At 71.1% G+C, this 57671-nt stretch carries 42 protein-coding genes and 2 pseudogenes (1 of these 44 only partly in view); 32 read left to right on the plus strand and 12 right to left on the minus strand.

All coding sequences use genetic code 11. The annotated features are described in order from the left end of the window. From C6Y14_RS10750 to holA, 6 genes are all read left to right on the plus strand, one after another. Window positions 1-1209: ComEA family DNA-binding protein (locus C6Y14_RS10750; RefSeq protein WP_107016304.1), on the plus strand; the 1209-nt coding region annotated here is incomplete at its 5' end. Further along, window positions 1206-3854, plus strand: coding sequence for a ComEC/Rec2 family competence protein (locus C6Y14_RS10755; protein ID WP_107016305.1), 2649 nt, complete (start codon window positions 1206-1208; stop codon window positions 3852-3854). The genes C6Y14_RS10750 and C6Y14_RS10755, both read left to right, overlap by 4 nt. 4 nt (window positions 3855-3858) lie before the next feature. Beyond that, window positions 3859-4686, plus strand: coding sequence for an arylamine N-acetyltransferase family protein (locus tag C6Y14_RS10760; protein ID WP_107016306.1), 828 nt, complete (start codon window positions 3859-3861; stop codon window positions 4684-4686). Window positions 4687-4859: 173 nt separating this feature from the next. Then, entirely contained in the window at window positions 4860-5738 is an 879-nt protein-coding gene (locus C6Y14_RS10765) for a YceI family protein (RefSeq protein WP_199854697.1), read from the plus strand. Window positions 5739-5841: 103 nt separating this feature from the next. After that, complete coding sequence (locus tag C6Y14_RS10770) at window positions 5842-6087, plus strand: hypothetical protein (RefSeq protein ID WP_107016307.1); 246 nt, start codon at window positions 5842-5844, stop codon at window positions 6085-6087. 73 nt (window positions 6088-6160) lie between these two features. Beyond that, window positions 6161-7147 (plus strand): DNA polymerase III subunit delta, encoded by a 987-nt coding sequence (gene holA / locus C6Y14_RS10775; protein WP_107016308.1) that lies wholly within the window; start codon window positions 6161-6163, stop codon window positions 7145-7147. Between the two features lie 571 nt (window positions 7148-7718). Here the strand turns inward: holA and rpsT are convergent. Beyond that, window positions 7719-7985 carry a 30S ribosomal protein S20 gene (gene rpsT, locus C6Y14_RS10780; protein WP_107016309.1) on the minus strand — a complete coding sequence of 89 codons (267 nt, stop codon included), beginning with the start codon at window positions 7983-7985 and terminating at the stop codon, window positions 7719-7721. 256 nt (window positions 7986-8241) lie between these two features. Between rpsT and lepA the strand changes: the two genes are divergently transcribed. Next, complete coding sequence (gene lepA, locus C6Y14_RS10785) at window positions 8242-10110, plus strand: translation elongation factor 4 (protein ID WP_107016310.1); 1869 nt, start codon at window positions 8242-8244, stop codon at window positions 10108-10110. Window positions 10111-10362: 252 nt separating this feature from the next. Next, window positions 10363-12249, plus strand: a complete 1887-nt coding sequence (locus C6Y14_RS10790; protein ID WP_107016311.1) for an AMP-dependent synthetase/ligase — start codon at window positions 10363-10365, stop codon at window positions 12247-12249. Between the two features lie 33 nt (window positions 12250-12282). Here the strand turns inward: C6Y14_RS10790 and C6Y14_RS10795 are convergent, their stop codons facing one another. Beyond that, window positions 12283-12867, minus strand: a complete 585-nt coding sequence (locus C6Y14_RS10795; RefSeq protein WP_107016312.1) for a response regulator — start codon at window positions 12865-12867, stop codon at window positions 12283-12285. Window positions 12868-12885: 18 nt separating this feature from the next. Then, window positions 12886-16965: a HAMP domain-containing protein gene (locus C6Y14_RS10800; RefSeq protein WP_225890996.1), complete on the minus strand. Its 4080-nt coding sequence runs from the start codon at window positions 16963-16965 to the stop codon at window positions 12886-12888. A 1114-nt stretch (window positions 16966-18079) separates the two neighbouring features. Between C6Y14_RS10800 and C6Y14_RS44910 the strand changes: the two genes are divergently transcribed. Together C6Y14_RS44910 and hemW are read left to right on the plus strand one after the other, a co-directional pair. Continuing rightward, window positions 18080-19828, plus strand: a complete 1749-nt coding sequence (locus tag C6Y14_RS44910; RefSeq protein WP_404828766.1) for a SpoIIE family protein phosphatase — start codon at window positions 18080-18082, stop codon at window positions 19826-19828. A 96-nt stretch (window positions 19829-19924) separates the two neighbouring features. Continuing rightward, entirely contained in the window at window positions 19925-21157 is a 1233-nt protein-coding gene (gene hemW / locus C6Y14_RS10815; RefSeq protein ID WP_199854698.1) for a radical SAM family heme chaperone HemW, read from the plus strand. Window positions 21158-21367: 210 nt separating this feature from the next. On the opposite strand, the gene C6Y14_RS10820 is transcribed toward hemW, so the two are convergent. Both C6Y14_RS10820 and C6Y14_RS10825 read right to left on the minus strand, forming a co-directional pair. Then, window positions 21368-22171 (minus strand): DUF3097 domain-containing protein, encoded by an 804-nt coding sequence (locus C6Y14_RS10820; RefSeq protein WP_107016315.1) that lies wholly within the window; start codon window positions 22169-22171, stop codon window positions 21368-21370. An 83-nt stretch (window positions 22172-22254) separates the two neighbouring features. Beyond that, window positions 22255-23043, minus strand: coding sequence for an MBL fold metallo-hydrolase (locus tag C6Y14_RS10825; RefSeq protein ID WP_107016316.1), 789 nt, complete (start codon window positions 23041-23043; stop codon window positions 22255-22257). 270 nt (window positions 23044-23313) lie between these two features. Between C6Y14_RS10825 and hrcA the strand changes: the two genes are divergently transcribed. From hrcA to C6Y14_RS10870, 9 genes are all read left to right on the plus strand, one after another. Further along, window positions 23314-24330, plus strand: coding sequence for a heat-inducible transcriptional repressor HrcA (gene hrcA, locus C6Y14_RS10830; protein ID WP_107016317.1), 1017 nt, complete (start codon window positions 23314-23316; stop codon window positions 24328-24330). Then, window positions 24331-25470 carry a molecular chaperone DnaJ gene (gene dnaJ, locus C6Y14_RS10835; protein WP_107016318.1) on the plus strand — a complete coding sequence of 380 codons (1140 nt, stop codon included), beginning with the start codon at window positions 24331-24333 and terminating at the stop codon, window positions 25468-25470. It begins immediately after the preceding gene. A gap of 109 nt (window positions 25471-25579) precedes the next feature. Beyond that, on the plus strand, window positions 25580-26665 hold the full coding sequence (locus tag C6Y14_RS10840; protein ID WP_107016319.1) for a nitronate monooxygenase: 1086 nt from the start codon (window positions 25580-25582) through the stop codon (window positions 26663-26665). Further along, window positions 26662-27408, plus strand: a complete 747-nt coding sequence (locus C6Y14_RS10845) for a 16S rRNA (uracil(1498)-N(3))-methyltransferase (protein WP_107016320.1) — start codon at window positions 26662-26664, stop codon at window positions 27406-27408. The genes C6Y14_RS10840 and C6Y14_RS10845 overlap by 4 nt, the downstream gene beginning before the upstream one ends. A 486-nt stretch (window positions 27409-27894) precedes the next feature. Then, the gene (locus C6Y14_RS10850; protein WP_107016321.1) at window positions 27895-28425 is read left to right on the plus strand and encodes a hypothetical protein; all 531 of its coding nucleotides are present in this window, start codon (window positions 27895-27897) and stop codon (window positions 28423-28425) included. A 79-nt stretch (window positions 28426-28504) separates the two neighbouring features. After that, window positions 28505-31774 (plus strand): S41 family peptidase, encoded by a 3270-nt coding sequence (locus C6Y14_RS10855; protein WP_107016322.1) that lies wholly within the window; start codon window positions 28505-28507, stop codon window positions 31772-31774. 220 nt (window positions 31775-31994) lie between these two features. Continuing rightward, window positions 31995-32348 carry a histidine triad nucleotide-binding protein gene (locus tag C6Y14_RS10860; protein ID WP_107016323.1) on the plus strand — a complete coding sequence of 118 codons (354 nt, stop codon included), beginning with the start codon at window positions 31995-31997 and terminating at the stop codon, window positions 32346-32348. A 35-nt stretch (window positions 32349-32383) separates the two neighbouring features. After that, the gene (locus tag C6Y14_RS10865; protein WP_107016324.1) at window positions 32384-33289 is read left to right on the plus strand and encodes a ribonuclease Z; all 906 of its coding nucleotides are present in this window, start codon (window positions 32384-32386) and stop codon (window positions 33287-33289) included. 20 nt (window positions 33290-33309) lie between these two features. After that, the gene (locus C6Y14_RS10870) at window positions 33310-34350 is read left to right on the plus strand and encodes an adenosine deaminase (RefSeq protein ID WP_107016325.1); all 1041 of its coding nucleotides are present in this window, start codon (window positions 33310-33312) and stop codon (window positions 34348-34350) included. A gap of 17 nt (window positions 34351-34367) precedes the next feature. On the opposite strand, the gene C6Y14_RS10875 is transcribed toward C6Y14_RS10870, so the two are convergent. Then, window positions 34368-35702, minus strand: a complete 1335-nt coding sequence (locus C6Y14_RS10875; protein WP_107016326.1) for an MFS transporter — start codon at window positions 35700-35702, stop codon at window positions 34368-34370. Window positions 35703-36058: 356 nt separating this feature from the next. Here C6Y14_RS10875 and C6Y14_RS10880 point away from each other — a divergent pair, with 356 nt between their 5' ends. The 9 genes and pseudogenes from C6Y14_RS10880 to C6Y14_RS10920 form a co-directional block, all read left to right on the plus strand. Then, window positions 36059-37168 (plus strand): carbohydrate kinase family protein, encoded by a 1110-nt coding sequence (locus C6Y14_RS10880; protein WP_107016327.1) that lies wholly within the window; start codon window positions 36059-36061, stop codon window positions 37166-37168. A 219-nt stretch (window positions 37169-37387) separates the two neighbouring features. Beyond that, on the plus strand, window positions 37388-39526 hold the full coding sequence (locus C6Y14_RS10885) for a PhoH family protein (protein ID WP_107016328.1): 2139 nt from the start codon (window positions 37388-37390) through the stop codon (window positions 39524-39526). Window positions 39527-39538: 12 nt separating this feature from the next. Continuing rightward, window positions 39539-40036 (plus strand): rRNA maturation RNase YbeY, encoded by a 498-nt coding sequence (gene ybeY, locus C6Y14_RS10890; RefSeq protein ID WP_107016329.1) that lies wholly within the window; start codon window positions 39539-39541, stop codon window positions 40034-40036. After that, a complete protein-coding gene (locus C6Y14_RS10895) occupies window positions 40033-41364 on the plus strand; it encodes a hemolysin family protein (protein WP_107016330.1) in 1332 nt (443 codons plus the stop codon). The genes ybeY and C6Y14_RS10895 overlap by 4 nt, the downstream gene beginning before the upstream one ends. Further along, window positions 41361-41720, plus strand: coding sequence for an MmcQ/YjbR family DNA-binding protein (locus C6Y14_RS10900; RefSeq protein ID WP_107016331.1), 360 nt, complete (start codon window positions 41361-41363; stop codon window positions 41718-41720). Before C6Y14_RS10895 ends, C6Y14_RS10900 begins: the two co-directional genes overlap by 4 nt. Before the next feature lie 53 nt (window positions 41721-41773). Continuing rightward, window positions 41774-42136: a cytidine deaminase gene (locus tag C6Y14_RS10905; RefSeq protein ID WP_107016332.1), complete on the plus strand. Its 363-nt coding sequence runs from the start codon at window positions 41774-41776 to the stop codon at window positions 42134-42136. A 500-nt stretch (window positions 42137-42636) separates the two neighbouring features. Further along, window positions 42637-43110 carry a hypothetical protein gene (locus tag C6Y14_RS10910; protein ID WP_107016333.1) on the plus strand — a complete coding sequence of 158 codons (474 nt, stop codon included), beginning with the start codon at window positions 42637-42639 and terminating at the stop codon, window positions 43108-43110. 308 nt (window positions 43111-43418) lie between these two features. Next, window positions 43419-44744: a WxL domain-containing protein gene (locus C6Y14_RS10915; protein WP_107016334.1), complete on the plus strand. Its 1326-nt coding sequence runs from the start codon at window positions 43419-43421 to the stop codon at window positions 44742-44744. Between the two features lie 95 nt (window positions 44745-44839). Further along, window positions 44840-45940, plus strand: a pseudogene (locus tag C6Y14_RS10920) (WxL protein peptidoglycan domain-containing protein); the annotation flags it as partial. On the opposite strand, the gene C6Y14_RS10925 reads toward C6Y14_RS10920, so the two are convergent. Together C6Y14_RS10925 and C6Y14_RS10930 are read right to left on the minus strand one after the other, a co-directional pair. Then, window positions 45837-46175, minus strand: coding sequence for a P-II family nitrogen regulator (locus C6Y14_RS10925; protein ID WP_107016335.1), 339 nt, complete (start codon window positions 46173-46175; stop codon window positions 45837-45839). The pseudogene C6Y14_RS10920 and the gene C6Y14_RS10925 sit on opposite strands and share 104 nt — an antisense overlap. Next, window positions 46172-47515, minus strand: a pseudogene (locus tag C6Y14_RS10930) (ammonium transporter). The gene C6Y14_RS10925 and the pseudogene C6Y14_RS10930 overlap by 4 nt, the downstream one beginning before the upstream one ends. 220 nt (window positions 47516-47735) lie before the next feature. Here C6Y14_RS10930 and era point away from each other — a divergent pair. Beyond that, window positions 47736-48695 carry a GTPase Era gene (era, locus tag C6Y14_RS10935; RefSeq protein ID WP_107016336.1) on the plus strand — a complete coding sequence of 320 codons (960 nt, stop codon included), beginning with the start codon at window positions 47736-47738 and terminating at the stop codon, window positions 48693-48695. A gap of 204 nt (window positions 48696-48899) precedes the next feature. Here era and C6Y14_RS10940 read toward each other — a convergent pair whose 3' ends face one another. From C6Y14_RS10940 to C6Y14_RS10955, 4 genes are all read right to left on the minus strand, one after another. Further along, window positions 48900-50168 (minus strand): MFS transporter, encoded by a 1269-nt coding sequence (locus tag C6Y14_RS10940; RefSeq protein WP_107016337.1) that lies wholly within the window; start codon window positions 50166-50168, stop codon window positions 48900-48902. Beyond that, entirely contained in the window at window positions 50165-51532 is a 1368-nt protein-coding gene (locus C6Y14_RS10945) for a GH1 family beta-glucosidase (RefSeq protein ID WP_107016338.1), read from the minus strand. The genes C6Y14_RS10940 and C6Y14_RS10945 overlap by 4 nt, the downstream gene beginning before the upstream one ends. A gap of 99 nt (window positions 51533-51631) precedes the next feature. Continuing rightward, window positions 51632-51898, minus strand: a complete 267-nt coding sequence (locus C6Y14_RS10950; protein WP_107016339.1) for a protealysin inhibitor emfourin — start codon at window positions 51896-51898, stop codon at window positions 51632-51634. A 44-nt stretch (window positions 51899-51942) separates the two neighbouring features. Beyond that, window positions 51943-53013 carry a M4 family metallopeptidase gene (locus C6Y14_RS10955; RefSeq protein ID WP_107016461.1) on the minus strand — a complete coding sequence of 357 codons (1071 nt, stop codon included), beginning with the start codon at window positions 53011-53013 and terminating at the stop codon, window positions 51943-51945. Window positions 53014-53776: 763 nt separating this feature from the next. Here C6Y14_RS10955 and leuA point away from each other — a divergent pair. The 3 genes from leuA to C6Y14_RS10975 form a co-directional block, all read left to right on the plus strand. Beyond that, window positions 53777-55498: a 2-isopropylmalate synthase gene (gene leuA, locus C6Y14_RS10965; protein WP_107016340.1), complete on the plus strand. Its 1722-nt coding sequence runs from the start codon at window positions 53777-53779 to the stop codon at window positions 55496-55498. A gap of 173 nt (window positions 55499-55671) precedes the next feature. Next, complete coding sequence (locus C6Y14_RS10970; RefSeq protein WP_404828756.1) at window positions 55672-56382, plus strand: tellurite resistance TerB family protein; 711 nt, start codon at window positions 55672-55674, stop codon at window positions 56380-56382. Between the two features lie 394 nt (window positions 56383-56776). Beyond that, window positions 56777-57671, plus strand: the beginning of a protein-coding gene (locus tag C6Y14_RS10975; protein ID WP_107016342.1) for an MMPL family transporter. Its footprint extends 1238 nt past the window's final position; the window shows 895 of its 2133 coding nt (coding positions 1-895); it begins with the start codon at window positions 56777-56779; its stop codon lies off the right edge, out of view.

Below are 57671 nucleotides of genomic sequence, written 5' to 3' on the forward strand. Positions count from 1 at the left end.
GAGTCGCGGCACGGCCCGCCGGGTGAGTGGAGCGGCGGTGCCCCTGAGGGGCGCGGGGAACTGCGCGACGAGCCCCCGCCGGCGGGCAGTCGGCATGACACTTCGTCGGGTGTGGGGTTGTGGCACCGGCGGTCGCTGGAGTGGAGCGGCGGCGCCCGTCAGGGGCGCGGGGAACTGCGCGACGAGCCCCCGCCGGCGGGCAGTCGGCATGACACCTCGTGGGGTGTGGCGTTGCGGCGCGGGCTGCCGGGTGAGTGGAGCGGCGGTGCCCCTGAGGGGCGCGGGGAACTGCGCGACGAGCCCCCACCGGCCGGCAGTCGACACGACACCTCGTCGGGTGCGGGGCGGAGCCCCGGGGCGGGAATGGGAGCGGGGGCGGAGGCGCTCGGGGACGCCGATGGGGGCGTGGACGAGGTCCGGCCCGAGGCGCCGTCCGAGGCGCCGTCCGAGGCGCGGCCCGCTCCCGCGTGGCGGACGCGGGCCGGACTCGCGGTCCGGGAGCGGATGCCGCTGTGGCTGCAGACCAGGTGCGGCCTGGAACGCAGAAGCGTGGCCGCACTCACCGCGGTGCTGGTCGTCGCCGCGGTCCTCGCCGCACAGCACTTCTGGTCGGGACGGACCCAGCCGGTGCGGGCCCCGGAGATCGTACGGGCCGCGGTCCCGTACGGGGAGGAGACGAACGCGGCCGGGCAGAAGACGGCGGCCGGACCCTCCACCGCCGCCCAGGCGCCCCCGGGCGCGGGCGCGGCCCCGACCGCACTCGTGGTGGACGTCAGCGGCAAGGTGCGCGAGCCGGGTATCCATCGGCTGCCGGCCGGTTCCCGGGTCGCCGACGCGCTGAAAGCCGCGGGCGGGGTGCGTCCGGGCACGGACACCGAGGGCCTCAACCGCGCACGGTTCCTGGTGGACGGTGAGCAGGTGCTGGTCGGGGCGCCGGCGGCGGTGGGGCCGGGTGCTCCGGGAGCCGCGGGAACTTCAGGGGCTGCGGGTCCCGGTGGGGCAGCCCCCGCCCCGGTCACTCCGGTCGCCCTCAACACGGCCACCCTGGAACAGCTGGACACGCTGCCCGGCGTCGGCCCCGTGCTGGCGCAGCACATCATCGACTACCGCGGACGGCACGGCGGCTTCCGTTCGGTCGACGAACTCCGCGAGGTGAACGGAATCGGCGACCGCCGTTTCGCCGATCTGCGGAATCTCGTACGGCCATGAGGGGCCCGACCCCGACGAGCCGACCGCCCGTGCACGCCGGCTCCGGCAGTCCGCTCGGTGCCGCGCACCCTCGTCAGGAGGGCCCGACGGATCTGCGGCTGGTCCCACCGGCGCTGGCGGCGTGGGCGACGGCGGCGGTGACGCTGGACGCGCCACCGGGGTGGGTCGCGGGTGCGGTCGCGCTCTGCGTTGCCCTGGCCGGGCTGCTCCTGCTCGCGGGACGCGACCGGGCAGGGGGCGCGGCGCCGCTCCGGTTGCTCCGGTCGCCCTGGTCGAAGACCTCCGTCGCGGCCGTGCTGCTCTGTGTCGCGGCCGCGGCCGCCTCAAGCGGGCTGCACGGTGCGGATCTGCGCAGGGGGCCGATCCCGGAGTCGGCGCGGCAGTACGACCGGGTGACCGCCGAGGTGGAGGTCATCTCGGACCCACGGCTCACCCGCCCCCGGATCAAGGGGAACCACGCCGCCCCGACCGCGATCCTGCTCGACGCGGAAGTCAGGCACGTCGAGAGGCCGGACGGGACGATGGCACGCACCCGTACGCCGGTACTGCTGATCGTGGACGCGAGGCAGAGCCGGCGGGCGTCCCCGCCCTCGGGCCCCGAGGCGGGGGCGGGGCCGAGACCGGGGCTGGGGTCCGGGCCGGAGCCAGGTCCGGGAGCGGCTCATGAGCAGGCCGGATCGCCCTGGCTCTCGCTCCTGCCCTCCACCCGGCTCAGGGTGACCGCACAGGTCGCGCCCGCGCTGGGCGGCGGAGACCGGATCGCGGCGGTGCTCCGGGTGCGCGGCAGCGGGCCACCGGTGGTGGTCGGGCAGCCGTCCGCCACGCAGCGCTTCGCCGGGGAGCTGCGGGGCAGGTTGCGGGCGGCGACCGACGGACTGGAGCCGGACGCACGGGCACTGTTGCCGGGACTGGTGGTCGGGGACACCTCCCGGATCACACCGGAGCTGGACGAGGCGTTCAGGGCGACCGATCTCACCCACATCCTCGCGGTCAGCGGCGCCAACTTCACGATCGTGCTCGCCCTGCTCATCGGGCCGCCGGGCCGGGCCCAGCGGATCGAGCGCCGAGGGCTGGCGCCCCGGCTCGGTCTGCCGTTGCGGGCGACCGCTCTGTGCGGAGGTGCGCTCACGCTCGGCTTCGTGATCGTGTGCCGACCGGACCCGAGTGTGCTGCGGGCCGCGGCCTGTGGATCGATCGCGCTGCTGGCCATCGCCACCGGGCGCCGCAGATCACTGATTCCGGCGCTGGCCACGGCGGTGCTCGCGCTGGTGCTGTACGACCCGTGGCTGGCCCGGAGTTACGGCTTCCTGCTCTCCGTGCTCGCCACCGGTGCGCTGCTCACGCTGGCCCCGCGGTGGAGTGCGGCGCTCCGCGGGCGGGGGGTGCCGCCGAGGTTGGCCGAGGCACTGGCGGCCGCGGGCGCCGCGCAGGCGGTGTGCGCGCCGGTCGTCGCCGTCCTGTCGGCGCGGGTCAGTCTGGTGGCGGTGCCGTGCAACCTGCTCGTGGAGTTCGCGGTCGCGCCGGCCACGGTGCTGGGCTTCGCGACGCTGACCACGGCTCCCTGGGCGATGCCGGTCGCGAAGGCGTTGGCGTGGTGCGCAAGTTGGCCCACCGGCTGGATCGCGGACATCGCCCGAGCGGGTGCGGCCCTGCCGGGCGCAGGCATCGACTGGCCGGGAAGCTGGACGGGGGCACTGCTGCTCGCCGGCGCGATGGCCGCCCTCGTGTTCGTCGGGCGCAGGCTGCTGCGGCATCCCTGGCTGAGTGGCGCCTGCGCGGTGCTGCTGCTGCTCGTGACGGTGCAGCCGCCACCTCTCACCCGGGTGATCACGGGGTGGCCGCCGCCGGACTGGCGGTTCGCGATGTGCGATGTGGGTCAGGGCGACGCGACGGTGCTCGCGGCGGGCGACGGCAGTGCGGTGGTGGTGGACGCGGGACCCGATCCGATACTCGTCGACCGGTGTCTGAGGGCACTCGGCGTCACCCGGGTCCCCCTCGTCGTACTGACCCATTTTCACGCGGACCATGTGGCGGGGCTGCCGGGTGTGCTGCGCGGGCGTTCGGTGGGCGCGATCGAGACGACGGGCCTGGAGGAGCCACTGGACCAGGCCGAATTCGTGCACCGGCAGGCCGCGGCCCGGCGCATCCCGGTGACGCGGGCGGTGGCGGGAGAGCGGCGGCGTACGGGTGGGCTCGACTGGCAGGTGCTGTGGCCGCCGCCGAGCCCCACGCCGGGGGCCGCTCCGGTGCCAGGGCCGATGCCGGAGCCGGAGCCGGAGGGGCCGAACGACGCGAGTGTCACCCTGCTCGTGAGGTCGGCCGGGGTGACCATGCTGATGCTCGGGGACCTCGAACCACCCGCTCAGCAAGCCCTGTTGAGATCACCGGCCGGGACCGCTCTGAAAGCCGTGGACGTTCTCAAAGTCGCCCATCATGGTTCGGCCTATCAGGATCCGGAGCTCATACGACGGGCGGCGCCACGCCTCGCGCTCATCTCGTGCGGGGCTGACAACCCCTACGGACATCCGGCTCCGAGCACGACGGCCGCACTGGAAGCAGGGGGCGCGCAGGTGCTGCGCACCGATGTGGACGGGGCGGTAACCGTGGGAGGAGGAGACGATCACCTGCTGATCACGCGAGACTGAGGGTATGAAACCCGCACAGGTCGATGCCTACCTCCGCCGGATCGGTGTCACCCACCCCGCCTGGCCCACCGCCGACGTACTCCGTGAACTGCAGTTGCGACACCTGCTGGCCGTGCCGTTCGAGAACCTGTCGATCCACCTCGGTGAGGAGATCGTGCTGGAGGAGAAACCGCTCCTGGACAAGCTGGTGGGCGCTCGCAGGGGTGGCTTCTGCTACGAACTGAACGGGGCGTTCGGCGCACTGCTCAAGGCGCTGGGCTTCGATGTGACGCTGCTCGCGGGGCGGGTCTACGGGGAGGAGGAGCGGCTCGGGATTCCGTACGACCATCTGGCGCTGCGGGTGCGGACGGTGGACGGGGGCGACTGGCTGGCCGACGTCGGGTTCGGGGCGCACAGCCACTACCCGCTGGCCTTCGGGGAGCGGGGGGAGCAGACGGATCCGGCGGGCGCGTTCCGGGTGATCGTGGCCGGGGCGGATCCGGCCGGGGTGCGGGGCAGTGCGGGGGAGTTCGGGGATCTGGAGGTGGTGCGGGACGGCAGGTCCCAGTACCGGCTGGAGACGCGGCCGCGGGTGCTCGGGGACTTCGTGGCCGGGGCCTGGTGGCACAGCACGTCGTCGGCGTCGCACTTCGCCCGGTCACTGGTCTGCTCGCGGGTCACGGAGGACGGCGGCCGGGTCACGCTCAGCGGGCGCACGCTCACGGTCACGGACCCCGACGGCGGGAGGACGACGGCGGAGCTGGTGTCGGACGAGGAGGTGCTGGAGGCGTACAGGAAGCGGTTCGGGATCGTGCTGGAGCGCGTCCCGGTTGTCCGGAGAAGCGGCGACTGAGGGGAAGAAGGTAAGCGGAACGGCCAATTCGGGCTACTCGTGCGTAGTACCAGCACATGCGCTGGTTTCCTGCGATGTAGTCGTCTGTTGCCTCGAAAGTCGCATCGGTGGTCGAATACCTCTCCGACAACGAGTGTTTTCACAGCGTGTGTTGACGCGAGGGTGGGTCGCAGATGGTCGGCAGCTGGCTGGGGAACCGTACGAACCGGGCACAGGCGGGCCATCTCGCCTCGGTGCCGTTGCCGGAGGGTGCCGGTGTGCTCGGCTGCCGGGTGCTGGATCCGGTGAACCAGCCCGTGCCGGACGCGGAGTTCCTGGTCACGGATGCCGCGGGGCGCAGAGTGGTCGGCGGGGAGCTGGATCCGTTCGGGTCCTTCCTGGTGACGGTCCCGGCCGGTGAGTACCGCCTCGCCGTGTCGGCCGAGGGGCACGCCCCGTACCGGGCGAATGTCACCGTGCCGGCGAACGAGGTGGCGGCGCTCGGTGACGTGACGCTGAACACCGCGCAACCACCCGCGTTACCGGCGCCGGGGGACTGGGAGATCGAGCCGACCCACTCCTCGATCGGCTTCACGGCCCGGCACATCGGGATGGCTCGGGTACGGGGGAGGTTCAACACCTTCGCGGGGATCGTGCGGGTGGCCGAGAACGTGGAGCAGTCGGCGATGCACGTGGTCATCGACGCGGGGTCGATCGACACCAACGTCAGGGCGCGGGACGGGCATCTGAAGTCGGCGGACTTCCTGGACGTGGACCGGTTTCCGACGGTGGAGTTCTACAGCGACCGGTTCACGCACCGGGGCGGCAGCCGGTGGGGGGTCACCGGGGCGCTGTCGCTGCACGGGGTGACGCGGACGGTCACGCTCGACACGGAGTATCTGGGGGTGGGCAACGGCACGGAGGGCGAGGTGCGGGCGGCCTGCCGGGCCACCGCCGAGTTGCGGCGCGACGACTTCACGATGAGCTGGCAGTCGATGCTGGCGCGGGGCATCGCCATGGTCGGCACGAGCATCACGGTCGACCTGGACATACAGGTCGTCCCCAAGGGCTGAGCCGGGGCCCGGGTCAGGGCGGAGCGGGCCGTTCCGGCCGCTGGTCGTCGGCTGCCGGGTGCCCCCGGTGCGAGGCGCTGTGCCGGTGCCGGAAAATGGCCGGGTGAGCGACGTGAGACATGTACTGGTACTGCCCGACCGCGATGCCGCGCAGGAGGCGGCGGAGGCGCTCGGTGAGCAGTTCGCGCTGGACGAGGAGCCCCAGCTCGTACGGGACGCCCTGGCCGGTGAGGACGACGCCGAGGACGCGCAGTGGCTGCTCGTGCTGCGCGACGAGAACGGGCGGCTGGACGCGCGGGAGCTGGACGAGTTCGTGAGGGAGTGGGACGGCTGGCGCGAGGAGCCGTAGCCGAGCCGTAGCCGTGGTCGAGCCGTAGCCGCGGGCCCGTCATTGTCGGTGGTGCGTGGGATGCTTGGCCGCGATGGCCAGGAACTCTGCACAAGACGATCCGCTCGCTCCCGTCACGATCGCCGTGGGGCAGGAGGACCTCCTGCTCGACCGCGCCGTACAGCAGGTGGTGGCCGCCGCGCGCGCCGCCGACGCGGACACCGACGTACGGGACCTCACGTCGGACCAGTTGCAGCCGGGCACGCTCGCCGAACTGACGAGCCCGTCGCTCTTCGCCGAGCGCAAGGTCGTCGTGGTGCGGAACGCGCAGGACCTGTCGGCGGACACGGTCAAGGACGTGAAGGCGTACCTGGGCGCTCCGGCCGAGGAGATCACGCTCGTGCTGCTGCACGCGGGCGGGGCCAAGGGCAAGGGGCTGCTCGACGCCGCGCGCAAGGTGGGGGCGCGGGAGGTCGCGTGCCCGAAGATGACGAAGCCGGCCGACCGGCTGTCGTTCGTGCGCGCGGAGTTCCGGGCGCTGGGGCGGTCCGCGACGCCCGAGGCGTGCCAGGCGCTCGTCGACTCGATCGGCAGTGATCTGCGGGAGCTGGCCTCCGCGACGACCCAGCTGGTCGCGGATGTCGAGGGGACGATCGACGAGGCCGTCGTCGGGCGGTACTACACCGGCCGGGCGGAGGCCTCCAGCTTCACCGTGGCGGACCGGGCGGTCGAGGGGCGGGCGGCGGAGGCGCTGGAGGCGCTGCGGTGGTCGTTGTCGACCGGGGTCGCGCCCGTGCTGATCACCAGCGCGCTGGCGCAGGGGGTGCGGGCCATCGGGAAGCTCTCCTCCGCGCGGGGTGGGCGGCCGGCCGATCTGGCGCGGGAGCTGGGGATGCCGCCTTGGAAGATCGACCGGGTTCGGCAGCAGATGCGGGGGTGGACGCCGGACGGGGTCGCTGTCGCGTTGCGGGCGGTCGCGGAGGCGGACGCGGGGGTCAAGGGGGGCGGTGACGACCCTGAGTACGCGCTGGAGAAGGCGGTCGTCACGATCGCTCGTGCGGCGCGGATGCGGCGGGGTTAGCTTCTATCCCCCTGGGGGCTGCGCCCCCAGACCCCCGTTGGCCTGGATCCACGGCTGCGGGCCCGGTGGGGGCCGGTCGCGCAGTTCCCCGCGCCCCTCAAGGACGGGGCTGCGCCCCCAGGCCCCGGTCGGCCTGAATGTGTGGCTGCGGGCCTGGTGGGGGCTGGTCGCGCAGTTCCTCGCGCCCCTCAAGGGCGGGGCTGCGCCTTCAGGGTCCGGTGGGCCTGAATGTGTGGCTGCGGGCCCGGTGGGGGCTGGTCGCGCGCAGTTCCTCGCGCCCCCAAAGACGAAAGGCAGGGGCGCAGCCCCGACTTTCAGGGGCGCGGGGAACTGCGCGGCCAGCCACGACGGTGCCGGGCGGGGCGAAAAGACGAGCCCCGGCCCGCCCTGGAAGGGCGAGGCCGGGGCCCGGTTCGTGCTGGGGACTCGTACCCGCGTGGCGAACGCAGTCGCGTACGAGTCGGGGTGCCGGTCGGGAGCGGATGAGAGAGGGCCCGCTCAGATCCTTCCGGCGTTCGAATCACTTCGAATCAAGTGAGTGCGGGGCCGTGGCCCAGTACTCGGCAGAGGTTCAGCCCTTGAGGGAGGCGACCTTCGAAGCAAGCGCCGACTTCTTGTTGGCGGCCTGGTTCTTGTGGATGACGCCCTTGGAGACGGCCTTGTCCAGCTTGCGCGAGGCTTCGCGCTGCGCGGCCGTGGCCTTCTCGACGTCACCCGCGGCAGCGGCCTCGCGGGCCTTGCGGATCGCGGTCTTCAGCGAAGACTTGACGGCCTTGTTGCGCAGCCGAGCCTTCTCGTTGGTCTTGATCCGCTTGATCTGGGACTTGATGTTCGCCACGAATGAGCCTTCTCAGGTTCAGGCGCACGAGACGGGGCGTCTCACGACGGTGAGTCTCATGCGCCGGTGATTTCTCTTCTGAATTTCCTGCGTGTCCTGCGTGTCCCCTGCAGAGAGGGCAGGAGACACAGCTGCCCAGATTAGCAGTCGCCCCGCTGACGGCCCAAACCGGTCGCACCTCGCCGCCCGTGGGACCATGGAGCCTACGTATCGATCCGACCCGAGGCGACAGGCGCCTCAAGAGACAGGACCCTGCGTGCCCGCGATCCCTAACAATGTGCCCGAGCCGAGCCGTACCGCCCCGGCTCAGATCCGCAATTTCTGCATCATCGCGCACATCGACCACGGCAAGTCCACGCTCGCCGACCGGATGCTCCAGCTGACCGGGGTGGTCGACCAGCGGCAGATGCGTGCTCAGTACCTCGACCGCATGGACATCGAGCGCGAGCGCGGCATCACCATCAAGTCCCAGGCGGTGCGGCTGCCCTGGGCGCCGACCGAGGATCCGGGCAACACCCACATCCTCAACATGATCGACACCCCCGGGCACGTCGACTTCACGTACGAGGTCTCGCGGTCGCTCGCGGCCTGTGAGGGCACCGTCCTGCTCGTGGACGCGGCCCAGGGCATCGAGGCCCAGACCCTCGCCAACCTCTACCTGGCGATGGAGAACGACCTCACCATCGTCCCGGTGCTGAACAAGATCGACCTGCCGGCCGCCCAGCCCGAGAAGTTCTCCGAGGAGCTGGCGAATCTCATCGGCTGCCAGCCGGAGGACGTGCTCAAGGTCTCGGCGAAGACCGGCGTCGGGGTCGATGCGCTGCTGGACCGGGTCGTGCGGGATGTTCCGGCACCGGTCGGTGTCGCCGACGCTCCCGCTCGCGCGATGATCTTCGACTCGGTCTACGACTCGTACCGTGGCGTGGTCACCTACGTCCGTGTCATCGACGGCCAGCTCAACAAGCGCGAGCGCATCAAGATGATGTCGACCGGCGCCACGCACGAGCTCCTTGAGATCGGTGTCTCGTCACCCGAGATGACCCCGGCCGACGGCATCGGCGTCGGCGAGGTGGGCTACATCATCACCGGCGTGAAGGACGTCCGTCAGTCCAAGGTCGGTGACACGATCACCAGCAAGGACAAGGGCGCGACCGAGGCCCTCGGCGGGTACAAGGACCCGAAGCCGATGGTCTTCTCCGGTCTGTATCCGCTGGACGGGTCCGACTACCCCGACCTGCGCGAGGCGCTGGACAAGCTCCAGCTCAACGACGCGGCCCTGGTCTATGAGCCCGAGACCTCCGCGGCCCTCGGATTCGGCTTTCGGGTGGGCTTCCTCGGCCTGCTGCACCTCGATGTCATCCGTGAGCGCCTGGAGCGCGAGTTCAACCTCGAACTCATCGCCACCGCGCCCAACGTGGTCTACCGCGTGATCATGGAGGACGGGAAGGAGCACACGGTCACCAACCCGAGCGAGTTCCCCGAGGGCAAGATCGACAAGGTCTTCGAGCCGGTCGTCCGGGCCACGATCCTCGCCCCCAGCGAGTTCATCGGTTCGATCATGGAGCTGTGCCAGACCCGCCGCGGCACGCTCCTCGGCATGGACTACCTCTCCGAGGACCGTGTCGAGATCCGCTACACGCTGCCGCTGGCCGAGATCGTCTTCGACTTCTTCGACAATCTGAAGTCCAAGACCCGCGGCTACGCCTCCCTGGACTACGAGCCCACGGGCGAGCAGGACGCCTCGCTGGTGAAGGTCGACATCCTGCTCCACGGCGACCGCGTCGACGCCTTCTCGGCCGTCACGCACAAGGACGCGGCGTACGCGTACGGGGTGCGGCTCGTCGCCAAGCTGCGCGAGCTGATCCCGCGCCAGGCCTTCGAGATCCCCATCCAGGCGGCCATCGGCTCCCGGGTCATCGCCCGCGAGACCATCCGCGCCATCCGCAAGGACGTCCTCGCCAAGTGCTACGGCGGTGACATCTCCCGTAAGCGCAAGCTCCTTGAGAAGCAGAAGGAGGGCAAGAAGCGGATGAAGATGGTGGGCTCTGTGGAGGTTCCGCAAGAGGCCTTCATCGCCGTGCTCTCCAGTGACGAGAACGCCGGGAGCGGCAAGGGGAAGAAGTAGCCGTCAGCAACCATCGGGCCGAGCCCGAAAACATGGGCCCGTCGTGCTGTCGCGCGGCGGGCCCACGTCGTCCACGGAGCGTCGTATTCCGCCCGCGCTCTGTAGGAAGTGACAGGCCGCCGCCTCTTACGCGCCGGGCGGACGGGCTTTACTCTGATCACCACTCGACGTTACTCGCGAGTTAAACAACGACCGCTACTGAGCTAACCGCTACGAGCCAGTCACGCACTGTCGCGGGCCCCGGAGGATGTCGTGAGCGACACACAGACCCTGATCGAGAACCGTCCGCCGTCCGTGGCGGCCCTCTTCCTGGAGCGCGTGGCGGCCACGCCGGACGGTGAGGCGTACCGCTATCCGGTACCGGCGGCCTCGGGCGAGGGGCCGGACGAGTGGAGGTCGCTGAGCTGGGCGCAGGCGGCCGAGCGGGTCTACGCGATCGCGGCCGGACTCATCGAGCTGGGCGTGCGGCCGGAGCAGCGCGTCGCGCTCGCCTCCTCCACCCGCGTCGAGTGGATCCTCGTCGACCTCGGCATCATGTGTGCTGGCGCGGCGACGACGACCGTGTACCCGTCGACCAAGTCCGACGAGTCGGCGTTCATCCTCTCCGACTCCGAGAGCAGGGTGCTCGTCGCGGAGGACGCGGAGCAGCTCGCCAAGGCGCGGGAGAAGCGCGCCGAGCTGCCCGAGCTCAGTCATGTCATCGTCATCGACTCCGCGGGCGTCGAGTCCGCCGACGGTGAGGGCGACTGGGTGATCGGTCTCGCCGAACTGGAGAAGCGCGGTGCCGCGTACCTGGAGAAGAATCCCGACCTGATCAAGGAGAAGGTCGGGGCGATCACCAAGGACCAGCTCGCCACCCTCATCTACACCTCCGGCACCACCGGCCGCCCCAAGGGCGTACGGCTGCCGCACGACAACTGGTCGTACATGGCGAAGGCCATCGCCGCGACCGGCCTCGTCGGCAAGGACGACGTCCAGTACCTGTGGCTGCCGCTCGCGCACGTCTTCGGCAAGGTGCTCACGTCCGGCCAGATCGAGGTCGGGCACGTCACCGCCGTCGACGGCCGCGTGGACAAGATCATCGAGAATCTGCCGGTCGTGCAGCCGACGTACATGGCCGCCGTGCCGCGGATCTTCGAGAAGGTCTACAACGGGGTCGCGGCCAAGGCGCGGGCCGGCGGCGGCGCCAAGTACAAGATCTTCCAGTGGGCGGCCGAGGTCTCCCGCGAGTACGCGAAGGCCACACAGGACAACTTCCGCCGTACCGGTGTAGCCTCCGCGCCCTTCGGCCTCTCGGCCAAGCACAAGGTCGCGGACACGCTCGTCTTCGCCAAGATCCGTGAGGCCTTCGGCGGCAACCTCCGCGCCTGCGTCTCCGGCAGCGCCGCCCTCGCACCCGACATCGGCTACTTCTTCGCGGGCGCCGGCATCCACATCCTGGAGGGTTACGGACTCACGGAGTCGTCCGCGGCCTCCTTCGTGAACCCCGGTGAGGCGTACCGCACGGGCACGGTCGGCAAGCCGCTGCCCGGCACCGAGGTGCGGATCGCGGACGACGGCGAGATCCTGCTGCGCGGCCCCGGCATCATGGAGGGCTACCAAGGGCTGCCGGAGAAGACCGCCGAGGTCCTGGAGTCCGACGGCTGGTTCCACACCGGTGACATCGGTGAGCTGTCCCCGGACGGCTATCTGCGCATCACCGACCGCAAGAAGGACCTCATCAAGACGTCCGGCGGCAAGTACATCGCGCCCGCCGAGGTCGAGGGCCAGTTCAAGGCCGTCTGCCCGTACGTCTCCAACATCCTCGTGCACGGCGCGGACCGGAACTTCTGCACCGCGCTCATCGCCCTCGACGAGCCGTCGATCCTCGCCTGGGCCGCGGACAACGGCCTCGGCGGCAAGTCGTACGCCGAGGTCGTCGCCGCGCCCGCGACGGTCGAGCTGATCGACGGATCCGTCAGGACGCTCAACGAGGGCCTGCAGCGCTGGCAGACCATCAAGAAGTTCAAGCTCCTGCCGCGCGACCTCGACATCGAGCACGGCGAACTGACCCCGAGCCTCAAGCTGAAGCGCCCGGTCGTCGAGCGCGAGTACAAGCATCTGATCGACGAGATGTACGCCGGCACGCGCGAGGCGTAGTCGGGGCTGTGGTGCGAGGGGGGCGGGGCGGGGTCACAGGCCCCGTCCCCTTCGCATGTCGCGCAGCAGGTCCTCCATGTGGCGGATGTGGCGGCGCAGTTCGGCCATGTCGGCGGGGTCGTCGGCCGACATGCTGGTCTCGATCGCGTGCAGCCGCCGGGCCAGTTCGTCGAACTGTTCCTGCTCGTGGGCGAGCATCCGCTCCAGCTGCTGGTTCTTGCGGTGCAGATCGAGGAAGACGGTGACCTTGGCGCGCAGCACCCAGGGGTCGAACGGCTTGGTGAGATAGTCGGCGGCTCCGGTCGCGTACCCGCGGAACGCGTAGCCCGCGTCGGAGTCCGTGCCGGTCAGGAAGATGATCGGTACGTCCTTCGTCTGGTCGAGCCGCTTGATGTTCGCGGCGGTCTCGAACCCGTCCATGCCCGGCATACGGATGTCGAGCAGGACGACCGCGAACCGCTGCCGCAGCAGAGCCTTCATCGCCTCCTCGCCCGAACGGGCGCGTACGAGCGGCTCGTTGAGGGACCCCAGGACGGCCTCCAGCGCGATCAGATTGTCCTCCATGTCGTCCACGAGGAGAATGCTGGCGCGTTCGTCGGTCGATGCCTCAGTGCTCATGGTGATCGATTGCCTGCCTCATTCGGTCGTCGGCGGGACGGCGGGTTCCTCCGATGCGCCGGCTCCCGCGGTGACGGTGGTGGCGGTGGAGCCCTCCTGCTCCTGGCCGTCCGCGCCCTCGGGGTCCAGGAGGGCGCAGACGACGGTCAGCAGCTGGTCGACGTCCACCGGCTTGGGCACGTAGTCGTTCGCACCGCGCGCGATGGACTTCTCACGGTCGCCCGGCATCGCCTTGGCGGTGAGGGCGACGATGGGAAGTCCGGCCCAGCGCGGGGTGCGGCGGATGACGGAGATGGTCTCGTAACCATCCATCTCCGGCATCATGATGTCCATCAGAACGAGTCCTACGTCGGGATTGCGCTCCAGGGCCTCGATGCCCTCGCGGCCGTTCTCCGCGTACAGGACGGGCATGCCGACCCGGCCCAGTACATGGGTGAGCGCGAAGACGTTACGGATGTCGTCGTCCACGATCAGTACCCGCCGCCCCGGCAGGACCTGGCCCGCACGGCCCGTCTTCCAGGCCTCCAGTTTGGTGGGCGCGGGCCAGCTGTCGTCCTGGTCGTGGACGGTGAAGGGTTCCGGGGACAACTGCTCGGGCAGGGCCAGGTCCTGGTCCTCGGCACCGGGCCCGGTCGGCAGATGCCCGGGGCTGACGACCGGCACGTACAGCGTGAAGGTGGAACCCTCGCCGGGCACGCTCTCGGCGATGATGCGTCCGCCCAGCAAGCCGGCGATCTCCCGGCTGATGGACAGACCGAGGCCCGTGCCACCGTACTTGCGGTTCGTCGTGCCGTCGGCCTGCTGGAACGCCTCGAAGATCACCGGTAGTTTCTCCGCAGCGATGCCGATACCGGTGTCGGAGACGGCGAACGCGATGACGTTGTCGCTGGACTCCCGGGTGAAGTGCGGCTCGGGGTTCTCGACGCGGCTCACGCGCAGTTCGACCCGGCCCGACGCGGTGAACTTGATCGCGTTCGACAGCAGGTTGCGCAGGATCTGCTGGAGCCGCTGCTCGTCGGAGAACATCTCGCGCGGTACGTCCTCGCCGACCTCCACCTCGAAGGTGAGACCCCGGTCGAGGGTGAGCGGGCGGAACGTGGCGTGCACGTAGTCGAGCAGCTTGATCAGCGGCAGCTTCTTGGGGCGTACGTCCATCCGGCCGGCCTCGATCTTCGAGAGGTCGAGGATGTCGTTGATGAGCTGCAGGAGGTCCGAGCCCGAGCGGTGGATCGTTGCCGCGAACTGCACCTCCTGGTCGGAGAGATGGCCGTCCGGGTTGTCGGAGAGCAGCCGGGCGAGGATCAGCAGCGAGTTGAGCGGGGTGCGCAGCTCGTGCGACATGTTCGCCAGGAACTCCGACTTGTACTGCGAGGAGGTGGCGAGCAGCGCTGCCTTCTCCTCCAGTTCGGCGTTCGAGCGGCGCAACTCCGCCTGCTGCGACTGGAGTTCGTCGGAGCGGTCCTGCAGCTGGATCGCGAGGCGCTGGGACTCGCCGAGCAGGGACTCCGTACGGGAGTTGGCGATGATGGTGTTGATCGCGACACCGATGGTGTTCACGAACTGGTCGAAGAACGCCAGGTGGACGTCGGAGAAGCGGGAGAACGAGGCGAGCTCGATGACCCCGAGCAGCTTGTCCTCGAAGAGGATCGGGATGATGACGACGCTCGCCGGCGCCGCCTCCCCGAGACCGCTGTTGATCTTGATGTAGTCCGCCGGCGCCTCCTCCATGAGGATCCGCTTCTTCTCACGCGCGGCCTGCCGTACGAGCCCGTGCACCGGCATGCTGACCGTGTCCACCGTCGCGCTCTGCGCCGAGCCGTACCCGGCGATGAAGGCGAGCCCCTTGATGGGCACGGCCGTCTGCAGGGTCGTCTTGTCCTCCTCCGGATCGGCCAGGAAGAAGGCGCCGAACTGCGCGTTCACCAGCGGGGTCAGCTCGCGCAGGATCAGGTCCGCGACCTCCATCAGATCCCGGTGGCCCTGCATGAGGGCGGCGAGACGGGCGAGGTTCGACTCCAGCCAGTCCTTGGCGCGGGTGGTCTCACGGAGGTTGGCCACCATGAGGTTGATGTTGTCCTTGAGCTCGTCGACCTCGCCCTGGGTCTCCACCGTGATGGAACGGGACATGTCGCCCTGGGCCACCGCGGACGCCACCTCGGCGATCGCGCGGACCTGGGTGGTGAGGTTCAGCGCCAGTTCGTTCACGTTCGTCGTCAGCCGCTTCCAGGTGCCGTACACCCCCTCGACCCGCGCCTGACCGCCGAGCCGGCCCTCGGAACCCACCTCGCGGGCCACGCGGGTGACCTCGGAGGAGAACGACGACAGCGTGTCCACCATCGTGTTGATGGTGGACTTCAGCTCCAGGATCTCGCCGCGCGCGTCGACGTCGATCTTCTTCGACAGGTCGCCCTGCGCCACCGCGGTCGCCACCTGCGCGATGTTGCGGACCTGCGAAGTCAGGTTGTCCGCCATGTAGTTGACGTTGTCCGTGAGGTCGCGCCACACGCCGGAGACGCCGAGGACCTGCGCCCGGCCGCCCAGCCTGCCGTCGGTGCCGACCTCGCGGGCCACCCTCGTCACCTCGTCGGCGAACGCGCGCAGCTGCTTTACCATCGTGTTGACGGTGTCCTTCAGCTCCAGGATCTCGCCGCGCGCGTCGACGGTGATCTTCTTGGAGAGGTCGCCGTTGGCGACGGCCGTGGTCACCTGGGCGATGTTGCGGACCTGCGAGGTGAGGTTCAGGGCCATGAAGTTGACGTTGTCGGTGAGGTCCTTCCAGACCCCGGAGACGCCGCGGACCTGGGCCTGACCGCCGAGGTTTCCTTCGGTGCCGACCTCGCGGGCGACCCTCGTCACCTCGTCGGCGAAGGCGGAGAGCTGGTCGACCATGGTGTTGATGGTGCTCTTCAGCTCCAGGATCTCGCCCTTCGCCTCCACCGTGATCTTCTTGCCGAGGTCGCCCTGGGCCACGGCGGTGGACACGAGCGCGATGTTGCGGACCTGCGAAGTCAGGTTGTCCGCCATGAAGTTGACGTTGTCGGTGAGGTCCTTCCAGACCCCGGAGACGCCTCGCACCTGGGCCCGGCCGCCGAGGTTTCCTTCGGTGCCGACCTCGCGGGCGACCCTCGTCACCTCGTCGGCGAAGGCGGAGAGCTGGTCGACCATGGTGTTGATGGTGCTCTTCAGCTCCAGGATCTCGCCCTGGGCGCCGACGGTGATCTTCTGGCTCAGGTCGCCGTTCGCGACGGCGGTGGTCACCTGGGCGATGTTGCGGACCTGCGAGGTGAGGTTCGAGGCCATGAAGTTGACGTTGTCGGTGAGGTCCTTCCACACCCCCGACACACCGCGCACCTGGGCCCGGCCGCCCAGCTCGCCCATCGTGCCGACCTCGCGGGCGACGCGGGTGACCTCGTCGGCGAAGGCGGAGAGCTGGTCGACCATCGTGTTCACGGTCAGCTTCAGTTCGAGCAGCTCACCGGTCGCCTCGACCGTCACCGTGCGGGTCAGATCGCCGCGCGCCACCGCCGTGGTTACCAGGGCGATGTCACGGACCTGCGCGGTCAGCCGGGACGCCATCGTGTTGACCGCCTCGGTCACGTCCCGCCAGCTGCCCGACAGGCCGGTCACCTTGGCCCGGCCGCCGAGACGGCCCTCCGTGCCGACCTCACGCGCGACCCGGGTCACCTCGCCGGTGAAGAGGGACAGCTGATCGACCATCTTGTTGACGGCCCGCCCCAGGCGGCGCAGATCGCCCCGGAGCTGACGGTTGCCGTCGTGCAGATCGACACGCTGGGTCAGATCGCCGCCCGCCACCGCGTCCAGGACCCGGGTCGCGTTGGCGGCCGGTGCCACCAGGGCGTCGAGCAACTGGTTCACGTCGTTGATCCGGGTCGTCCAGTGCCCCTGGCCGGGGCTCGCGGCGAGCCGCTCGTCCAGCCGGCCGTGCCGCACGATCTCGCGACGGACGCGCTGGGCCTCCGCGTTGAAGTGCGTACTCCGGTCCACGATCTGGTTGAACACCATGCCCAGCTCGGCCACGATGCCGTGCCCCGACGTCTCGGGCACCTTGCTGAAGTCGCCGTCCCGCGCGGACGTCATGGCGGCCAGGAGAGGACGCAGGTCCGATGCACGAATCTGTCCGTCTCCGAGCACATGCATAGCACTGTTCTCACTCATGGTGGCCCACTTCGGTGACTCGGTGCTTATGGGCGTAGCCAGTCTGTCACTCTGTCTGCATCGCTTGGGGCGTAATCGTCCGAACTGCTCAGGGAGACGCACAGTGGGGGCCATTCCGACGCAACGGGAGTCAGCGTCCCGTGCTCCTGGGGCCACGGCGCGCCCGCACACGGTGGCCCGTACGTCCTTGCCGGGCAACTCCCTCGCGCCGGGCGCGGCCCGCAGGTTCGTCCGCGCGACGCTCGCCGGCTGGGCCGAACTCGGCGTGCCCGGCGCGGAGTTGGTCACGGAGCGGCTCGTCGGGGACGCGATGGTGGTCGTCAGCGAACTGGTCACGAACGCGGTGGTGCACGCCGGCACGGACGTGGAACTGCTGTGCCGCCTCGACGCCTGCACGGAGGATTGTGTGGCGCCGCTGCCCGGCACGGGTGCCGACTCGGCACCCACGCCGGCACCCACGCCGGGGGCCGTGCCGGGTCCGGCGTCGGGCCCGGCTCCGGGCAGCATGGCGGGCGCTGCGCCCGACGCCGGACCGGACGGCGGCCCCGGCACGATCCCCGGGGCCGAGTCCGGGGCCGAGCCCGGGGCTGAGCCCGGCTCCGCGTCGGGGGTTGCGCCTGGGGCTGCCGCGGGGCTTCGGCGGGCGGTGGAGTCCGGTGTCGTGCCGGATGCCGTGCCGGGCGGTGAGCCGGGTCTAGCGCCCGGCTCCGCGCCGGGTTGCGCGTCGGTCTCCGCGTCGGATCCTGCAGCGCCGATGGAGCCGGACCACGCGCCGGGGTCGTCCGCCACGGGGCTCCGGCGGCCGGCGGAGCCCGGCGTCCCGGCGGATGTCGTGCCGGGGGCTGCGGCGGGCAGCACACCGGGCTGCACGTCGGCCCTTGCGTCGGGTGTCGGGTCGGACGGTGGGCCTGGCGGGGCGCCCGGTTCCGTGCCGGGCGGTGGGTCCGGCGGGGCGCCCGGTTCCGTGCCGGACGGTGAGTCAGGCTCCGCGCCCGGCTTCGTGTCGGACGGCGGGCCCGGCTCCGCGGCCGGTCCCGTGTCGGGGGGCGCGGCGGGTGTCGGGTCGGGCAGTGGGGCGGGGCTTGCGGTGGTCTCCGGGGCGGGGCTCGCGGTGAATGGCGTGCCGAGTGCGGAGGCGGGTGTCGGCGGTGGGGCGCGGGAAACGGTGTCCCCCGCGGAGCGGCAGAGTGCCCTCGTCATAGAAGTGTCCGATCATCACCCCGAGCGGGTCGTGCGGGACGACGGTGTCGGGCGGCCGTACGACGCCGTCGAGTACGGGCGCGGGCTGCGGCTCGTGGCCGCGCTCTCCGACGCCTGGGGCATCACCTATCGCACCGGGACGAAAACCGTGTGGGCGCGGCTGCCCGCCGAGACCATTCCGACCGCCGAGGCCGCGGAGGCCTACGAGGGCGAGCACGCGCTGCGGCGCGGGCAGCGGGCCGCCGAGATCCTCGCCCCCGCACCCCGGCGCACCGTCCAGGACCAGGACTGGCTCAACCGCGGCGCCCTCTCCTTCCTCGCCGAGGCCTCCGACCTGCTCGGCGGGCAGCTCGACGAGGACCTGGTCGCCGCCCTCACCGGACAGCTGGTCGTACCGCGGCTCGCCGACTGGTGCGCGGTGTGGCTGGAGGACGAGGCGCCGGGCCGCGCCGACGGAGGCCTCGTCGGCGGACCGCGTCTCGCCCGCGTCTGGCACGGCAGCGAGAACCGTATGGAGGAGCTGCGCCGGCTCCTGGAGAAGGACCCGCCCGATCTGCCCGACTCGGCGCGCTCCGGACCCGTACCGATGCCCTGGCCCGCCGAGGCCCTCGGCGCGAAGGCGGAGGACGGATCGGCCCTCGCGTTCCGGCTGATCGCGGGCGGCAGACCGCTCGGCACCCTCGTCATCGGACGGGCCGGACAGGACCACTTCCCCGACGAGATCACCGGACTCGTCGAGGACCTCAGCCGCCGCGTCGCGCTGGCCATCGGAGCGGCCCGCCAGTACGCCCGCCAGGCCACCATCAGCCGCGTACTGCAGCGTGGCCTGCTGCCCGGCGCGGTCGCCGAGATCCCCGGGGTGCGCAGCGCGCTCGTCTACGAGCCCTGCGACAAGGGCGGACCGAGCGGCGACTTCTACGACCTCTTCCCCGCCGGCGACGGACGCTGGTGCTTCGCCCTGGGCGACGTCCAGGGCAAAGGACCCGAGGCAGCCGTCGTCATCGGCCTCGCCCGGCCCTGGCTGCGCCTGCTGGCCCGTGAGGGATACGCGGTGCCGGACGTCCTGGACCGGCTCAACCAGCTCCTCCTCGACGACGCCACCGAGACCGCGGACGCGGCGGCCCGCGCCCTGGTGGCGGACGGCGGCCGGGGTCTCGCCGACGAGGGCCCGCAGAACCGGTTTCTCTCCCTCCTCTACGGCGAGCTGGTCCCCGTCGAGGGCGGCGTGCGCTGCACCCTGGCCTCCGCCGGACACCCGCTGCCCCTGCTCCTCCAGCCCTCAGGCCAGGTCCGCGAGGTGGCCCAGCCGCAGACCCTCCTAGGGGTCTTCGAGGACGCCAACTACGGCTGCGGAACCTTCGAGCTGCGGCCCGGCGACAGCATCCTGTGCGTCACGGACGGTGTGACGGAGCGGCGCAACGGACACCGCCAGTTCGACGACGAGGACGGACTCGTCGCCGCGCTCACCGGCTGCGCGGGACTGAACGCCGACCTGATCGCCGAGCGCATCCGGCGACTGGTGCACGAGTTCGGCGGGAAGCCGCCGGAGGACGACCTGGCGCTGCTGGTGCTGCAGGCCGAGTAGGCGGCCGGGCGGCCCGGCGGGGGCCGCGCGTGTGTGCGTACGGGCACGGTCGCGCGTGAGTACGGGCACGGCCGCGCGTGCGGGACAATGGAGGACATGCCTTCCGCACTTCCCGACGGCGAGCCCGTCCCCGACGACGGGGCGCTGCCCGCGCACGCCCTGGCCGACGCGGCCGACCGCCCGCTCGGGTTCTACCTGCACGTCCCGTACTGCGCGACGCGCTGCGGCTACTGCGACTTCAACACGTACACGGCGACGGAGCTGCGCGGCTCGGGGGGAGTGCTGGCCTCCCGCGACAACTACGCCGAGACCCTGATCGACGAGGTCCGCCTCGCCCGCAAGGTCCTCGGCGACGACCCGCGGCCCGTCCGCACGGTCTTCGTCGGCGGCGGTACGCCCACACTGCTGGCCGCCGACGATCTCGTACGGATGCTGGGGGCCGTCCGGGACGAGTTCGGGCTCGCGGACGACGCGGAGATCACCACGGAGGCGAATCCGGAATCGGTGGACCCGGCGTACCTGGCCACGCTCCGGGCCGGCGGGTTCAACCGGATCTCCTTCGGCATGCAGAGCGCGCGGCAGCACGTGCTGCAGATCCTCGACCGCAGCCACACCCCCGGCCGGCCCGAGGCCTGCGTCGCCGAGGCCCGCGCGGCCGGCTTCGACCATGTGAACCTCGACCTCATCTACGGCACCCCCGGGGAGAGCGACGACGACTGGCGGGCCTCGCTCGACGCGGCGATCGGCGCCGGGCCCGACCACGTGTCGGCGTACGCGCTGATCGTCGAGGAGGGCACGCAGCTCGCCCGGCGCATCCGGCGCGGGGAGGTGCCGATGACCGACGACGACGTCCACGCGGACCGCTATCTGATGGCCGAGGATCGACTGTCGCAGGCGGGGTTCTCCTGGTACGAGGTCTCCAACTGGGCCACCTCGGAAGCCGGGCGGTGCCTCCACAACGAGCTGTACTGGCGCGGGGCCGACTGGTGGGGAGCCGGGCCCGGGGCACACAGCCATGTGGGCGGGGTGCGGTGGTGGAACGTCAAGCATCCTGGCGCGTACGCGGGGGCGTTGGCGGGTGGGCGGTCGCCCGGGGCCGGTCGTGAGCTGCTCTCGGACGAGGACCGGCGGGTCGAGCGGATCCTGCTGGAGCTGCGGCTGGCGGACGGGTGTCCGTTGTCGCTGCTGCGGGCTGATGGGCTCGCGGCGGCTTCGCGTGCGCTGGCGGGGGGGCTGCTTCAGGCCGGGCCGTACGGGGAGGGGCGGGCGGTGCTCACCCTCCGGGGGCGGTTGCTGGCGGATGGGGTGGTCCGGGACCTGGTGGACTGACCAGGGACGTTTTCCCGCCCCCGCCGCCCCTACCCTTCCCGTCACTGCATGGGGGCTGCGCCCCCTCGCCCCCTATCGCGCTGCGCGCTCGTCCTCAAACGCCGGACGGGCTAGGAGATAGCCTCTCCGGCGTTTGAGGAGCGGGGGTTCGGGGGCAGAGCCCCCGAGGCAGGTACGGGAACGGGTAGGGGCGGCGGGGGCGGAAGAAAGTCACTCCGGGGCCGTGACGAAGTCGATCAGTTCTTCCACTCGGCCCAGGAGTTCCGGCTGGAGGTCGCGGTACGAGTGGACCGAGTCGAGGATCCGCTGCCACGCAGCCCCCGTGTTCTCCGGCCAGCCGAGCGATCGGCAGACCCCCGTCTTCCAGTCCTGCCCGCGCGGCACACGCGGCCAGCCGGGAATGCCCACGGACGACGGCTTCACGGCCTCCCAGACGTCGATGTACGGGTGGCCCACCACCAGCGCGTACTCGCTCGTCACGGCCTCCGCGATACGCGACTCCTTCGTGCCGGGCACCAGGTGGTCCACCAGCACCCCGAGCCGCGCGTCGGGCCCGGGGCCGAACTCGTCGACGATGGCGGGCAGATCGTCGATGCCCTCCAGGTACTCGACGACGACACCCTCGATGCGCAGGTCGTCGCCCCACACCCGCTCCACGAGTTCGGCGTCGTGGCGGCCCTCGACGTAGATGCGGCCCGCACGGGCCACCCGGGCCCGCGCCCCGGGCACGGCGACGGACCCCGACGCGGTGCGCGTGGGGCGTACCGGCCCGGCGGACGGGCGTACGAGGGTCACCACACGCCCCTCCAGGAGGAAGCCGCGCGGTTCCAGCGGGAACACCCGGTGCTTGCCGAAGCGGTCCTCCAGCGTGACCGTCCCCGCCTCGCAGCGGATCACGGCACCGCAGAACCCGGTGCCGGGTTCCTCGACCACGAGCCCCGGCTCCGCCGCGACCTCGGGTACGGGCTTGGGCTTCTTCCACGGAGGGGTCAGATCCGCTGAGTACTGGCGCATTCGGATGACGATAGGAGAAGCCCGGCCCCGGCAGGTACACCGACACCCCGGAGCGGCGCTCACGGCAGGACTCACGGCACGACTCACGACACGTCGAAACGCCGTGCCAGCTCCTCCCGTTGGGCCCGTACGAACGCCGCGTCCACCACCGCCCCGTGGCCGGGCACGTAGAGCGCGTCCTCGCCCCCGAGGGCCAGCAGGCGGTCCAGTGCGGCGGGCCAGTGCGAGGGCACGGCGTCCGGTCCGGCCTGGGGTTCGCCGGATTCCTCGACCAGGTCGCCGCAGAAGACGATCTCGCGGGAGCCGGGGCCGGTCCCGGCGACCAGGACCGCCAGGTCGTGGCCGGTGTGGCCCGGACCCACGTTCGCCAGCAGGACCCGCAGGCCGCCGCCCAGGTCGAGCGTCCACTCGCCGGAGACGAGATGCCGGGGCCGCACCAGGAGATCCGCCGCCTCGGCCGCCTCATCGGGATCGGCGCCGTTGCGCACGGCGTCCGCGAGCAGTTCCTCCCGGCCCTCGCCGAGCACCCTCCCCCAGTCTCGGCTTCGCTCGACCGGGGGGACCCCCACGGCGCCCGCCGCCGCGAACACCTCGGCCCCCGCGAACGCCGCCGCCCCGAAGACATGGTCGAAGTGCGGATGCGTGAGCGCGAGGTGCGTGACGCGCCCGCCCCCGAGCAACCGGCGCGCCCGCGTGCGCAGCCACGCGCCCTCCCGCACGCTCGACCCGGCGTCGATCATGAGCGCCGCGTTCTCGCCGGCCACGAGCCCGGCCGTGCAGTCCCACCCCGGGAGCCGGCAACGCCCCGCGTACGGGGACAGTTCCTCCCAGCCGGACCCGTCGCCCCCGGACCCTTCCCATGTCACGTTCATGCGCCGACGCTAACCCTGTCGGCAACGCTGTCGGCCGCGCCTGCATGTTCCCGACAGAGCGGGACACCCTCGTACACGTCGCCTGTCCGATGTGCCCGGCGTCACGACATCGCAGGCCCGCCCTTGCCCGGCCCGTACCCAGCGGCCGTACACTTGGCGCGGGGATGCTGGCACTCGCGCACGCTGAGTGCCAGGCGAGGCCACCGAAGACGACCGATGACGACCGATGACGACCGATGACCGCGCGGAAGACCACGGGAGGTGTGCGCGATGCTCAGTGAACGCAGGCTCGAAGTGCTGCGCGCCATCGTCCAGGACTACGTGGGCACGGAGGAGCCGGTCGGCTCCAAGGCGCTCACGGAGCGCCACCGGCTGGGGGTGTCGCCGGCGACCGTCCGCAACGACATGGCGGTCCTGGAGGACGAGGGGTACATCGCGCAGCCGCACACCAGTGCGGGGCGCATCCCCACGGACAAGGGCTACCGCCTCTTCGTCGACAAGCTCGCGGGCGTCAAGCCGATGACCGCGCCGGAGCGGCGGGCGATCCATCACTTCCTGGACGGTGCCGTCGACCTCGACGACGTCGTGGGGCGGACCGTGCGGCTCCTCGCACAGCTCACCCGGCAGGTGGCCGTCGTCCAGTACCCCTCACTGACCCGCTCGACCGTGCGTCATGTGGAGCTCCTCGCGCTGGCCCCGGCCCGCGTGATGCTCGTACTGATCACGGACACCGGGCGGGTCGAGCAGCGCATGGTGGACTGTCCGGCCCCCTTCGGGGAGGTCTCCGTGGCAGATCTGCGCGCGCGGCTCAACAGCCGGATCACGGGGCGCCGTTTCGCGGATGTCCCCCAACTGGTGCAGGATCTCCCCGACGCCTTCGAGTCGGAGGACCGGGGGACGGTCACGACCGTGCTCTCCACCCTCCTGGAGACTCTTGTCGAGGAGACCGAGGAGCGGCTGATGATCGGCGGCACCGCCAATCTGACGCGCTTCGGACATGATTTTCCCCTCATGATCCGTCCGGTGCTCGAAGCGTTGGAGGAGCAGGTCGTGCTCCTCAAACTGCTGGGCGAGGTCAACGATTCGGGCATGGCCGTACGGATCGGTCACGAGAACGCCCATGAGGGACTCAACTCCACTTCTGTGGTCTCGGTCGGCTACGGTTCGGGCGGCGAAGCAGTCGCCAAACTCGGCGTGGTCGGACCGACGCGCATGGATTACCCCGGAACGATGGGAGCGGTACGAGCGGTGGCACGGTACGTAGGACAGATCCTGGCGGAGTCGTAAGTGGCCACGGACTACTACGCCGTACTCGGCGTGCGCCGCGACGCGTCCCAGGACGAGATCAAGAAGGCATTCCGGCGGCTCGCCCGCGAGCTGCACCCGGACGTCAATCCCGATCCGAAGACACAAGAGCGCTTCAAGGAGATCAACGCCGCGTACGAGGTGTTGTCGGACCCGCAGAAGAAGCAGGTCTACGACCTCGGCGGCGACCCGCTGTCCCAGGCGGGCGGCGGTGGCGCGGGCGGCTTCGGAGCCGGCGGCTTCGGCAACTTCTCGGACATCATGGACGCGTTCTTCGGCACGGCGTCGCAGCGTGGCCCCCGGTCGCGCACGCGGCGCGGCCAGGACGCGATGATCCGGCTGGAGATAGAGCTCGACGAGGCGGCCTTCGGTACGACGAAGGACATCCAGGTCGACACGGCCGTCGTCTGCACCACCTGCAGCGGTGAGGGCGCGGCCCCCGGCACGTCCGCGCAGACCTGTGACATGTGCCGCGGTCGCGGCGAGGTGTCCCAGGTCACGCGGTCCTTCCTGGGCCAGGTCATGACGTCCCGGCCGTGTCCGCAGTGCCAGGGCTTCGGGACGGTCGTCCCGACACCGTGCCCCGAGTGCGCGGGCGACGGACGGGTCCGCTCGCGCCGGACCCTGACCGTGAAGATCCCCGCCGGTGTCGACAACGGCACCCGGATCCAGCTCGCGGGCGAGGGCGAGGTCGGCCCCGGCGGCGGCCCCGCAGGCGACCTGTACGTGGAGATCCACGAGCTGCCGCACAACATGTTCCAGCGGCGCGGCGACGATCTGCACTGCACGGTCACCATCCCGATGACCGCGGCGGCACTCGGCACCAAGGTCCCGCTGGAGACGCTCGACGGGCTCGAAGAGGTCGACATCCGCCCCGGGACGCAGTCCGGGCAGTCGATCCCCAAGCACGGACGCGGCATCACGCATCTGCGGGGCGGCGGGCGAGGCGACCTCATCGTGCACGTCGAGGTCATGACGCCCACCAAGCTCGACCCCGAGATGGAGCGGGTCCTGCGGGAGCTCGCCCAGATGCGCGGCGAGGAGCGGCCCACCGGGCAGTTCCAGCCCGGTCAGCAGGGCTTGTTCTCCCGGCTGAAGGACGCCTTCAACGGCCGTACCTGACGGGGGAACCGCAGGTGACCGCCGGGCGCGCCGCAGGATGATTCCTGTGGCTTATGCCCGGCGGACGGCCGGATTCGGACTTGTACGGAGGACGTGACAACATGCCGTCATGTCCTCCGAGCTGACCGATCTTTTCCCCCTCCCGATCGTGCAGGCCCCGATGGCGGGCGGCGTCTCCGTGCCGCAGCTCGCCGCGGCCGTGTCCGAGGCCGGGGGGCTCGGTTTTCTCGCCGCCGGCTACAAGACGGCCGACGGCATGTACCAGGACATCAAGCAGCTGCGCGGGGCCACCAGCAGGCCGTTCGGCGTGAACCTCTTCATGCCGCAGCCCGAGCACGCCGACCGGTCGGCCGTCGAGGTGTACGCCCACCAGCTCGCCGGTGAGTCCTCCTGGTACGAGACCGAACTGGGCGACCCCGACAGCGGACGCGACGACGGCTACGACGCCAAGCTCGCCGTCCTCCTCGACAACCCGGTGCCGGTCGTCTCCTTCCACTTCGGCTGCCCCACCCGCGACGTCCTGGACTCCCTCAGCCGGGCCGGCACGCTGACCATGGTCACCGCGACCACCGCCGAGGAGGCGCAAGCCGTCCAGTGGGCGGGCGCCGACGCGGTCATCGTGCAGGGCGTCGAGGCCGGCGGCCACCAGGGCACCCACCGCGACAACCCGGAGACGGACGGCTCCGGCATCGGACTGCTGTCGCTCGTCGCGCTGGTCCGCGAGACCGTACAGATCCCGATCATCGCGGCCGGCGGCATCATGCGCGGCAGCCAGATCGCCGCGGCACTGGCCGCCGGCGCGAGCGCCGCCCAGCTCGGCACCGCCTTCCTCGCCACCCCCGAGTCCGGCGCCAACGCCCTGCACAAGCAGGCGCTGACCAACCCCCTCTTCGTCCGTACGCAGCTCACGCGGGCGTTCTCCGGCAGGCCCGCGCGCGGGCTGATGAACCGCTTCATGCGCGAACACGGGCCTTACGCGCCCGCCGCCTACCCCGAGGTCCACCACCTCACCTCCGCGCTGCGCAAGGCCGCCGCCAAAGCGGGGGACGCGCAGGGCATGGCGCTGTGGGCGGGACAGGGACACCGGCTCGCCCGCGAACTGCCCGCCGGACAGCTGGTCGAGGTGCTCGCCGCCGAACTCGACGCCGCCAGGACAGCGTTGTCGGCCGAGCAGGGCGGGGGCGTCGGGCGATGACCGCGCCGGTGTTCGTGGTCGACGAGGTGCCCGGCGGGCCGCAGTTCGTGCTCGACGGGCCCGAGGGGCGGCACGCGGTGTCCGTGAAACGGCTGCACACCGGTGAGGACGTCGTCCTCACCGACGGGCGGGGCCGCTGGGCCGAGGGCGTCGTCATGACGGCCGAGGGCAAGGACCGGCTCGTCGTGGCGGACCTCCACGTCGTGCACGAGGAGCCGCCGCCCGCGCCCCGTATCACCGTCGTGCAGGCACTGCCCAAGGGCGACCGCGGTGAACTCGCCGTCGAGACCATGTCGGAGACCGGCGTCGACGCGATCGTCCCCTGGGCGGCGTCGCGGTGCATCACGCAGTGGAAGGGCGAGCGAGGGCTCAAGGCGCTGGCGAAGTGGCGGGCCACCGCGCGTGAAGCGGGCAAGCAGTCGCGGCGCGTGCGGTTCGCGGAGGTCGCGGACGCGATGACGACGAAACAGGTTGCTGCGTTTCTCGCCGAAGCGTCGTTCGCTGCGGTTCTGCATGAGGACCGGCTGTACCCGGGGTCGCCGCTCGCGACGGTCGAACTCCCTGCCGAGGGAGAGATCGTGCTGGTCGTCGGGCCCGAAGGGGGCGTGTCCCCGGAGGAGTTGGCGATGTTCACCGGGGCCGGGGCGAAGGTCTGCCGCCTGGGGCGCAGTGTGTTGCGGACGTCCACGGCGGGGACCGCGGCGGGGGCGCTGCTGCTGGGCCGGACGGGGCGCTGGTCGTAGCACCGCCGCTTCGTCTGCGGGCCCGACGGGTGCGACCGTCCAGGACTGCGCAGTTCCCCGCGCCCCTGGGGGGGGCTTGGCCCGTCAGGTGTTTGTGGCGCGGGCGGTTGGGGGTGGGCGTACAGGATTGCGCAGTTCCCCGCGCCCCTGGAGGGGGGCTGACCGTCTGGTGTTTGTGGTGCGGGGAGTGGGGGTCGGCCTACAGGATTGCGCAGTTCCCCGCGCCCCCAGGCACCTGGGGGCGCGGGGAACTGCGCAATCCTGTACGCCCACCGGCCCGTAGCCGACAGCGAGCGGTCAGTTCGGGTTTTTAGGGGCGCGGGGAACTGCGCAATCGTTGGGGCCCGCCCCATTGGACCCGCAGACGAAGTTCTTGAGCCTGTCCGGCGTTTGAGGACAAGGGGGTTCGGGGGCAGACACCCGGGAGGGTGAGCGTGGCTGCATGGGGTCTACCGCGCGCGGTCGAGCAGTGGCACGCTGCCGTGCATGGGGGCACTGAGGCGTATACGGCACCGCGGCCCGGCGATCACCCTGGCCGCCGTCTCGGCCGTGTTCGCGCTGGTCGCGTGTGAACCGGGCGACGGCCTGAACACCGCGGCCGTCGCGATCACCACCGACCAGAAGGGCACGAGCGAGCTGGAGAAGCGGGGCGTCGACGTGCAGTGGCTCACCTGCACCGCCTCGTACGGCGAGAAGAACGAACCCTCGCCCTCGGCGAGCGTCCACAGCGTGGCGTCCGTCGACTGCACGGGCGAGACCAAGGACGGCCAGGACATCAGCATCAAGGGCCAGGTGACCCAGGAGGTCGACGGCACCTGCGTACGTGGCGATCTCACCGCCACGGTGGGAGGCAAGGAGGTGTTCCGGCTGAACGTCCTCGGCAACTGCCAGGCGAACACGCCACCCGCCGACAACCCGACGACCCCGCCGCCCGACCAGCCGGGGGCGACCGTCACCGTCACCCGCACCGTGACCGTGTATCCGAACCCGAGTTGCTCCTGCATCTCGGGAAAGTGATCAATGCGACGAAGCGGCCGGCCCGGTGAAGTGATCGAAAGCTCTGGTCGCGGCTGGGACGGCTGCATAGGGTGATCGGGTGACACAGCCTGCATCTGCCGCATCCGCATCCGCCGCATCCGCCGCGACCTCCGCGTATCTCCGGTATCCGCACCTGCACGGTGAGTTGATCACCTTCACCGCCGAGGACGACGTCTGGGTGGCGCCGCTCGACGGCGGCCGCGCCTGGCGGGTGAGTGCCGACAACGTTCCCGTGAACCATCCACGGATCTCCCCGGACGGCACGACCGTCGCCTGGACCTCGACCAGCGACGGCGCCCCCGAGGTGCACATCGCCCCGGTCGACGGCGGCCCCGTCAAACGCCTGACGTACTGGGGCAGTTGGAAGACCCAGGTGCGTGGCTGGACCCCCGAGGGGGAGGTGCTCGCGCTCAGCACGCAGGGCCAGGCCAGCCTGCGCCGCAGCTGGGCCCGCGCGATCCCGCTCGACGGCGGACCCGCCACCACTCTCCCGTACGGGCCCGTAGGCGATGTGGCCCAAGGGCCCGGCGGCACCGTTCTGCTGTCCGCGCCGATGGGCCGCGAGGCCGCCTGGTGGAAGCGCTACCGGGGCGGTACCGCGGGCAAGTTGTGGATCGACCGGGAGGGGAAGGGCGAGGGGGAGCGCGGCGAGTTCGTACGGCTGCACGCCGATCTCGACGGGAATCTCGAATATCCGTCGTGGGTCGGGGAACGGGTCGTCTTCCTCTCCGACCACGAAGGCGTGGGAGCCGTGTACTCGTCCCTCGCCGACGGGTCGGACCTGCGACGGCACACCGGCATCGAGGGCTTCTACGCCCGGCACGCCTCCACCGACGGGACCCGCGTCGTGTACGCGTCCGCCGGCGAGCTGTGGATCCTCGACGACCTCGACGGGGCCGAGCCGCGCCGGCTCGACATCCGGCTCGGCGGCCAGCGCGTCGATCTGCAGCCGCACCCCGTGAACGCCTCCCGCTGGTTCGGCGCCGCCGCCCCCGACCACACCGGACGCGGCAGCGCGGTCGCCGTACGCGGAGCCGTCCACTGGGTCACCCACCGCTCGGGGCCCGCCCGCGCGCTCGCCGCCGAACAGGGCGTACGGGCCAGGCTGCCCCGCACCTTCCGCGCCGACGGCGAGGAGCACGTGGTGTGGGCGACCGACGCGGAGGGCGACGACGCGCTGGAGTTCGCCCCGGCGACCGGCGTGGCACCCGGCGCGACCCCGCGCAGGCTCGCCGCCGGACAGCTCGGCCGCGTCCTCGGACTCGCGATGGCACCCGACGGCAGCCGGGCCGCGGTCGCCTCGCACGACGGACGCGTCCTGCTCGTCGAGCGCGAGACCGGCGAGGTCCGGGAGGTCGACCGCAGCGAGGACGGCGAGGTCTCCGGGCTCGTCTTCTCACCCGACTCGGCCTGGCTGGCCTGGTCGCACCCCGGCCCGCGCCCGCTGCGCCAGCTCAAGCTCGCCAACACCGCCGACCTGTCGGTGACCGAGGCGACACCGCTGCGATTCCGCGACTACGCGCCCGCGTTCACCCTCGACGGGAAACATCTGGCGTTCCTGTCCGCACGGTCCTTCGACCCCGTCTACGACGAGCACGTCTTCGACCTCGCCTTCGTCGGAGGCTCCCGGCCGCATCTCATCACCCTCGCCGCCACCACCCCCTCGCCCTTCGGACCGCAGCGGCACGGGCGGCCCTTCGAGGCACCCGACAAGGACGAGACCCCCGACAGCGAGGGCTCACCGGCCACCCGGATCGACCTCGAAGGGCTCGGCGACCGCATCGTGCCGTTCCCCGTGGAGGCCGCGCGTTACACGAGTCTGCGCGCCGCCAAGGACGGACTGCTGTGGCTGCGGCACCCCGTGCGCGGTGTGCTGGGCGCCTCCCGCGCCACCCCCGACGACCCGGACCCCAAGACCGACCTGGAACGCTACGACCTGGCCCAGCAGCGCATCGAGCACCTCGCCTCGGACGCCGACGGCTTCATGGTCACCGGTGACGGCAAGCGGATCCTGCTGTGGACCGACGGCAAGCTGAAGGTCGTACCGAGCGACCGGCGCGCCTCGAACGACGACGAGAGCGACACCAACATCACCGTCGACCTGTCGCGGATCCGCCAGAACGTCGACCCGGCCGCCGAGTGGCGCCAGATGTACGACGAGACCGGCCGCCTCATGCGCGACAACTTCTGGCGTCCCGACCTGGGCGGGGTCGACTGGGACGGCGTACTGGACCGCTACCGGCCCGTCCTCGCACGGGTCGCCACCCACGACGACCTGGTCGACCTCCTCTGGGAGGTACAGGGCGAACTCGGCACCTCGCACGCGTACGTCATGCCGCGCGGCGGATACGGGCACGGGGAACGGCAGGGGCTGCTCGGCGCCGACATCACCCGCCACGAGGACGGCCCGCAGGGGGCGCCCCTGTGGCGTATCGACCGCATCCTGCCGTCGGAGACCTCCGACCCCGACGCGCAGTCGCCGCTCGCCGCACCCGGGGTCGCGGTCCGCGCGGGCGACGCGATCGTGGCCGTCTCCGGACAGCCCGTCGACCCGGTCGCGGGACCCTGGCCGCTGCTCGTCGGCACGGCGGGCAAGCCGGTGGAACTGACCGTCTCCCCGGCGGGCGGCGGCGATCCGCGGCACGCGGTGGTCGTGCCGATCTCCGACGAGGAGCCGCTGCGCTACCACGCGTGGGTGGCCGACCGGCGTGCCTATGTCCACGAGAAGTCCGGCGGACGGCTCGGGTATCTGCACGTGCCCGACATGCAGGCGCCCGGCTGGGCGCAGATCCACCGCGATCTGCGGATCGAGGTGGCGCGGGAAGGGCTGGTCGTGGACGTCCGCGAGAACCGCGGCGGGCACACCTCGCAGCTCGTCATCGAGAAGCTCGCCCGGCGGATCGTCGGGTGGGACCTCGCGCGCGGGATGCGGGCGACGAGTTACCCCGAGGACGCGCCTCGCGGGCCCGTCGTCGCCGTGGCCAACGAGTTCTCCGGGTCGGACGGGGACATCGTGAACGCGGCGATCAAGGCCCTTGGGATCGGGCCCGTCGTCGGTACGCGTACGTGGGGCGGGGTCGTCGGGATCGACAGCCGGTACCGGCTGGTCGACGGGACGCTCGTCACTCAGCCCAAGTACGCGTTCTGGCTTGAGGGGTATGAGTGGGGGGTGGAGAACCATGGGGTCGACCCTGACGTCGAGGTTGTCCAGGCTCCTCAGGATTATGCCGCCGGGCGTGATGCTCAGCTTGACGAGGCTGTCCGGATCGCGCTGGCGGCGCTCGCGGACAACCCGTCGAAGGTGGCTCCGGAGTTGCCGGGGGCGTGACGGGTGGTTCGTCGGGTGCGGGTGCGTGGGGGCTGGTCGCGCAGTTCCCCGCGCCCCTAAAGGGGCTGCGCCCCTAAAGGGGCTGCGCCCCTAAAGGGGCTGCGCCCCTCCGAGGACAAAAGATTGCGCCGTTCCCCGCGCCCCTGACGGGGCGCTCCCTACGGGGCTGCCCCTCGGTACCATGCCCGGGCATCGATCAACTCACCGAGGAGGCCGCGTCATGGCAGGGGAATCGCAGGACGAGTGTCTGTTCTGCAAGATTGTCGCGGGGAAGATTCCGGCGACCGTCGTCCGTGAGACCGATACGACCTTCGCCTTCCGGGACATAAATCCGCAGGCGCCCACCCACATCCTGGTGATCCCCAAGGTCCATCACCCGGACGCCGCCTCCCTCGCCGTCGCCGAACCGGCGATCCTCGCCGACGTCGTGCGCGAGGCCGGTGAGGTCGCCGCCGAGGAGAAGCTCGACAGCTACCGTCTCGTCTTCAACACGGGGAGCGGAGCCGGGCAGACCGTCTTCCACGCGCACGCCCATGTACTGGGCGGCCGTGGTCTGCAGTGGCCCCCCGGATAGCGAGAACCGGACAGCGAGAAACTGGACAACCTGACGTGTCCGTACGTGAATTGGTGGTCCTCGGGACCGCCAGCCAGGTTCCCACCCGGCACCGCAACCACAACGGCTATCTGCTGCGCTGGGACGGCGAGGGCATCCTCTTCGATCCCGGCGAGGGCACGCAGCGGCAGATGCTGCGGGCCGGGGTGGCCGCGCACGACCTGCACCGGATCTGCGTCACGCACTTCCACGGCGACCACTCGCTGGGCCTGGCCGGGGTGATCCAGCGGATCAACCTCGACCGGGTGCCGCACGGGATCAGCGCGCACTACCCGCGCTCCGGGCAGAAGTTCTTCGACCGGCTGCGGTACGCGACCGCCTACCGCGAGACGGTCGCGCTCACCGAGGCCCCGGTGGACGCCGACGGGGTGCTCTCGGCGACGAAGGCGTACACGCTGGAGGCGCGGAAGCTGTCGCATCCCGTCGAGTCGTACGGGTACCGGCTCGTCGAGCCCGACGGGCGGCGGATGCTGGGCGACCGGCTCGCCGCGCACGGGATCAAGGGCCCGGACGTGGGGCGGATCCAGCGGGAGGGTGTCCTGGGGGACGTTCTGCTCGACGACGTCAGCGAGGAGCGGCGCGGGCAGCGGTTCGCGTTCGTCATGGACACCCGGCTGTGCGACGGGGTGTACGCGCTCGCCGAGGGCTGCGACCTGCTCGTCATCGAGTCGACGTTCCTGGACGAGGACGTGCGGCTCGCCGTCGATCACGGGCATCTGACCGCCGGGCAGGCGGCCACCGTCGCGCGGGACGCCGGCGTACGGCATCTGGTGCTGACGCACTTCAGCCAGCGGTACTCCGATCCGGAGGAGTTCGAGCGGCAGGCGCGGGCCGCCGGGTTCGAGGGGGAGCTGACCGTGGCGCACGATCTGCAGAGGGTGCCGGTTCCGAAGCGTCGGTGAAACACCCGTACCATGCTTCGATGCCCCTCCCCAAAGCTGAACTGCACCTGCACATCGAAGGCACGCTGGAGCCCGAGCTTGCTTTCGCCCTGGCGGCCCGCAACGGGATCACGCTGCCGTACGCGGACACGGACGAGCTGCGCAAGGCGTACGAGTTCGCCGATCTGCAGTCGTTCCTGAACCTGTACTACGGGCTCATGGCCGTGCTGCGGACCGAGGACGACTTCGCGGACCTCGCCGACGCGTACCTCGCGCGTGCCGCCGCGCAGGGCGTGCGGCACGCGGAGATCTTCTTCGATCCGCAGGCGCACCTCGCGCGGGGCGTCGGCATCGGGACGGTCGTGGAGGGGCTCGGGCGGGCGCTCGACCGATGGGGGTCCCCCCGGTCGAGCGAAGCCGAGAGTGGGGGAGAGGCCGCGCACGGCATCTCCACCCAGCTGATCATGTGCTTCCTGCGGGACGAGTCCGCCGGGTCCGCGCTGGAGACCCTGGAGGCCGCGAAGCCGTATCTGGCGCCGCACGGCCCGATCGTCGGCGTCGGACTCGACTCCGCCGAGGTCGGGCACCCGCCGGCGAAGTTCCGCGAGGTGTACGAGGCCGCCGCCGCGCTCGGCCTGCGACGGGTCGCGCACGCGGGCGAGGAGGGGCCGCCCGCGTACATCACCGAGGCTCTGGACGTGCTCGGCGTCGAGCGGATCGACCACGGACTGCGCTGCATGGAGGACCCGGAACTGGTGGCCCGGCTGGTGCGGGACCAGGTGCCGCTGACGCTGTGCCCCCTGTCCAACGTACGGCTGAGGGCCGTCGACGTGCTGGCGGACCATCCGCTGCCCGCGATGCTCGACGCGGGACTGCTGTGCACGGTCAACTCCGACGATCCCGCGTACTTCGGCGGCTACGCCGGGGACAACTTCGACGCCGTGCGGGAGGCCCTCGGGCTCGCCCCCGAGCGGCTGCGTGAGCTGGCCCGGAACTCGTTCACCGCGTCGTTCCTCGAACACGACGAGGAACGACGGGCCCGGTACCTCGCCGAGGTGGAGGCGTACGAGTTCGGGGCCTGACCGTGGTGGGTGGTGGTTCAGGGTGCGGGTGCCGACGGTGACGTGCCCGAGTTCTGGGGGCCCGCCGTGTCGAACTCCTGCCGCGCGGGCTGCGGGTGGTCCACGGTGATCTCCACCACCGGCTGCTCCACGGGCTGATGCGCCTGTTGCTGCACGGGCTGCTCCACGGGGCCGCCGCGCAGGACCGGTTCCGGGCCCCGGAGCACCGGGCCGCCCGTGGTGCGTACGGCCACCGCGGCGAGCGGGACGGCCAGCAGGAGCAGGGCCGTCGCGAGGACCCAGCCCATCGCGGGATAGCCCGCCGCGGCCGACAGCAGGCTGCCCGCCAGGGGGCCGCACGCCGTGCCGAGCGAGGACGCCGAGCCCGCCAGAACGGCCCAGCGGCCGTGCGGGTCGAGCGACGCGGCCAGGCTGATCAGGTAGGAGAGGACCACCGGGTAGAGGGCGTTCCAGGCGATCTCGCCCACGGCGAAGCTCGTCAGACCGTCCGCGCCCGCGCTGACCACGATGCAGACCGCGATCAGGACGGTGCCCACGCCGACGGGCAGCGCCCGGCCGATGCGGGGTCCGAGCGCACCCGCGCACAGCACACCGAGCAGACCCGCGCCGAGCGCCGCCGCGAAGACCACGCCGACCGTCGCCTCGCCCAGGCCCGCCTGCCGGGTCCCGATGTGGCTGCTGACGCCCCAGAGGGAGTTCTGGGCCAGGGACCAGCAGAGCATGGCCGCGGCGAGCACCAGGCCGGGCCGGCGGTACGGCAGCGGGGGCGGAGGCGTCGCGGCGGGGCGGTGGGCGGTCGCCCGGACCTCACCTGAGCCGGTCGGCAGATGAGCCGTCGCGGGCCATACGAGGGCCGCGGTGAGCGCGACCGCCGCGAGGGGCAGGCCGTGGCCTGGGCCCAGGTGGGGGACCGTCAGGTAGACGGCCGCCGCGAGTGCGGAGACGCTCAGCAGGCCGAGGGTCGTGGTGCGGTGGGGGTCCCGCCGGGCGGCCGTACCGGCGGCGGCGACCGTGGTGGCCGTACCGGAGCCGAGACCGCCGACCAGCGCGCCGGCGATGACGGTGGGCACGCTGGTCGACAGCGCGGCCGTGCCGTAGCCGAGCACGGCGAGCAGCAGACCCGCGCGGGCCAGGCGCCGCGCGCCCAGCCGGTGGATACGGGAGGCGAGGGCGAAGCCCGCCGCGGCCGAGCTGAGCAGCAGCAGACTGCCGACGGCACCGGCCTGGGTGGCGGAGAGGGGAAGGGCCGCGTCGAGTCTGCCGACGGTGGTGGGCAGCAGGTACGGGGCCAGATAGCCCGCCGTGAAAAGGGCGACGAGGGGCCAGGACGGAGCGGTGGTGCGGGCGGACACGGGCGTTCCCTGGGCATGCGGACGGAAAGGGGGGCCAAGCGAAGGGGAGTTGGTGCGGCCGTCGACGGACAGGAACGCGCGGGCAATTTGTATCAAGCGGAAGGGCGGATTCGATAAGCCGGAGGATGTGATCTGGAGCACTTGTTGTTTGGGAGATGGCGACCCGGGTAACAGAACGCGATTTCGACCCGTCCTGAGCCTGAACCGAAGCCTGGACCTGAGCCTGGACCTGAGCCTGAACCGGAGCGGGAACCGGCTTGTGGCCGACGGGACGTGAGGGCCCGGCGTGACCCTCCCCGCCCTGAAGAGCGTTTGGTGCACACTGGCCTGAATCCGCACCACGCAGGGAGCGCACCGTGACCGCGTCCAACGGGAAGGGACCGTACCGACAGGCCCAGTTCGACCCACTCGCCGAACTGCGCCGCGCAGACGAACCGCCCTGGGACGTCTACCTCACCGGCACCGTCTTCCTCGACATCATCTTCACCGGACTCGACTCCGCCCCCGTCCGCGGGACCGAGTCCTGGGCCCGCGGCATGGGCTCCAGCCCCGGCGGCGTCGCGAACATGGCGACCGCGCTGGCCAGGCTCGGCCTGAAGACCGCGCTCGCGGCGGCCTTCGGGGACGACCACTACGGCGAGTACTGCTGGGACGCCCTGGAGCAGGGCGAACGCATCGACCTCTCCGCGTCCCGCACCGCGCCCGGCTGGCACTCCCCGGTGACCGTCTCGATGGCGTACGAGGGCGAGCGGACCATGGTCAGCCACGGCCACGAGCCGCCCCCGGAGGAGCCCGCGCCCGACTGCTCGCCCCGCGCGCGAGCGGCCGTCGCCTCGCTGACGCCGGGCACGAGCGCGCACTGGATCGCCGGGGCGGCCGAGCGGGGCACCCGGATCTTCGCCGACGTCGGCTGGGACGACACCGGCCGCTGGGACCTCGCCGGGCTGCCCGACCTGCGGCACTGCGAGGCGTTCCTGCCGAACGCCGAGGAGGCCATGCGGTACACGGGCGCCTCCTGTCCCCGCGCCGCCGCGCACGCGCTCACCGAGCACGTGCCGCTCGCCGTCGTCACGCTGGGTGCCGAGGGCGCGTACGCCGTGGACCGCAGGACCGGTGAGACCGCGGAGGTTCCGGCCATCGAGGTCGAGGCGATGGACCCGACCGGCGCGGGGGACGTCTTCGTCGCCGGGTTCGTGACGGGCACGCTGGCCGGCTGGCCGCTCGCCGACCGCCTCGCCTTCGCGGGCCTCACCGCGGCGCTCTCGGTCCAGGAGTTCGGCGGCTCGCTGTCCGCGCCCGGCTGGTCGGAGATCGCCGCCTGGTGGCGCCGCGTGCAGTCCTACGACCATCAGGACCCCGCGGCGCTCGGCCGGTACGCCTTCCTGGAACCGCTGCTCCCGGAGAGCGCCCGGGCCTGGCCCCTGAGACGGGCGGTACCGACGATCGGCTTCCGCAGATCCGCGTGAGACCGGATGCGGGCGGCCGGACGGGAGACGGGGGACAGGAGACGCGAGACGCGAGACGGGGGACGGGGGTCGGCACCCGGGCCCGCCCCTGATGCCACAGGTGCGGCGGAAAAGTCCTACGGTGTTGTCGGTGCCCCGACGTACTCTTGGAGACACAAGGCTGCCGTACCGGCAAGCGTGCCTCACCGAGGAGGATGAGCAGGCCTTCAGAGCCGGCCCATGACGCAGACACCCACAGCTCACACCCCCGCGCAGGGGCAGTCACGAGCCCAGTTCACCGTCCCCGCGGCGCACCCCATGGTGACCGTGCTGGGATCCGGGGACGTCCTCCTGCGCGTGATCGAGAAGGCCTTCCCGGCGGCCGACATCCACGTCCGGGGCAATGAGATCAGCGCCATCGGCGACGCCCGTGAAGTGGCCCTCGTCCAGCGACTGTTCGACGAGATGATGCTGGTGCTCCGCACCGGACAGCCGATGACGGAGGACGCGGTGGAACGCTCGATCGCCATGCTGCGGGCGACGGAGAACGGGGAGGGCGACGGCCCGGAGACCCCCGCCGAGGTCCTCACCCAGAACATCCTGTCCTCGCGCGGACGCACCATTCGCCCCAAGACGCTCAACCAGAAGCGGTACGTCGACGCCATAGACAAGCACACCATCGTCTTCGGCATCGGCCCCGCCGGTACCGGCAAGACCTACCTCGCCATGGCGAAGGCCGTTCAGGCCCTCCAGGCCAAGCAGGTCAGCCGCATCATCCTGACCCGCCCGGCGGTCGAGGCGGGCGAGCGGCTCGGCTTCCTGCCCGGCACGCTCTACGACAAGATCGACCCCTACCTGCGCCCGCTGTACGACGCCCTGCACGACATGCTCGACCCGGATTCGATCCCGCGCCTGATGGCGGCGGGCACGATCGAGGTCGCACCGCTGGCGTACATGCGTGGCCGCGCCCAGCCGGTCTTCACCAATGTCCTGACGCCCGACGGCTGGCGCCCCATCGGTGACCTTGAGGTCGGTGACCTGGTCATCGGCTCGAACGGCGAGCCGACTCCGGTGCTCGGTGTCTACCCGCAGGGCGAGAAGGACATCTACCGCGTCACCGCCCAGGACGGCTCCTGGACCCTGTGCTGTGGCGAGCACCTATGGACCGTTCGGACCGCATCGGACAGGCGACGCGACAAGCCGTGGCGGGTGCTGGAGACGAAGGAGATGATCGGCAACCTTCGCGCCGCGCACGCCCGTCGATACGAGTTGCCCATGCTCACCGCGCCAGTTTCGTTCCCCGAGCGCGAGATCCCCATGGATCCGTACGCCTTGGGGCTTCTCCTGGGCGACGGCTGCCTGACGGGCTCCACCACTCCTTCCTTCGCCACGGAGGACCCTGAGCTGGCGGAAGCGCTGGAAGCCGCTCTTCCGGGTGTGGTGCTGCGCCACCGTGGTGGACCCGACTACGTCCTCAACCGGGTCAAGAGCCCCGGTGACGTGATCACGCTTGAGAATCCGGTCACTCGGATCCTGCGTGATCTGGATCTGCTGAGGAGTCGTTCGCACTCCAAGTTCGTCCCTGACGATTACCTGCACAACTCTGCCGACGTACGGCTGGCGGTCCTGCAGGGTCTGCTCGATTCCGACGGCGGTCCGGTCACTCAGGCGGACCGTACGTGCCGGATCCAGTACTCGACGACGTCGATCCTGCTCCGTGACGACGTCATCGCTCTGGTGCAGTCGTTGGGCGGTGTCGCGTACACCCGCCGTCGCGCCGCTGAGGGGCGGGCACCTGGCAGGGCCAGGGGTCGTGATGTCGTCCACAGTCGTGACTCCCACATCGTCGACATCCGCCTCCCCGAAGGCATCGCACCCTTCCGCCTCGCCCGCAAGCGCGACAAGTACCTGGCGGCCGGAGGCGGCGGACGGCCGATGCGCTTCATCGACAGCATCGAACCCGCGGGCCGGGAGGAAGCGGTCTGCATCCAGGTCGCGGCGGAGGACTCGTTGTACGTGACGCAGGACTACCTGCTCACGCACAACACACTCAACGACGCCTTCATCATCCTGGACGAGGCGCAGAACACCAGCGCCGAGCAGATGAAGATGTTCCTCACCCGGCTCGGTTTCGATTCGAAGATCGTGGTCACCGGTGATGTGACGCAGGTCGACCTGCCGAGCGGCACCAAGTCCGGTCTGCGCCAGGTCCAGGACATCCTGGAGGGCCTCGACGACGTCCACTTCTCGCGGCTCACCACCCAGGACGTCGTCCGGCACAAGCTGGTCGGCCGTATCGTCGACGCGTACGAGAAGTACGACAGCCAGAACGGCACGGAGAACGGCACCCACAAGGGCGCCCGTACCAAACGGAAGTAGATCAGCGCGACCATGTCGATCGACGTCAACAACGAGTCCGGGACCGAGGTCGACGAGCAGGCGATCCTCGACATCGCCCGCTACGCCCTCGCGCGGATGCGCATCCACCCGCTCTCCGAGCTCTCGGTGATCGTCGTGGACACCGACGCCATGGAGCAGCTGCACATCCAGTGGATGGACCTGCCGGGCGCCACGGATGTCATGTCGTTCCCGATGGACGAGCTGCGGCCGCCCGCCAAGGACGACGAGGAGCCGCCGCAGGGGCTGCTCGGTGACATCGTGCTGTGCCCGGAGGTCGCCGAGCAGCAGGGCAAGGACGCCGAGACGCAGCACTCCATGGACGAGGAACTCCAGCTCCTCACCGTCCACGGAGTGCTGCACCTGCTCGGGTACGACCACGAGGAGCCCGACGAGAAGGCCGAGATGTTCGGACTGCAGGCCGCCATCGTGGACGGCTGGCGTGCGGAGAAGGGCCTCGAAGGCCCCTCCCCGGCCCCGACCGTCTCATGAGCCCGCAACTGGTCCTGGGCGCCATCGCCCTCGTCGTGATCGCCTGGCTCGCCGCCTGCGCGGAGGCCGGCCTCGCCCGCGTCTCCAGCTTCCGCGCCGAGGAGGCGGTACGGTCCGGCCGCCGCGGCAGCGCCAAGCTCGCCCAGGTCGCCGCCGACCCGACCCGCTATCTGAACGTGGCGCTGCTGGTGCGCGTGGCCTGCGAGATGGCCGCCGCCGCCCTCGTCACCTACGCCTGCCTGAAGGAGTTCAACGAGACCTGGGAGTCGCTGGCCGTCGCCATCGGCGTGATGGTCCTCGTCTCGTACGTCGCCGTCGGAGTCTCGCCGCGCACCATCGGCCGCCAGCACCCGCTCAGCACGGCGACGGCGTCCGCGTACGTGCTGCTGCCGCTGGCCAGGATCATGGGGCCGATCCCGCCCCTGCTCATCCTCATCGGCAACGCGCTCACGCCCGGCAAGGGCTTCCGCCGCGGACCCTTCGCCTCCGAGGCCGAGCTGCGCGCGATGGTCGACCTCGCGGAGAAGGAGTCACTCATCGAGGACGAGGAGCGCCGCATGGTGCACTCCGTCTTCGAGCTGGGCGACACCCTGGTCCGGGAGGTCATGGTCCCGCGCACCGACCTGGTGGTCATCGAGCGGTACAAGACCATCCGGCAGGCGCTGACCCTCGCCCTGCGCTCCGGTTTCTCGCGCGTGCCCGTCACCGGGGAGAGCGAGGACGACATCGTCGGGATCGTGTACCTGAAGGACCTGGCCCGCAAGACGCACATCAGCCGGGACGCGGAGAGCGAGCTGGTGTCCACGGCGATGCGGCCCGCCGCGTTCGTCCCGGACACGAAGAACGCCGGTGACCTGCTGCGCGAGATGCAGCAGGACCGCAACCACGTCGCCGTCGTCATCGACGAGTACGGCGGCACTGCCGGCATCGTCACCATCGAGGACATCCTTGAGGAGATCGTCGGCGAGATCACCGACGAGTACGACCGTGAGCTGCCGCCGGTGCAGGACCTCGGCGACGACCGCTACCGGGTGACCGCGCGGCTCGACATCGGTGACCTCGGCGAGCTGTACGGCTTCGAGGCGTACGACGACGAGGACGTGGAGACGGTCGGCGGGCTCCTCGCCAAGGCGCTCGGCCGCGTGCCCATCGCCGGCGCGTCCTCGGTCGTCGAACTGCCCGACGGCCGCGAGCTGCTGCTGACGGCCGAGGCGTCGGCGGGACGCCGGAACAAGATCGTGACGGTGCTGGTCGAGCCGGTCGTCGCGGCCGCCGCCGGTGCCGGTGCCGGTGCCGGTGGCGACGCCCCGGGGGAGAAGCCGGAGTGACCCCGAAGGAGCTGCGCGCGCTCTGTCTCTCCTTCAACGCCGCCGTGGAGGAGTTCCCCTTCAACCCGGAGACCTCCGTCTTCAAGGTGCTGGGGAAGATGTTCGCGCTCAGCTCCCTGCAGGGCAGTCCGCTCACCGTCAACCTGAAGTGCGATCCCGAGGACGCGGTGCGGCTGCGCGGGGAGCACGAAGGGCTGATCATTCCGGGCTGGCACATGAACAAGCGCCACTGGAACACGGTGACCGTGGACGGTTCGCTGTCCGACCGGCTGGTCCGGGAGCTGGTCGAGGACTCGTACGACCTGGTGGTGGCGGGGTTGCCGCGGGCGGAGCGGTTGCGGTTGGACCGGCCCTGAGCTGCCGTGCGACGCCGTGCGACGTCGTGCAGTGTCGTACGTATGCTCTGGGCATGACCGACAGCACCGTGCTCGAACCAGAGGACCGCAAGATCGTCACCCTGGCCCGTGCGGCCCGGGCCCGCAACGGGGTGCCCGAGGGGGCGGCCGTGCGCGACGACAACGGCCGTACGTATGTGGCGGGCACCGTCGCACTCCCCTCGCTGCGGCTGAGCGCGCTGCGGACGGCTGTGGCGATGGCTGTCGCCTCGGGGGCGACGTCGTTGGAGGCGGCGGCGGTGGTGGTGGGCGAGGGGGAGTCCCCGTCCTTGGCGGACGACGACCTCGCGGCGGTACGGGACCTCGGTGGTGCGGCCACGCCTGTGTTCGTCGCGGGGCCGGACGGGACGGTACGCACCGTGGCGACCGCGGGCTGAGGGTTTTCGTCCGCGGGCCCGGTGGGGGCTGGTCGCGCAGTTCCCCGCGCCCCTCGGAGCGGGGCTGCGCCCCAGCTCTCGGCCGCGGGGGGCTGGGACGCGAGCCCCCCTAGGGGCGCGGGGAACGGCGCAATCTTTGAGGCGCGCGTGCGGCGGCGGGTGGGCTGGTCGTTTCAGGGGCGCGGGGAACTGCGCAGTCTTTGAGGCGCGCGTGCGATGGCGGGTGGGAGGCGACTCAGGGGCGCGGGGAACGGCGCAGTCTTTTGGGTTTTGGGGGCGCGGGGAACTGCGCGACCAGGGGTGTGGGGGCGGAGCCCCCAAGGGGAGCCCTCAGGGGCGGAAGAATCACTACCGTTTCTCTTGCAATCGTGAGGCGCTCGCGTCTCAATAGACGCCAGCTCTTCCGACGGGCCGTCAGATTCGCGGCGCCACCCAGCCGCCGGCGAAGCGCCCGTCGGCCGTCCCCACACGGCAATTCCCGCACTAGGGAAGGAAATCCAATGATCTGTAAGCGTCTCGGAATCGGCGCCGCGTTAGCCGCCGGCACCCTCGCCGCGAGCCTCGCGCTCGCCCCTGGCGCCGCGGCCGTAGTCCCCCAGACCGCCACGATCGTCGCCGAATGCGGTCTCTACGGCGGTGGCGAGGCCACTCTCACGGCCACCCAGGACGGCTCCGCCGCCACCATCACCCTCAGCTCCTCCGAGATCACCACCCCGCTCGCGCTTGCCGAGGACTCGGTCACCTCCACCCTCACCCTCGCGAAGGCGGGCGGTGGTACGACCGTCTTCACGGGTACCGAGAACCCTGCGATCGCCGCCGGTGCGGGCGTCACGGTCGGCCCGCTGCCCGGTACCGTCGCGGCCGGCGACAGCCTGGAGGCTTTCGGCGGCTCCCTGCAGATGACGGTTTTCGGGATCACCATCACCTGCACGGCGGACGGGCCGCAGTCGCCCGGTCCGTTCGTGTTCGAGTGATCACCGGAACGTAGGCGCGTCAGGCGCACAGGCACAGTCCCCCCACGGGCAGTGGCCCGGTACGGACCGGTGCCGCCCGGCGCGCGGCGCGCCGGGCGACACCGGTCCGTCCGCCGATCCGACGCGCCGACACTCCCACGTATCGGCGTATCGGCGAATCGGCATCAACTCGCGGATGAGCACGGCTAGTTGACATAAGCTGATGGGCCATCAGTTGGTGCTTCAGGGTTCCATTGACTTCTCACACAACCCGCACATCAATGACCTCCTGTCGGCGCACAGCGCCCACATCCACAGGAGGGGCACCCATGGGTTCAGGAACCCGAAGACGCCGCCGCTGGGCGGCACTGCTGGGAACGGCCGCGCTCGCGGTCACCGCGGGGGGCGCGTTCGCCTGCCCCGCGAACGCCGATCCGCAGCAGGTCGACTTCGCCACGCACTGCGTCCCGCCGCCCATCGCGGGCATCCCGCCGATCGACGGCACCACCACCGCCAAGATCACCGTGGACGACGCGGCACCCAAGGTGGGCGACACGGTCACCGTCACGTACACGGTGGTCAAGCCCGCCGCGAGCAACCCCGTCGACATCGCGCTGCCCGCCGACATCATGACGCCCACCGGCAAGGTGACCCTGGGCGGCGCGCAGAGTGGTGACCTCACGGTCGCGGGCCCGAAGAAGAACGACCCGGTCCCGGGCAAGGGTGCCTTCCCGTCGTTCTCGATGACCGGCACCTTCACGGTCACCGCGCCCGGCTCGATCACGCTGTCGCCCGGCGACTACAACATCCACACCAGTTATCTCCTGGAGCTGGACACCCCGTGCACGGTCAGCACCCCGCCCGCCCCCGTCTCCGAGACGATCACCGCGACCGGCGGCGGCCAGACCAACAACCGTGCCATCAGCCTCGGTACGGCCTCCGGGAAGCCCGGTGACAGCGTGACCGTGACGGGGTCGAACTTCGCGCCGGGCGCGGCGGTCACCCTCGCCGGACGGGCCGGCGCCGCCGAGACCGCCGACAAGGCGACCGTCACCGCGAACGCGCAGGGTTCCTTCAGCGGCAGCCTGGCCGTCAGCGACAAGGCGACCACGGGAGTGGTGGCGTACGAGGGAAGCGCCTGGAGCGACGACAAGGGTGCGGGCCCTGCCGCCTATGTCGTCATCGACGACACGCCTCTGCCCGCAGGCAGCCAGAAGGTCAACTCCTCCGTCAAGGCGGGGACGTTGTCCATGACCCAGGCCGGCGACACCGTCGAACTGGCGGCCGTCGACTACGGCAAGGGCGGTTTCTCCCGAGGCTCGCTGCAGACGGTGACCGTCAAGGACTTCCGTGGCGGACCCGCGGGCTGGTCCCTGACCGGCAAGGTCACCGACTTCTCCGGCCCCGCGGGGGCGAAGATCGACGCCGCGAAGCTGGGCTGGACCCCGGTCTGCCTCACCAAGACCGGCAGCCCGAGTACCTGCCAGGCCGGTTCGCCCGGTGCGGTCGGCAGTGCGGGAGCGACGCTCGCGTCCACCCCCAACGGCACGCTCACCGGTGGTGAGTTCACCGTCGACGCCCGGCTCTCGCTGAACGTTCCGGCGTTCACCCCGCCCGGCGCGTACTCCGGCGTGCTGACGCTCACGCTCACCTAGAGCCGACGGTACGTCAGAAGTCGGCCGATCGACGGAGGTTGGGCGCGCACCCGCCCGGCCTCCTCCGTCCCGCCCGCCCCTGGGGGTCCGCACCCATGCGCAAGCCGTTCCGCTCGATCCCGATCCTCCCTCTGTTCTCCCGGTTCCCCCTCTTCCTCCTGTTCCTCCTGCTCCTTCTCGCCGTTGCGGTGACCGGCGGGACGCCCGCACGCGCCGCCGACAACGGCAGCTGGTCCGTCTTCCCCGTCGCGTCGGAACTCGCCTCGCGGCCGTACTTCCATCTCTCCGCCGACCCGGGCACGACCATCGAGGACGAGGTCGCCGTCACCAACAGGACCGGGGAGCCGCTGACGTTCCGGCTCTACGCGGCCGACGCGTACAACACCGCGCGGGACGGCGGATTCGCGGTACGGACCGTCAAGGAGAGGCAGCGGGGCGTGGGTGCCTGGGCGAAGCCCGCCGAGGACCGGGTGACCGTGCCCGCGCACGGCAAGGTCACCGTGCCGTTCACGCTGAGGGTGCCCGAGTCGGCCGAACCCGGTGATCACCCGGGTGCCCTGGTCGCCCTGGACGAGCGGATCGACGCGGGGGAGGGCGCGGTCGAGGTCGGGGTCCAGCGGGCCGTCGGCGCCCGCATCTATCTGCGGGTGGGCGGGCCGACCGTCGCGGCCGTCGCCGTGGAGAAGGTCCGCATCAGCCACCACCAGCCCTTGTTCCCGGGCGCGGGCGACAGCACGGCCACCGTCTCGTACACCCTCCACAACACCGGCAACGTCACCCTTGACCCCAAGGTGCGGCTGACGGCCGAAGGGCTTTTCGGCCGTACGCTGCTCTCCCGTGACCTGGCCGGGATCCCCTCCGAGCTGCTGCCGGGCGAGCGGGTGCGGCTGAGCGCGAAGTGGCGTGGTGCGCCCCAACTGGACTGGGGCGATGTGACGTTGACCGCCAGCGCGCGCGACACCCGCGAGTCGGCGAGCACGTCGTTCTTCGCCCTGCCGTGGCTGCTCGCGGTGGTGCTGGGAGCGGGCATCGCGGCAGCGGTGGTGGTGATCAGGGTCAGGGGGAGGGACAAGAAGGGGAGCGGCAGCGGGGTCAGAGAGCGTCCGGGCCGCGTTCGCCCGTCCGTACCCGGACCACCGTCTCCACCGGAACCGCCCACACCTTTCCGTCGCCGATCTTCCCCGTCTGCGCGGCCCTCACGATCGCCTCGATGACGGGCTCGGCGTCCGCGTCCCCGACGACGACCTCGATACGGACCTTCGGTACGAGATCGACGCGGTACTCGGCGCCGCGGTACACCTCGGTGTGGCCGCGCTGACGCCCGTACCCGCTGGCCTCCGTGACGGTCAGCCCGTGCACGCCGATCTCCTGCAGAGCTGTCTTCACCTCGTCGAGGCGGTGCGGCTTGATGATCGCGGTGATGAGCTTCATGCCTGGGGCCTGGCCTTCTGCGCGGTGGGGAGGACGGAGGAGGAGACCGGGGCACCACTGCCCAGGACCCCGTGATCGTAAGCGGTCTCGGCGTGCACCGTAAGGTCGAGCCCGGTCTGCTCGTGCTCCTCGTCGGCCCGCAGTCCGACGACCCGGTCGATCAGTTTGGCGACGCCGTACGTGACGGCGAAGGCGTACGCGCCGACGGCCACGATCGCCACCAGTTGCCGGCCGAGCTGCCCGAACCCGCCGCCGTACAGCAGACCCTCGGCCCCGCCGGTCATGGTCTCCGTGGCGAACACCCCGATGAGCACGGTGCCGATGACACCGCCGACCAGGTGCACGCCGACGACGTCCAGCGAGTCGTCGTAGTCGAACCTGAACTTCCAGGCCACCGCGTACGAGCAGACGACACCGGCGGCCAGGCCGATGACCAGCGCGCCGAGCAGCGAGACCGAACCGCAGGACGGGGTGATGGCGACCAGGCCCGCGACCGCGCCGGACGCCGAGCCCAGGGTGGTGGGGTGGCCGTCGCGCCGCTGCTCCACGAAGAGCCAGCCGAGCAGCCCGGTGCAGCCCGCGGCGAGGGTGTTGAGGAAGGCGGCGGCCGCGAGACCGTTCGCGCCGAGCGCCGAACCCGCGTTGAAGCCGAACCAGCCGAACCACAGCAGACCCGCGCCGAGCATCACCATCGGCAGGTTGTGCGGGCGCATCGCGTCCTTCTTGAAACCGAGCCGCGGGCCCAGGACCAGGCACAACGCCAGTCCGGACGCCCCCGACGTGATCTCGACGGGCAGTCCGCCCGCGAAGTCCAGGGCGCCCAGATCCGCCAGGATCCAGCCGCCGGGACCCCACACCCAGTGGGCGACCGGAACGTATACGAGCAGCGCCCACAGGGGTACGAAGACCAGCCAGGCCCCGAACTTCGCCCGGTCCGCGACCGCGCCGCTGACCAGCGCCGCCGTGATGATCGCGAAGGTCAGCTGGAAGGTGGCGAAGAGGAGGGTCGGGACCGTGCCCTGCACACTGTCCGGGCCGAGACCGGCCATGCCCGCGTGTTCCAGGCCGCCGATGAGCGCGCCGACCCCGGAGTCGGCGTGGTCGTCGCCGAAGACGAGCGAGTAGCCGACGGCCAGCTACACGACCGTGACCAGCGCGATCGACACGAAGCTCATCATCAGCATGTTCAGGACGCTCTTCGTGCGGACCATGCCGCCGTAGAAGAGGGCCAGGCCCGGCGTCATGAGCAGGACGAGCGCGGTGGCGGCGAGCAGCCAGGCGGTGTCACCGGTGTCGAGGGACGCGGCGACGGTCGTGGCGGGTCCGGCGGCCAGGGTCACGGGGGCTCCAACAGGTGGGGGCTGGTGGGGGCTGGCTGGTGGGGGCTCGTCAGAGCGTCACGGTTCCGCGTTTCCGGTCGCGTACAGGTGTGTTTCCGTCACGTTTCGTGTTGCGTGGGGGTTTCCGGAAGCTCACGGGGAGCCCGGCCGGCCGTCGATCGGCGGTGAGGGCCGGAATCCTGGTACGGCGGGGCCCCGACGATCAGGGACAATGGGCGCCATGAGCGTTCGTACCCAGTCATCCGAGCCGCCGGAATCCTCGGGGGCACCCCACCGCGCCGGCTTCGCCTGCTTCGTGGGCCGCCCCAACGCGGGCAAGTCCACCCTCACGAATGCTCTGGTCGGCCAGAAGGTCGCGATCACCGCGAACCAGCCGCAGACCACGCGGCACACGGTACGCGGCATCGTGCACCGGGCCGACGCCCAGTTGATCCTCGTGGACACCCCCGGGCTGCACAAACCGCGCACGCTCCTCGGCGAGCGGCTCAACGACGTCGTCCGCACGACATGGGCCGAGGTCGACGTGATCGGGTTCTGCCTGCCCGCGAACGAGAAGCTCGGTCCCGGCGACCGCTTCATCGCGAAGGAACTCGCGTCCATCAAGAAGACGCCGAAGATCGCGATCGTCACGAAGACCGACCTCGCCGACAGCAAGACACTCGCCGAGCAGCTCATCGCCATCGACCAGCTCGGCAAGGAGCTCGGCTTCGAGTGGGCCGAGATCGTGCCGGTGTCGGCGGTCGCAGACCAGCAGGTCGGCCTGCTCGCCGACCTGCTCGTCCCGCTGCTGCCGGAGGGCCCCGCCCTCTACCCCGAGGGCGACCTCACCGACGAGCCCGAGCAGGTCATGGTGGCCGAGCTCATCCGCGAGGCCGCGCTGGAGGGGGTGCGGGACGAGCTGCCGCACTCCATCGCCGTCGTCGTCGAGGAGATGCTGCCGCGGGAGGACCGGCCGGCCGACAAGCCGTTGCTCGACATCCACGCGTTCGTCTACATCGAGCGGCCCAGCCAGAAGGGGATCATCATCGGTCCCAAGGGGAAGCGGCTGAAGGAAGTGGGGATCAAGTCGCGCAAGCAGATCGAGGCGTTGCTGGGTACGCCCGTCTTCCTGGACCTTCATGTGAAGGTCGCGAAGGACTGGCAGCGGGACCCTCGCCAGCTCCGCAAGCTCGGTTTCTGACGGCGTTCTCTTTCCCCAGCCCCGCCCCTTCCCGAAACTGGGGGCTGCGCCCCCTCGCCCCCCTGATCGCGCTTCGCGCTCGTCCTCAAACGCCGGACGGGCTAGGGATTAGCCTCTCCGGCGTTTGAGGAGCGGGGGTTCGGGGGCAGCGCCCCCGAGTCGTTGACGGGAACGGGTAGGGGCGGCGGGGGCGAGAAAACCCCGTCACTCCACCCCCCTGATCCGGTTCACCAGGACCGCCCCCGCCAACCCCACCACCGCCGCCACGGCGTACAGCACCCGGTATCCCCCGAGATACGTCACGATCGGCGCGGCCAGCACAGGCGCAGCCACCTGCGGAACCGCGTTCGCCGCGTTCACCACGCCGAGGTCCTTGCCCCGGTCGCGCGCCTTCGGCAGCACGTCCGTCATCAGCGCGAAGTCCACCGACGCGAAGACGCCGAAGCCCAGTCCCAGCAGGACCGAGGCGACCACCGTGCCGGTCCATGTCGGCCACGCCGCGATCACCCCGGCCGCGATCGCCATGACGACGCCCGAGCAGGTCACGAACGGTTTGCGGCGGCCCACGCGGTCCGACCACATGCCCGCGACGACGACCGTGGCGAGCAGCATCGTCGCGTTCAGCGACGTCAGGATCAGGACGCCCTGCTCGGGATCGGAATGGTGCAGGCGGTCCCGCAGGAAGTACAGGAGATACATGACGCCGAGGCTGTTGCTCAGGTTGACGAGGAACCGCGTCAGCCAGGCCCAGCCGAAGTCCGGGTAGCGGCGCGGGCTCAGCCAGAAGGAGCCCAGGAAGGTCCGCCAGGACCAGGGCGGCCGGGCCGTGCGGGGCAGCCGGATGTCCCGGTGGGCCAGCACGTACGGCAGGACGCCGAGGAGGGTGAACGCCGCGCAGGCCGCGTAGCCCGCCGTGACGCCCCCGGCCAGCGTCGCCAGGCCCGTCCCGCCGACCACGCCGAGGATCTGTGCCGCGCCCAGCCAGCCGCCCACCGCGCCCCGCTGCCGCCGCGGCACCCGGTCCGGTACGGCGGCCGTCACGGCGGCCCAGGCCGCGTTCAGGGTCAGTTGCGCCAGGCACCAGCCGAGCGCCATGGTCCAGGGGCCGCCCGCCGCCCCGAGGAGCACCAGCGACAGCGCGCCGCCCGCCGTGCCCGCCACGATCCACGGGGTACGGCGGCCCCAGCGGGACGTCGTACGGTCGGACAGCGCGCCGAAGACCGGGTTCGCCAGCAGTGAGACCAGCGCGCCCGCGCCCGTCACCCAGGCCAGCATCGCCTCCTTCGACAGGCCCGTACCGGGTGCGAAGTCCTCCGCCTGGGAGGCGAGGAGGATCTGCAGCGGGCCGAACCAGCCCACCCAGATCGCCCAGTTGGCGAGCGAGAGGGTCGCCGTCCAGCCCCGGCCCACCCGCTCGACGGGCTCGGCGAGCGCCGGGCCGCCGGATAAGGGCCCGTGCGGGGATGCCGTCACGGCTGTCCCACGCGTCCCGGCCGCTGGGCCCGCAGTACGTCCCGCAGCCAGTGGTACGACGCCTTCGGGGTCCGTTCCAGCGTCTCGAAGTCGACGTGCACCAGGCCGAAGCGGCGCGCGTACCCCTCGGCCCACTCGAAGTTGTCGAGGAGCGACCACACGAAGTACCCGCGGACGTCCACACCCTGCTCGTACGCCCGGTGCAGGGCCCGCAGATGACCGTCCAGGTAGCTGATCCGCTCCTGGTCGTCGAGACCCTCGTACGAGCAGCCGTTCTCCGTGATGACGACGGGCGGGAGCCGGTCGCCGTACCGGCCGCGGAAGTCCACCAGCAGCTCGGTGAGTGCTTCGGGCACCACCGGCCAGCCGAAGTCCGTGACCGGGTAGCCCTCGATCTCCCGTACGGAGAAGGGGAGTTCGGCCGGCATGGTCAGGCCGCCGAACTCGATCTCCGAGCCCTGTGGCGCGCCCACCCTGGTCGGCGCGTAGTAGTTGATCCCGTACCAGTCGACCGGCTGGCCGATGATCTTCAGGTCGGCCGCCAGGTCCTCGGCGTCGCCGGGCATCAGCTCACCGATGCCGTCCGGGTACCGCCCGAGCAGCACCGGGTCGGCGAACAGCCGGTTGAGCAGCAGGTCGTAGAAGCCGGCCGCCTCCAGGTCGGCGGGTTCCCGCGAGGCGGGCCAGGTCGGGCCGTGCGAGTTGGCGATCCCGATGTCCGTGGCCCCGGCCGCCCGCAGGGCCTGTATGGCGAGTCCGTGCGCCAGCAACTGGTGGTGGGCGGCGGGCAGCGCGTCGAAGAGGAGCCGCTTGCCGGGCGCGTGCGCCCCCAGGGCGTGGCCCAGCAGGGTGTGTTCGGCGGGTTCGTTGAGGGTGATCCACTTGCTGACCCGGTCGCCGAGGCGGGCGGCGACCAGCGCGGCGTACTCGGCGAACCGTCCGGCGGTGTCCCGCTCAAGCCAGCCGCCCGCGTCCGCCTGCGACAGCGGCAGATCCCAGTGGAAGAGGGTCGGGACGGGGCGTACGCCCGCCGCGCACAGCTCGTCGACCAGCCGGTCGTAGAAGTCCAGACCGCCGGGGGAGTTGACCCGCGGCCAGGAGACGGAGAAGCGGTACGCGTCCACCCCGAGGCCGCGCAGGAGCGCCACGTCCTCGGGGTGGCGGTGGTAGTGGTCGCAGGCCACCGCGGCCGTCGAACCGTCCTTCACATGGCCCGGTTCGGCCGTGAAGGCGTCCCACACGGAGGGCTCCCGGAGGTCTGCCGCGCCCTCGATCTGGTGGGCCGAGGTGGAGACCCCCCAGAGGAAGCCGGCCGGGAACGGGGGTATCGGGTTCGTCGCCGCGTCAGTCATGCGCGCGATCATCCGTACCGGCGGTAAGCGAAGTCAACGGCGTTGCGTGAACTGGCCGTTACTGGCCTCGTGCCGACCTCGTACTGGCTCCGGCATGACCCCGCCGGGTGCCTACGCGCCCTCCTTCAGCACTCTTGAGATCAGTTTTCGCTGCTCGTCCGTCAGCCGCGGGTCCGCGCAGTAGACCGTCTTCCCGTCCACCGTGATCTGGTAGCTGAAGCCGTCCGGAACGCCTATGGGGGGCGTGCCCCGGCCGGCGGCGACCGCCTGCTCGGCCAGGGTGTGCCACTCCTGGGCGTCGGCGCGGTCCGAGGTGTTCACCTCGGCGTGCCGCTCGATGCCCGCGAATCCGCCGGTGCGTCGTACCTGAATACGCATGGGTCCCTGTCTAGTACGAATCGCGGGCCCGAGCCACGGTCCGTTCAGCCGGTCGGTACCCCGACCTGTTCCCATGCCTTGGTGACGGCCTGCAGTTCCTCGCCCTCGCCGAACAAGGTGCGGGCCTGGGCCAGGGTCAGGGTCGCGAAGTCCGTGAAGCTGGCCTTGGACTCCAGTTCGCCGCCGGTCAGCACGCCGTACCAGATCTTCCCGGCCTTCTCCCAGGCGTTGCCGCCGAGCGCGGTGGCGGCCAGGTAGAAGGCGTGGTTGGGGATGCCCGAATTGATGTGCACACCGCCGTTGTCGCGGCCGGTGCGGACGTAGTCGTCCATCGTGGCGGGCTGCGGGTCCTTGCCGAGCACGTCGTCGTCGTACGCCGTGCCCGGGGCCTTCATCGAGCGCAGGGCCGTGCCCGTGACGCGCGGGGCGAGCAGGCCCGCGCCGATCAGCCAGTCGGCGTCGGCCGCGCTCTGGCCGAGCGTGTACTGCTTGATGAGCGAGCCGAACACGTCGGACATCGACTCGTTGAGCGCGCCCGGCTGGCCGAAGTACGTGAGGTTCGCGGTGTACTGCGTGACGCCGTGCGTGAGTTCGTGGCCGATGACGTCGACGGGGATGGTGAAGTCGAGGAAGATCTCGCCGTCACCGTCGCCGAACACCATCTGCTCGCCGTTCCAGAAGGCGTTGTTGTACTCCTCGTCGAAGTGCACGGTCGCGTTCAGCGGCAGGCCCTCGCCGTTGATCGAGTTGCGCTCGTACGCCTTCAGGAACAGCTCGAAGGTCGCGCCGAGACCGGCGTAGGCGCGGTTGACCGTGGCGTCCTTGCCGGGCTTGTCGCCCTCGCCGCGCACCTTCTTGCCGGGCAGGTCCTGCTTGTGTTTCGCGTCGTGGATCGTGCGGTTCGGCTTGTCCGCGGCGGCGCCGCTCGGCGGGGCGAGGGCGGGTGCGCCGAGGACTGTCGTCAGCCGGCGGTGGGTGCGCTCGAAGGCGTCCCGCTCCAGGGTGCGGCGGGCCTTGCCGGCGAGCGTGCGGTCCTCTGCCTGGGAGAGGGTGTCGAGGACGTGGGGCGGAATGATGGTGCAGAAGACGGGCTCGAAGCCCCCGTGTGTCGTCATGTCCGGCACCATTGCACTGTGTGACGTTACTGTCACTAGGGGCAACCATGATTGGTGAAATGGGGGCATAAGGGGGGCGACGGGGTCCGGTTTCGTGTACGGCTGCGGCTCGTGGGGGCGGGCCGCGCAGTTCCCCACGCCCCTGAGGGGCTGGCGCCCCCAAAAGCCAAAAGACTGCGCCGTTCCCCGCGCCCCTAGGGGGATGGGGGCTGACCGAGCGCTGTCGGCCGCACCTCCATCCTCCAGGGGGCTGCGCCCCCAGGGGCGCGGGGAACGGCGCAATCTTTGACGCGCGCGTGCGACTGCCCCGTCACCCCCACCCCCCCCAGGGGCGCGGGGAACTGCGCAGTCTTTGGCGCGCGCATGCGACGGACGGGTGCGGGGGGTCTCTTCAGGGGTGCGGGGAACTGCGCGATCTTTGAGGTGCGCGTGCGACGGCGGGTGAGGGGGTCGCTTTCAGGGGTGCGGGGAACTGCGCGATCCTTGAGGCGCGCTTGCGGCGGCGGTGCGGGGAACGGCGCAGGTTTTTGTGGGCGATGCCGCATCCCGCATAGTGATACGGGGGACCGCGCCGCGTGGGACTCCGATAGCATGCGGAGCATCATGCGTTTCGGGCTGCTTCTCCTTAGCTGCCGCGGCGAGGGCCTGTAGTCGAGGCCGACCCCCTCCCCGCGGAGTTTTGGCGTTGCGCCGTCGGCCGTCCCTCGGATTCGAGAACCCACCGGTTCCGAGGATCAAGCGGACCAAGAGGAGCCCTCGCATCATGGCGAACCGCCAGCAGCCCACGTCCATGCCGATCCACAAGTACCGCCCGTACGACCAGGTCGACATCCCCGACCGTACGTGGCCGGACAACCGGATCACCACCGCTCCCCGCTGGCTCTCCACCGATCTGCGTGACGGCAACCAGGCTCTGATCGACCCCATGTCGCCCGCGCGCAAGCGCGAGATGTTCGACCTGCTGGTGTCGATGGGCTACAAGGAGATCGAGGTCGGCTTCCCCGCCTCGGGGCAGACCGACTTCGACTTCGTGCGCTCGATCATCGAGGAAGAGGGCGCGATCCCCGACGACGTCACGATCTCCGTACTGACCCAGGCCCGCGAGGACCTGATCGAGCGGACCGTCGAGTCGCTGAAGGGCGCCAGGCGCGCGAACGTCCACCTGTACAACGCCACCGCCCCCGTCTTCCGCCGTGTGGTCTTCCGCGGTTCCAAGGACGACATCAAGCAGATCGCCGTCGACGGCACGCGCCTGGTCGTCGAGTACGCGGAGAAGCTGCTGGGTCCGGAGACGACCTTCGGGTACCAGTACAGCCCCGAGATCTTCACCGACACCGAGCTGGACTTCGCCCTGGAGGTCTGTGAGGCCGTCATGGACGTCTGGCAGCCGGGCCCGGACCGCGAGATCATCCTGAACCTGCCCGCCACCGTGGAGCGCTCGACCCCCTCCACGCACGCGGACCGCTTCGAGTGGATGTCGCGCAACCTGTCCCGCCGCGAGTACGTCTGCCTGTCGGTCCACCCGCACAACGACCGCGGTACGGCGGTGGCCGCCGCCGAGCTGGCGCTGATGGCTGGCGCCGACCGTATCGAGGGCTGCCTGTTCGGGCAGGGCGAGCGCACCGGCAACGTCGACCTGGTCACCCTGGGCATGAACCTGTTCTCGCAGGGTGTCGACCCGCAGATCGACTTCTCGAACATCGACGAGGTGCGGCGCACCGCCGAGTACTGCAACCAGATGGAGGTCCACGCCCGCCACCCGTACGTCGGCGACCTCGTCTACACCTCCTTCTCCGGCTCCCACCAGGACGCCATCAAGAAGGGCTTCGACGCGATGGAGGCCGACGCCGCCGCCAAGGGCGTCACGGTCGACGACATCGAGTGGGCCGTCCCGTACCTGCCGATCGACCCGAAGGACGTCGGCCGCTCGTACGAGGCCGTCATCCGGGTCAACTCGCAGTCCGGCAAGGGCGGTATCGCGTACGTCCTGAAGAACGACCACAAGCTCGACCTGCCGCGCCGGATGCAGATCGAGTTCTCGAAGATCATCCAGGCGAAGACGGACGCCGAGGGCGGCGAGGTCACCGGGAACGACATCTGGGCGGCCTTCCGGGACGAGTACCTGCCGAACCCGGACAACCCCTGGGGCCGTGTCCAGGTCCGCAACGGCCAGTCCACGACGGACAAGGACGGCGTGGACACGCTGACCGTCGAGGCCGAGGTCGACGGCGCCGAGACCACCCTGGTCGGTACCGGCAACGGCCCGATCTCCGCGTTCTTCCACGCCCTGCAGGGCATCGGGGTCGACGCCCGGCTGCTGGACTACCAGGAGCACACGATGAGCGAGGGCGCCTCCGCGGTGGCCGCCTCGTACATCGAGGTCGCGATCGGCGACAAGGTCCTGTGGGGGATCGGCATCGACGCGAATACGACACGCGCGTCACTGAAGGCTGTCGTCTCCGCCGTCAACCGCGCCACGCGATAAGGCCGTTCACCTGCGTTTCTGTGGTCCCGTCCGCCTCACAGGCGGGCGGGACCGCTGCGTTTATCCGGCCATGTAGATGAGTGGCCTCTCCCGGGGTACTGACTCCGCATCAACAATGTGGCTAACATCACGCCAACGCGGCGATGTTGCCGTGGGGTTACGGAGGTGCGCACGTGCTGCCAGGATGGGGACGAAACAGCCGGTTTGTCCGCGCCGGCACCATGGGCGTTTCGCGCATCCTCGGAACCAGGACCGCGTGGACCACCGTCGGCGACGGCGAGTTCTTCTGCCCGGGGTGCGGGGGCGACCGCAACTACCAGCGGCTCACCGGGCGCCGCCGGTTCACCTGCCTCGGTGTGCCGGTCATGCCGCGCGGGGAGACCGGGCCGGTCGTCGAGTGCGCGGCCTGCGGCCACCACTACAGTGCGGACGTCCTCGACCATCCGACGACGACGCGCTTCTCGGCGATGCTGCGGGACGCCGTGCACACGGTCGCTCTCGCCGTGCTCGCCGCGGGGGGTACGTGCGCCCGTACGTCGCTGGAGACCGCCGCGGGCGCGGTTCGCTCCGCCGGGTTCGACGACTGTACGGAGGAACAGCTGGCCGCGCTCGTGGAGGCGCTGGCGGCCGACACCGGGCGGATCTTCGGGGAGCCGTGCGGGCCGGGGCTGTCCATAGAGCTGCACGAGGCGCTGGATCCGCTGGCCCCGCATCTCGCCCCTGCCGGGCGGGAGGCGATCCTCCTCCAGGGGGCGCGGATCGCTCTCGCGGACGGGCCGTACACGCCGGCCGAGCGGGAGGCTCTGACGACGGTGGGGGCGGCGCTCACGATCTGCACGGACGACGTAACCCGCCTCCTCACGGCGGCCCGCACCCCGTCCTGACCCGCGGCCCCGCTGGGGGCTGGCCGCGCCGTTCCCCGCGCCCCTAAAAGACAAAAGACTGCGCAGTTCCCCGCGCCCCCAAGAACAACGGACGCGCGTGTCCGATACCTGCGGCCCGGTGGGGGTTGCCCGCGCCGTTCCCCGCGCCCCTGGAGGGGCAAAAGCCGGGGCGCAGCCCCGCTTTTGAGGGGCGCGGGGAACTGCGCGAACGGCCCCCACCGGACCCGCAGCCGGAGACGCACTCGCAGTACTCCCCCGGGAGTAATCCCGGCTCCCCGTCACCCCCGGCAGTAGCCGCACACTCAGACTCCCGTCCGACGCATGTCGCCGCCCGCACCGAAAGGCTGAAGGGGCAACGGAAGCGGAAGCGTAAGCGTCGAGAGGGAGATCGTCCATGGGGGCAGGGAAAGCGACCACGGCAAGCAAACGGCGCAGGCGAGCCGTCCCCTGGGCGGTGCTGGGGCTGTGGATCGCCCTGCTCGCCCTGACCGCCCCGTTCGCCGCGAAGCTCGCAGACGTACAGCACGACCGCGTCACCGACTACCTTCCGGCGAGCGCCGACTCGACCCAGGTGGCGAAGATCCAGGAACAGCTTCCCGGCGGCGAGAGCACGGAGTTGGTGCTCGTGTACCACCGGGAGGGAGGATTGAGCGGCGCCGACCGGGAGACGGCGGCCCGGCAGGTCGAGGAGATCGCCGACAAGCATGAGCTCGTCGGCCGGACCGACGTACCGGAAGGGGTTCCGTCCGACGACGGGACGACCCTGATGTACCCGCTCGTCAGCAACGAACCCGGCACCGACGAGGAACTGCGCGACGCGCTCGTCGAGGACGTCCGGGGCATCGCCCACGGCCAGGACGCCCGGGACGGGCTGAGCGTCGAGGTCGGCGGTACCGGCGCCCTCGCCACCGACGCCGGCAAGGTCTACGACTCGCTCGGCGGGCCGCTCCTCTACACCACCGTCGCCGTCGTGGCCCTCCTGCTCGTCCTCATCTACCGCAGCCCGGTGCTGTGGCTCGTCCCGCTCGTCGTCGCGGGCGTCGCCGACTATCTGTCGATGGGCGTCGCGTACGGGCTCAACCAGACTTTCGGCACCACCGTCTCCGGCCAGAGCTCGGGCGTCATGACGATCCTCGTGTTCGGCGCGGGCACCGACTACGCCCTGCTGCTCGTCTCCCGTTACCGCGAGGAACTGCGGCGCGTCGAGCGCCCGTACGACGCCATGACCGCCGCCCTGCGCGGCTGCGGCCCCGCCGTGCTCGCCTCCTCCGGCACCGTCGCCGTCGGCC

The sequence above is a fragment of the Streptomyces dioscori genome, from assembly GCF_003024195.1.
Classification (GTDB): domain Bacteria; phylum Actinomycetota; class Actinomycetes; order Streptomycetales; family Streptomycetaceae; genus Streptomyces; species Streptomyces dioscori.

What these genes read in the sequence shown, in the direction of transcription:
- C6Y14_RS10860 (WP_107016323.1), top strand. Translation starts at nt 31,995, where the DNA reads ATGGCAGGGGAATCGCAGGACGAGTGTCTGTTCTGCAAGATTGTCGCG.
- C6Y14_RS10950 (WP_107016339.1), bottom strand. Translation starts at nt 51,898, where the DNA reads ATGCGTATTCAGGTACGACGCACCGGCGGATTCGCGGGCATCGAGCGG.
- hemW (WP_199854698.1), top strand. Translation starts at nt 19,925, where the DNA reads ATGCCTTCCGCACTTCCCGACGGCGAGCCCGTCCCCGACGACGGGGCG.
- C6Y14_RS10945 (WP_107016338.1), bottom strand. Translation starts at nt 51,532, where the DNA reads ATGATCGCGCGCATGACTGACGCGGCGACGAACCCGATACCCCCGTTC.
- C6Y14_RS10840 (WP_107016319.1), top strand. Translation starts at nt 25,580, where the DNA reads ATGTCCTCCGAGCTGACCGATCTTTTCCCCCTCCCGATCGTGCAGGCC.
- C6Y14_RS10905 (WP_107016332.1), top strand. Translation starts at nt 41,774, where the DNA reads ATGACCGACAGCACCGTGCTCGAACCAGAGGACCGCAAGATCGTCACC.
- C6Y14_RS10795 (WP_107016312.1), bottom strand. Translation starts at nt 12,867, where the DNA reads ATGAGCACTGAGGCATCGACCGACGAACGCGCCAGCATTCTCCTCGTG.
- C6Y14_RS10760 (WP_107016306.1), top strand. Translation starts at nt 3,859, where the DNA reads ATGAAACCCGCACAGGTCGATGCCTACCTCCGCCGGATCGGTGTCACC.
- C6Y14_RS10925 (WP_107016335.1), bottom strand. Translation starts at nt 46,175, where the DNA reads ATGAAGCTCATCACCGCGATCATCAAGCCGCACCGCCTCGACGAGGTG.
- C6Y14_RS10895 (WP_107016330.1), top strand. Translation starts at nt 40,033, where the DNA reads ATGAGCCCGCAACTGGTCCTGGGCGCCATCGCCCTCGTCGTGATCGCC.
- C6Y14_RS10850 (WP_107016321.1), top strand. Translation starts at nt 27,895, where the DNA reads ATGGGGGCACTGAGGCGTATACGGCACCGCGGCCCGGCGATCACCCTG.
- C6Y14_RS10885 (WP_107016328.1), top strand. Translation starts at nt 37,388, where the DNA reads ATGACGCAGACACCCACAGCTCACACCCCCGCGCAGGGGCAGTCACGA.
- ybeY (WP_107016329.1), top strand. Translation starts at nt 39,539, where the DNA reads ATGTCGATCGACGTCAACAACGAGTCCGGGACCGAGGTCGACGAGCAG.
- C6Y14_RS10800 (WP_225890996.1), bottom strand. Translation starts at nt 16,965, where the DNA reads ATGACGTCCGCGCGGGACGGCGACTTCAGCAAGGTGCCCGAGACGTCG.
- C6Y14_RS10820 (WP_107016315.1), bottom strand. Translation starts at nt 22,171, where the DNA reads ATGCGCCAGTACTCAGCGGATCTGACCCCTCCGTGGAAGAAGCCCAAG.
- C6Y14_RS10755 (WP_107016305.1), top strand. Translation starts at nt 1,206, where the DNA reads ATGAGGGGCCCGACCCCGACGAGCCGACCGCCCGTGCACGCCGGCTCC.
- C6Y14_RS10870 (WP_107016325.1), top strand. Translation starts at nt 33,310, where the DNA reads ATGCCCCTCCCCAAAGCTGAACTGCACCTGCACATCGAAGGCACGCTG.
- C6Y14_RS10765 (WP_199854697.1), top strand. Translation starts at nt 4,860, where the DNA reads ATGGTCGGCAGCTGGCTGGGGAACCGTACGAACCGGGCACAGGCGGGC.
- era (WP_107016336.1), top strand. Translation starts at nt 47,736, where the DNA reads ATGAGCGTTCGTACCCAGTCATCCGAGCCGCCGGAATCCTCGGGGGCA.
- C6Y14_RS10845 (WP_107016320.1), top strand. Translation starts at nt 26,662, where the DNA reads ATGACCGCGCCGGTGTTCGTGGTCGACGAGGTGCCCGGCGGGCCGCAG.
- holA (WP_107016308.1), top strand. Translation starts at nt 6,161, where the DNA reads ATGGCCAGGAACTCTGCACAAGACGATCCGCTCGCTCCCGTCACGATC.
- leuA (WP_107016340.1), top strand. Translation starts at nt 53,777, where the DNA reads ATGGCGAACCGCCAGCAGCCCACGTCCATGCCGATCCACAAGTACCGC.
- hrcA (WP_107016317.1), top strand. Translation starts at nt 23,314, where the DNA reads ATGCTCAGTGAACGCAGGCTCGAAGTGCTGCGCGCCATCGTCCAGGAC.
- C6Y14_RS10955 (WP_107016461.1), bottom strand. Translation starts at nt 53,013, where the DNA reads ATGACGACACACGGGGGCTTCGAGCCCGTCTTCTGCACCATCATTCCG.
- C6Y14_RS10825 (WP_107016316.1), bottom strand. Translation starts at nt 23,043, where the DNA reads ATGAACGTGACATGGGAAGGGTCCGGGGGCGACGGGTCCGGCTGGGAG.
- C6Y14_RS10915 (WP_107016334.1), top strand. Translation starts at nt 43,419, where the DNA reads ATGGGTTCAGGAACCCGAAGACGCCGCCGCTGGGCGGCACTGCTGGGA.
- C6Y14_RS10910 (WP_107016333.1), top strand. Translation starts at nt 42,637, where the DNA reads ATGATCTGTAAGCGTCTCGGAATCGGCGCCGCGTTAGCCGCCGGCACC.